Origin of the sequence: Streptomyces glaucus, assembly GCF_039533365.1 — a bacterium.
In the GTDB taxonomy this organism is placed as follows: Bacteria; Actinomycetota; Actinomycetes; order Streptomycetales; family Streptomycetaceae; genus Streptomyces; species Streptomyces glaucus.
The window spans coordinates 1-47261 of record NZ_BAAATK010000050.1 but is presented as its reverse complement, the minus strand read 5'-3'; the positions used below and the strand labels follow the sequence as shown (position 1 = coordinate 47261).

The window sequence follows — 47261 nt, the reverse complement described above, 5'->3', positions numbered from 1 at the left end:
CCGGGCGCTTCCCTTCGGTGTCTCCGACTCTATCAGATCCTTTTCCGATCCGATTCCCAGTCGACGGGATTTGTCTACGGGCCGGGCTTTCGCCCGGTGGCCTTTCGACATTCACTACGTTAGCCGATTCCCCGCTCGACTCATAATCGAGTCCCGCAGGTTTCGAATTCAGACATGCGGACACGCTGAATTCGTCCCCGCTGAGGGGAGAGCGTAGGTAGTGGATTGGCCGCTCCGGCTGCTGACGATCACAGTACCCGGTTCAGCGGCTCGGACTACATTACGCATCTCCCCAGCCCGCGTCAACCCCGGCGTCGCCTCGGTACGTGGGCCCGGTACGGGCTGACCGTCGGGTCGTCGGCGATCCAGTAGCGCCAGGGGTGGACGCCCCCCTCGCCCGCCACGCCGGTGCGCGGTCCGTTGCGTACCTGGTCGGAGGGGACGGGCGCGCCCGTCAGTACGCGCAGCGGCGTCTCGCCGGCGGCGCACGCGTCCGTGCCGTCCAGGGCCCGGTCCACGCCCAGGGCCGTGCACAGGCGGGCCGGCCCCTTGGCGAGTTCCTTGTCGTTGCGGGCCGAGAGACGGCGCTCCCGGGCCAGCTCCGCGCCCTCGACGATCTCGCCGGCGCGGAGCAGGACGGCGCTCGCCCTGCCCTCCGGACCGCAGACCAGGTTCATGCAGAACCACATGCCGTAGGTGAAGTAGACGTACACGTGGCCGGGGGGACCGAACATCACGCCGTTGCGGGCGGTGCGGCCCCGGTAGGCGTGGGAGCCGGGATCGTTGGGGCCGTCGTAGGCCTCGACCTCGGTGAGGCGGAGTGCGATCGGACCGTCCGGGGTGGTGCGTACGAGGATGCGGCCCAGGAGGTCGGGGGCGACCTCCAGGACGGGTCGGTCGAAGAACTCCCGGGGCAGAGGGGTACGGTCGGAGGTCGCGATCATGCCGTCCGAGGGTAACGCAGACGGGCGGGGCAGCAGGGGTGGTCGGGGGTCGTTCGCCCTGCCGGGGCGAGGAACCGGCCACGGCCGGATCGCGTTTGTAGGGGTCAGGGGTCCGCTCGAGGATTCCTTCGCAAGTCAGAGGCTGGACGACGGAACGGGCGCCGCCCCTGGGGCCGCCTGGAAAGGGAGAGACATGGCGTTCAAGAAGCTGCTCGCGAGCCTGGGGGCCGGCGGGGCTTCGGTCGAGACGGTGCTGAACGAGGTCAACGTCGTTCCGGGCGGTGTCGTCCAGGGCGAGGTGCGGATCCAGGGCGGGTCCGTGAACCAGCAGATCGAGGGACTGTCGGTCGGGCTGCAGGCCAAGGTCGAGGTCGAGAGCGGGGACCAGGAGTACAAGCAGGACATCGAGTTCACGAAGGTGCGGCTCGGCGGGGCCTTCGAGCTGCAGGCGAACGCCGTGCACACGGTGCCGTTCGGGCTGGAGATCCCGTGGGAGACGCCGATCACGATGATCGACGGGCAGGCGCTGCGCGGGATGAACATCGGCGTGACGACGGAGCTGGAGATCGCGCGGGCCGTGGACTCCGGTGACCTGGACCCGATCAACGTGCACCCGCTGCCGGCCCAGAAGGCGATCCTCGACGCCTTCGTCCAGCTGGGCTTCCGTTTCAAGAACGCGGACCTGGAGCGCGGCCTGATCCGGGGCACGCGGCAGAAGCTGCCGTTCTACCAGGAGATCGAGTTCCTCCCGCCGCAGCAGTACCGCGGTCTGAACCAGGTCGAGCTGAGCTTCGTGGCCGACGAGCAGGCGATGGACGTCGTGCTGGAGATGGACAAGAAGCCGGGGCTGTTCAGCGAGGGCAGCGACACCTTCCGGTCGTTCCAGGTGGGGCTGCTCGACTATCAGGGGACCGACTGGGCGGCCTACCTCAACCAGTGGCTGGCCGAGGTCGGCAGCAAGCGCAACTGGTTCTAGGCTCGACCCGCAGGCAACGAACCGATCAGGAGGTACCCAGGTGACCGAGCTCAGGCGGCGGCCGCTCCCCCACGACTTCCATCCGCCCGTGCCGTCCTTCACGGTCACGAGCGAGGACGTCCAGGAAGGGGCGACGCTCAAGGACGCTCAGGTCTACGCGGCCGGCAACACCTCGCCGCACCTGCGGTGGGAGGGCTTCCCGCCCGAGACCAAGAGCTTCGCCGTGACCTGCTACGACCCGGACGCCCCGACGGGCAGCGGGTTCTGGCACTGGGTGGTGTTCGACATCCCGGCCTCGGTGACCGAGCTGCCGGCGGGTGCGGGCAGCGGCGGGTTCGAGGGTCTGCCGGAGGGCGCGATCCAGGCGCGCAACGACTACGGCACCAAGGACTTCGGCGGTGCCGCGCCGCCGGCCGGGGACGGACCGCACCGGTACGTGTTCACGGTGTACGCCGTGGACCAGGAGAAGCTCGGCCCGGACGCGGACGCCACGCCCGCGTTCGTAGGGTTCAACCTGCGGTTCCACACGATCGCGCGGGCCCAGCTGATCGGTGAGTACGAGGTGCCCGCCGAAGCCTGACGTTCACGGGACGTTTGCCCGTCTCCGGTCTTGGAAGTGATCGGAGGCGGGCATTTTTGTCGTGGGGGGCCGCGGGGTCACTCCCCGTGGGAGCAGCGGATATTGCGTTGTCCGTCCCGGCGTGCCCGGCCAGAGTTGATCCCAGCCCGCCAAGGGGTGGGCCAGGGCACACGGGAGGTGGGCTGGTATGCGGGACACGCTGGTGCTGAACGCGAGCTTCGAGCCGCTGTCGACGGTGACGCTGAACCGAGCCGTCGTTCTGGTCCTGCAGGACAAGGCCGTCGTCGAGCAGGCCCATCCCGAACTGCGGATGCGTGGAGCCGCGGTCGACATACCGGCGCCCCGCGTGATCCGGCTGTGCAGGTACGTACGGGTGCCCTTCCGCAGACAAGCGCCGTGGTCGAGGCGGGGCGTGCTGGTCCGGGACCGGCACCGCTGCGCGTACTGCGGCAGGCGGGCGACGACCGTGGACCATGTGGTGCCGCGGTCGCAAGGCGGCCGGGACACCTGGCTGAACACGGTCGCCGCGTGCGCCGAGGACAACCACCGCAAGGCGAACCGGACTCCGGAGGAGGCCGGTATGACGCTGCTGCGGCAGCCGTTCGAGCCGACGCCGGCGGACGCGATGCTGCTGGCGCTCGGGCAGGAGGACTTCGACGCGCTGCCCGGGTGGCTGGCGCGGGACGCCGCGTAGACGTACGGCACGGCGCCGGGGCCCGTCTCCTCATGGAGGCGGGCCCCGGCGCCGTGTGACGGCCGGTCAGTCGATGGGCGGCTTCTCGCGGCGCTCCGCACCGCCGGGGCCGCCCTTGCCCGGTGCCCCGCTGCCGCCCGAACCGCCGCCCATGGCACCGAAGTTGCCGACGGCGCCGGACAGGCCCTTGAGGGCGTCGCCGATCTCGCTGGGGACGATCCAGAGCTTGTTGGCGTCGCCCTCGGCGATCTTCGGGAGCATCTGGAGGTACTGGTAGGAGAGCAGCTTCTGGTCCGGGTCGCCGGCGTGGATCGCCTCGAAGACCGTACGGACGGCCTGGGCCTCGCCCTCGGCGCGCAGGGCGGCGGCCTTGGCCTCGCCCTCGGCGCGCAGGATCTGGGACTGCTTCTCACCCTCGGCGCGCAGAATCTCGGACTGCCGGACGCCTTCGGCCTGGAGGATCGCGGCGCGCTTGTCGCGGTCGGCGCGCATCTGCTTCTCCATCGAGTCCTGGATGGAGGTCGGCGGCTCGATCGCCTTGAGTTCGACGCGGTTGACGCGGATGCCCCACTTGCCGGTGGCCTCGTCGAGGACGCCGCGCAGGGCCGCGTTGATCTCCTCGCGGGAGGTCAGGGTGCGCTCCAGGTCCATGCCGCCGATGATGTTGCGCAGCGTGGTGACGGTGAGCTGCTCGATGGCCTGGATATAGCTGGCGACCTCGTACGTCGCGGCCCGGGCGTCGGTCACCTGGTAGTAGATGACGGTGTCGATGTTGACGACCAGGTTGTCCTGGGTGATCACCGGCTGCGGCGGGAACGGGACGACCTGTTCGCGCAGGTCGATGCGGTTGCGGATGGTGTCGATGAACGGGACGACGATGTTGAGGCCCGCGTTCAGCGTCCGCGTGTAGCGGCCGAAGCGCTCGACGATGGCGGCGCTGGCCTGTGGGATGACTTGGATGGTCTTGATCAGGGCGATGAAGACCAACACCACCAGGATGATCAAGACGATGATGACCGGTTCCACCGTCGTTCCCCGTACCCTTCTCCGCCTTGACGCTCTCGGCAGATCTTATGGTTGTCGAAGATCTTGCTGGTCGAGTCTGACAGACCGTCGCCTGCCTCGCGAGGTGTTCGCCCCAGTTGCGCCCTACGAGGTCAGATGACGATCGCCGTGGCCCCCTCGATGTCCACGACATCCACTTCCTGGCCTGCTTCGTAGGCGCGGTCGGTGTCGAGGGAGCGCGCCGACCAGACCTCGCCGGCGAGCTTGATCCGGCCACCGGAGCCGTCGACGCGCTCCAGCACGACGGCCTGTTTGCCCTTCAACGCGTCCACACCGGTGGCGAGTTGGGGCCGCTGCGTGCGGTGCCGGGCCGCGATGGGCCGCACGACGGCGATGAGGGCGACCGAGACGACGACGAAGACGAGCACCTGGACGACGATGCCGGCGCCGAATCCCGCGACGCCCGCGGCGGCGACGGCGCCCACCGCGAACATGGCGAACTCGGGCATCGCGGTCACAACGAGCGGGATTCCGAGTCCTGCTGCGGCGACGAGCCACCACACCCATGCGTCGATGTCGTTCACACGGTCATGGTAGGTCCGCGGGTGCCGCCGGGGACAGGGCGCGAAGCGGGCGCGGTCAGGACAGCGGCAGGCCCTGCGCGGTCCAGCGGTCGCCGACCTGCTCGACGACGAGCGGCAGTCCGAAGCAGAGGGAGAGGTTGCGGGAGGTCAGTTCGAGCTCCAGGGGGCCGGCGGTGAGGACCTTGCCCTGGCGGATCATCAGGACGTGGGTGAAGCCCGGGGGGATCTCCTCGACGTGGTGGGTGACCATGATCATCGAGGGGGCGATGGGGTCGCGGGCGAGGCGGCCGAGGCGGCGCACGAGGTCCTCGCGCCCGCCGAGGTCGAGGCCGGCGGCCGGCTCGTCGAGGAGCAGCAGCTCGGGGTCGGTCATCAGGGCGCGGGCGATCAGGGTGCGCTTGCGCTCGCCCTCGGAGAGGGTGCCGAACCTGCGGTCCAGGTACTCGGACATGCCGAGGCGGTCGAGGAAGGCGCGGGCGCGCTGCTCGTCGATGTCCTCGTACTCCTCCCGCCAGCCGGCCGTCATGCCGTACGCGGCGGTCAGCACGGTCTGCAGGACGGTCTGGCGCCTGGGCAGCTTGTCGGCCATGGCGATGCCGGCCATGCCGATGCGGGGGCGCAGCTCGAAGACGTCGGTGCCGGGCTCGCCGAGGGTCTCGCCGAGGATGGTGGCGGTGCCCTTGGTGGGGAAGAGGTAGCTGGACGCGACGTTCAGGAGGGTCGTCTTGCCGGCGCCGTTCGGGCCGAGGATGACCCAGCGCTCGCCCTCCTTGACCGACCAGGAGACCTGGTCCACCAGAGCCCGGCCCTCGCGGACCACGGATACGTCCTGAAGCTCCAGAACATCGCTCATGAGCGCGTTGTCTCCCCTTGCAGTGTGGCCGGTCTCGGCTGTCGCGTACGCCTGTGGCTCGGTCCGCCGCGCCGGTGGGCGCAGCCCTCAACGAAATCTACGCCACCGGTCGCCCCGGGCATTCCATCGGTCCGGTCCTTAGGGTGGAGGCATGCTGTCGGAACCACGCTCAGGACGCCTTGCCGCCTGGGGAAACGCCCTGATTGCCGGACTTGTGTCGCCGGATGACGCCGTGCTCGCGATCGTCGGCGAGGACGCGGTGCACCGGGTGGAGGGGCTGCCCGGCGAGTCGGCCCCCGTCGGTCTGACGCTGGCGCTGGGCCGGCTGCGGACGCTCGGCGCCTCCGGGCTGCGGGTCGCGCTGCCCGTGCCCGGGCATCCGCTGGGGCTGAGCGGGCCGCCGGAGTTCAACGCGCGGGCGCTGGAGGCCCGGGAGGCGGTGGTCTGCCACGGCGCCGCGCTGGGTTTCGTGCCGGAGGTGTACGAGGCCGGGCCCGAGGGCGACGCGCACGTGGAGGTCGTCTGGCACTGCCTGCCGGTGCGGGAGGCGCCGCCCGCCGACGTGCCGTCGCTCGGGGAGGCCGAGCGGGAGCTGGCGGAGGCGCTGCGGGAGGCGACCGAGGTGCTGACGCGGCTGGACGTGGCCGGGTCGGGGCCGGCGGCGCAGGCGGCGATCGACGCGTACCGGGCGCGGGTCGGCGGGGCGGCGCGCAGCGGTGGCCGGGGGACGGGCGGGCGGGAGTGGGAGGTGCTGGCGCCGGGGTATCCGCCGCGGGCGGTGCGGGTGCTGGAGCTGGCGCGGCGGGTGGGGGTGCTGATCTCGCTGGCGTACCGGAGCGGGGAGGGGGGCGCGGTGAGCGCCTCGGAGATGGCGGCGCGGACGGCCGCGTTGCGGCCGGTGGAGCGGACGGCCCGGCGGGCGCAGGTCGCCGCGTACAACTCCGTCGTGGAGGAGCGGGAGCGCGGGAGGGGCTGAGGCGGGTGTCCGTGACCGGCGGCGCCCTCGGCGCGTCCGGAGGTCGCGCCGCCGGTCCCCCGGGCCGCGGGCGCCGGTGACGTGCGTGACCGGTCTCCCGGGCGGCCCGGGAGACCGGAGGTCGGCACCGGCCCGGCGGGCCGGGGTCAGCGGTTGACGGCCAGGTTGCCGAAGGCCGGGTTCAGCACGCCGACGACATTGACGCTGTTGCCGGACACGTTGACCGGGACGTGCACCGGGGCCTGGACGACGTTGCCCGAGGCGACGCCCGGCGAGCCGACGGCGGTGCCGTGGGCCACCGCATCGCCGTCGGTGGCGGAGGCCACGCCGCTGCCGGCCGCGAGCAGACCGCCGGCCACCATCGTCACAGCCGCTGCCTTCTTCAGGTTCTTCACTTCTCAGTCCTCCTTGCGATTCCGCGGCAGTCGCCGCGGCACGCACTGGAGAACGGCGGAGACCACCGAGGGATACGCCGAGTGGGGGACATTCCCACGACAGTATGAATCTCAGTCCGGAGGGGAACCTTCCGGGGCTCCGCGGTGCCGGGAGGGGCGCGGGTTCAGTCCGTCAGGCCGTGGCGTACGGCCCACAGGGCCGCCTGGGTGCGGTCCGCCAGGTCGAGTTTCATCAGGATGTTCGAGACGTGGGTCTTCACCGTCTTCTCGGACAGGACCAGCGCGCGGGCGATCTCCCGGTTGGAGCGGCCGTCCGCTATCAGACCGAGCACCTCGCGTTCCCGGTCCGTGAGGGAGGTTCCCCGGCCGTGTCCGGCGCCCGTCTCCTCCTGGGCGAGCAGGGCGCCCGCGACCTCCGGCTGGAGCAGGATGTGACCGGCGTGGACGGAGCGGATGGCGCCGGCCAGCGCGTCCGGGTCCACGTCCTTGTACACGTACCCGGCGGCGCCGGCCCGCAGGGCCGGGACCACCGTGCGCTGCTCGGTGAAGCTGGTGACGACGAGCACGCGCGCGGGGTGGTCCAGCTCGCGGAGCCGGCGCAGCGCCTCGACGCCGTCCGTGCCCGGCATCTTGACGTCCATGAGGATGACGTCGGGGCCGAGCTCCTCGGCCCGCCGGACGCCTTCGGCGCCGTCCGCGGCCTCGCCCACGACCTCGATGTCGTCCTGCACCTCGAGGAACGTGCGCAGACCCCGGCGGACCACCTGGTGGTCGTCCACGAGCAGCACCTTGATCGCGTCAGCCACCGGGAACCTCCATCTCGATCGTGGTGCCCTTGCCGGGCGCCGATTCCACGCTCAGCCGGCCGCCGACGCCGCTCGCCCGGTCCCGCATGGAGACCAGGCCCAGGTGGCGTCCCGCGCGGCGCACCGCCTGCGGGTCGAAGCCGCTGCCGTCGTCCGTGACCCGCAGGACCGCTCCGGCGCCGCGCCGCTCCAGGGTCACGTCGACGTGCTCCGCCCCGGAGTGCCGCAGGGCGTTGTGCAGCGCCTCCTGGGCGACGCGGAGCACGGCCTCCTCCTGGGCGGACGGCAGGGCCCTGACGCCGCGGCCGGTGAAGGTCACGCGCGCGCTGTGGGCGCGGTCGAGGACCTGGGCCTGGGTGCGCAGGGTGGCGACGAGGCCGTCCTCGTCGAGGGCGGCCGGCCGCAACTCGACGACGGCCGCGCGCAGTTCGTCGGCGGCCTCGGCGGCGAGGGCGGCCACCTGCTGGAGCTCGCCCTTGGCGCGGGAGGGATCGCGGTCGACGAGGCGGGCGGCGGCCTGGGCGGTCAGGCGGAGGGAGAAGAGCTTCTGGCTGACCGCGTCGTGCAGTTCGTGGGCGAGGCGGGAGCGCTCCTCGGCGATGGTCAGTTCGCGGCTGCGCTCGTACAGGCGGGCGTTGGTGAGGGCGATGGCGGCGTGCTGGGCGAGGATGGAGAGCAGTTCCTCGTCGTCGGCCGTGAAGCCGCAACCGCCTTCGGGCTTCGGGCAGTTCTTGTTCGCCAGGAACAGCGCTCCGATGACCTCGTCGCCGTCGCGGATCGGCAGGCCCAGGAAGTCGGCCAGGTCGGGGTGGGCGGACGGCCAGCCCTCGAAGCGGGGGTCCCGGCGGACGTCGGCGAGGCGCTCGACCTTGGCCTCGTGCAGCATCGCGGCGAGGATGCCGTGCTGGCGCGGGAGGGGGCCGATGGCCTTCCACTGCTCGTCGCTGACGCCGTCGACCACGAACTGGGCGAAGCCGCCGTGGTCGTCGGGGACGCCGAGGGCGGCGTACTGCGCGTCGAGCAGTTCGCGGGCGGAGGCGACGATCGTCTTGAGGACGTCGCGCACCTCCAGGTGCCTGCTCATGGCCAGCAGCGCGGAGCTCACCGCGGCGAGGCCGGACCGGGGGCCGTGACTCATACCTTCACGGTACCGGCGGGTCGCGGCGGCGCGGATCGGACCGGCGACGGCCCTCTCCTCCGCCGATGGGCCCAGGACCCGCCCGCGCGGCCCGGGTCCGGGGCGGTCCCGGCTCCCGCGCCGAGGACACCCGTACCGGAGGGCGCCGGGGCCGGGGGCGCCGCCCGGTCCGGGCGGCCGGGTCCGCGGCGCGGGTCCCGGGGGACGCGCCTTCCCCTCCGGGAGGACGGGCCTCACCCGGTGCATTGCCGGCGCAACCGAATGCGAGGCCGGGGCGGAGTCCATGTGAGCCCTCCCATAGGGCGCACGTCACGTACGAAGGGGAATAGGAGGGAGCGAGTTCGGCCTGATCGGGGAGAACAGGGCGATCCGCACCGTTTTGCCCTCCCCCGCTCCACTACCGGGCTTCGTACGTCACGTCTTTGTTCCGGCTTTTCGCGGCCGCTAAGAATGGCTCCCGTCGCTCGGCGCCGCGGATCCTCGCCCGCGGCGTTCGCGCGGGAAGCACCCGCGTCCGCCGCCGGACGAGCCGGCCGAAGAGCGACCTCCGCGCTATTCGAAGAGGTCCGTTCCGCATGTCCGAGAGCTCCGGCCCCGGTGGCCGTGGTCGCGCCCTGCCGCGCACCCACAGGATCGCGGCAGCCGGTGTCGCGGCGCTCGGCGCCGCCGCCGTCGCCTTCTCCGCCGTACCGGGCGGCGCGCGGACGACCGCGGTCGAGGCCGTCCCGGCGGACCGGGTGACCTACAGCGCCGAGCGGATCACGGACGTCAGGGCCGGCGTCACCGACCAGCTCGCCGGCGCGAGCCTGAAGATCGAGCGGATCGAGGCCAAGCGGAAGGCCGACGCCGCAGCCGCCGTGCGGAAGGCCGCCGAGGCGGCCAGGAAGAAGGCGGCCGCGGCGGCCGCGGCCCGGAAGGCCGCGCAGGAGCGCCGGGCAGAGGAGGCCGCGAGCCGCGCCACGCGGCGCACCGGGGTCGAGCGGGTCGCCGCGAGGAGCTACCCGGACAACCTCGACGGCTGGATCCGCGAGTCGCTCGACATCATGCGGAAGCACGGCATCCCGGGGTCCTACAGCGGCATCCACCGCAACATCATGCGGGAGTCCTCGGGCAACCCGAACGCCGTCAACGACTGGGACATCAACGCCGTCAACGGTGTCCCCTCCAAGGGTCTGCTGCAGGTCATCCCGCCGACCTTCCAGGCCTACCACGTGCCCGGCACGTCCTGGAACATCTACGACCCGGTCGCCAACATCACCGCCGCCTGCAACTACGCGGCCGACCGGTACGGCTCCATGGACAACGTCGACAGCGCGTACTGAGGCCGGCGCGGGCCTGCTCCCGCGCGCGGACGCGCCGAGGGGCGGCACCCTCCTGACGGGGTGCCGCCCCTCGGTGTCGTACGGCGGTGCTACTTGCGCATGACCTCGGGCTCGTGGCGGCGCAGGAAGCGGGCCACGAAGAAGCCGCAGACCACGCCGAGGGCGATCAGCGCGGCCATGTCCATGGCCCAGGTGCCGGCGGTGTGGTCCCACAGCGGGTCGGTTCCGGCCCCCTCCTCCGGCGGGCTGATCCGGTTGAAGTCGAGCGTGGCGCCCGCGGCGGCGACCGCCCAGCGCGACGGCATCAGGTACGAGACCTGGTTGACGCCGACCGTGCCGTTCAGGGCGAACAGACAGCCCGTGAACACGACCTGGATGATCGCGAACATCACCAGCAGCGGCATGGTCTTCTCGGCCGTCTTCACCAGCGACGAGATGATCAGGCCGAACATCATCGAGGTGAAGCCCAGCGCCATGATCGGCAGGGACAGCTCGACGAGCGTGGCGCCGCCGAGGACCAGGCCCTCCTGCGGGATCTCCCGGCTCGCGAGGCCGATGACGCCGACCAGCAGGCCCTGCCCGACGGTGATCAGGCCGAGCACGAACACCTTGGACATCAGGTACGCGGACCGCGACAGGCCGGTCGCGCGCTCCCGCTCGTAGATCACCCGCTCCTTGATCAGCTCGCGGACGGAGTTCGCGGCGCCGGCGAAGCAGGCGCCGACCGCGAGGATCAGCAGGACGGTAGTGGCCGTGCCGTTGGGGATGATCCGGCCCGTCCGCGGGTGCGGCGGGTTGGGCAGCAGGCCGCGGTCCGGGTCGATGAGCAGGCTCACCGCGCCGAGCACGGCCGGCAGGATCACCATCAGGGCGAGGAAGCCCCGGTCGGAGGCGATCACCGACAGGTAGCGCCGCACCAGCGTGCCCCACTGGGAGAACCAGCCCTGCGGCTTCGGCGGCTTCATCGCCTGCATCGGCGCGACCTGCACGGACTGCGGCGCGACCGCGTCGATGTCCGCGGCGTACATCTGGTAGTGCTGCGAGCCCTTCCAGCGGCCCGCCCAGTCGTAGTCGCGGTAGTTCTCGAAGGCGGAGAAGACGTCGGCCCAGGTGTCGTAGCCGAAGAAGTTCAGCGCCTCCTCCGGCGGGCCGAAGTAGGCGACCGCACCGCCCGGCGCCATCACCAGCAGCTTGTCGCACAGTGCCAGCTCGGCCACCGAGTGGGTGACGACGAGGACGGTGCGGCCGTCGTCGGCCAGGCCCCGCAGCAGCTGCATGACGTCGCGGTCCATGCCCGGGTCGAGGCCGGACGTCGGCTCGTCCAGGAAGATCAGCGACGGCTTGGTGAGCAGTTCCAGGGCCACGGAGACGCGCTTGCGCTGGCCGCCGGAGAGGGAGGTGACCTTCTTCTCCTTGTGGACGTCCAGCTTCAGCTCGCGCAGCACCTCGTCGATGCGGGCCTCGCGCTCGGCGGCCGTGGTGTCGGCGGGGAAGCGCAGCTTGGCCGCGTACTTGAGGGCCTTCTTGACGGTCAGCTCCTTGTGCAGGATGTCGTCCTGCGGGACCAGACCGATGCGCTGCCGCAGCTCGGCGAACTGCTTGTAGAGGTTCCGGTTGTCGTACAGGACCTCGCCCTGGTCGGCGGGGCGGTAGCCGGTGAGCGCCTTGAGCAGGGTCGACTTGCCGGAGCCGGACGGGCCGATGACCGCGATCAGCGACTTCTCCGGGACGCCGAAGGAGACGTCCTTCAGGATCTGCTTGCCGCCGTCGACCGTGACGGTCAGGTGGCGGGCGGAGAAGGACACTTCGCCGGTGTCGACGAACTCCTCGAGCCGGTCGCCGACGATCCGGAACGTCGAGTGGCCGACGCCGACGATGTCGGCCGGGCCGAGCAGCCGCGCGCCGCCCTTGGGGATCGGCTGGCCGTTGACGTACGTGCCGTTGTGCGAGCCCAGGTCGCGGATCTCCATGCGGCCGTCGGGCGTCGCGTGGAACTCGGCGTGGTGCCGGGAGACCTGCAGGTCGGAGACGACCAGGTCGTTCTCCAGGGCACGGCCGATGCGCATCACGCGGCCGAGGGAGAACTGGTGGAACGTGGTCGGGCTGCGGTCGCCGTACACCGGCGGCGCCCCCGCGGCACCGCCGGGGCCCTGCTGCTGCGGAACGTGCGGGGCGGCCTGCTGCGGCTGCTGCGGGACCTGCTGCGGCACCGCCCCGGCGGGGGCCGGCTGGGCCCAGCCGGGGCCCGCGCCCTGGGCGGCGTACGGCTGCTGCTGGGGCCGGGCGGCCGGCGCCGCGGCGCCGGAGAGGTTCAGGCGCGGCCCGTCGGTCGCGTTGCCCAGGTGCACGGCCGTGCCGGGACCGAGCTCCACCTGCTGGATCCGCTGCCCCCGCACGAACGTGCCGTTGGTGCTGCCGTGGTCCTCCATGACCCACCCGCGGCCGTCGAAGCTGACCGTGGCGTGCCGCCAGGAGACCCTGGCGTCGTCGAACACGATGTCCGCCTGCGGATCGCGTCCGAGCGTGTAAGACCTGGACGGATCGAGCGTCCACGTCCGTCCGTTGGTTTCCAGTACGAGTTCCGGCACTCCATGCCCCACTGAGTTGTCCCCCGAGTCGCCCCCGACATGGGGAGTCTAGGGATGTCGAACATCGGGGGAACTATTTCAGGCCCGGCCCTCTGACCGAAAGTCGGACCTTGTGAAAACCGCGTACGGGCGTATGGGCCGGTGCCGTCGACGAGGCGGGAACCGGGCCGGAAAGCGGTGATCCGCGCGAGGGGGACATGCGCGGCGGCCGGGCCGCGCCGCGGATCGGGGGGTCCGCCATGAGCGCGCCACGAGCGCCGGCGCCGCCGAGCACGGCGCGCGGGTGCCCCGGGCGGACGTCCTGCCGTCCGCGATCGCCTCCGTGAGCTGGGCGTTGATCGGGACGGCGGGCACCGCGGCGCTCGGTCCGCGGTTGCCGGAGGCCGACGGGCGGGCTCGCCGGGGCCGATGACCGTGGCGGTCGTGGTTCTGGGGGCGGGGGGTTCGGCCGTTCCGTCCGGCGATGCGTCCGTCCTCGGTCTCACGGGCGCGGAGGCGGACGTCACCGTCGAAATCACGCCACTCGGGGGGAGCCTGGCCGGTGCGCTGCTGCTGTCGTACTCCTTCCTGCGGTCCTCTTCCCGCGGTCATTGCGGGCGGCGGGCGGCGTGGCCGCGCCGGCCGAACTCCTCGCCGCCCGCCCCGGCGGCCCCCGGCTCCCGCGAGCGGCCCGGGGACCGGTCCGCGTCCCGGTGGGGCGAGGGCCCGCCGCCCCCGCCGCCGGCTCCTCCCCGAAGGCCGCGGGGCGGGCGGTGAGCCCGCCGGCGACCGGGGGGACACGGACGGAACGCAAGGTTCCCGACGCCGGTGCGCCACCCGCTGTTCCCTGTCCGCTGGGCGGACCTCGGCAGCGCTGGGCACCGGGTGCCGGATACCGTGGAAACACCATGAGCGCATCGCAGACCTCCGACGTCCCCACCCTCCTTGTCAAGATCTTCGGCAAGGACAGGCCGGGCATCACGGCCGGCCTCTTCGACACCCTCGCCGCCTACTCGGTCGACGTGGTCGACATCGAGCAGGTCGTCACCCGTGGCCGGATCGTGCTGTGCGCGCTCGTGACCGAGCCGCCGCGAGGGCTGGAGGGCGATCTGCGGGCGACCGTCCACAGCTGGGCGGAGTCGATGAAGATGCAGGCGGAGATCATCTCCGGCATCGGCGACAACCGGCCGCGCGGGCTGGGCCGCTCCCTGGTGACCGTGCTCGGTCACCCGCTCACCGCGGAGGCGACCGCCGCGATCGCCGCCCGGATCACCAAGGCCGGCGGCAACATCGACCGCATCTTCCGGCTGGCGAAGTACCCGGTCACCGCGGTCGAGTTCGCGGTGTCCGGCGTGGCGACCGAGCCGCTGCGCACCTCCCTGGTGACCGACGCGGCGGCGCTGGGCGTGGACGTGGCGGTCGTCGCGGCCGGACTGCACCGGCGGGCGCAGCGCCTGGTCGTCATGGACGTGGACTCGACGCTCATCCAGGACGAGGTGATCGAGCTCTTCGCCGCGCACGCCGGCTGCGAGGACGAGGTCGCCGAGGTGACCGCGGCGGCGATGCGCGGGGAGCTGGACTTCGAGCAGTCGCTGCACGCGCGCGTGGCGCTGCTGGCGGGGCTGGACGCCTCGGTGGTGGAGAAGGTGCGCAGCGAGGTGCGGCTGACGCCGGGCGCCCGCACGCTGATCCGTACGCTGAAGCGGCTCGGGTACCAGGTCGGTGTCGTGTCCGGCGGTTTCACCCAGGTCACCGATGATCTGAAGGACCGGCTGGGGCTGGACTTCGCCCAGGCCAACACGCTGGAGATCGTCGACGGCAGGCTGACGGGCCGGGTGGTCGGCGAGATAGTGGACCGGGCGGGCAAGGCGCGGTTGCTGCGCCGGTTCGCCGCGGAGGCGGGCGTCCCGCTGTCGCAGACCGTGGCGATCGGCGACGGGGCCAACGACCTGGACATGCTGAACGCGGCCGGCCTCGGGGTCGCCTTCAACGCCAAGCCGGTGGTGCGCGAGGCGGCGCACACGGCGGTGAACGTGCCGTTCCTGGACACGGTCCTGTACCTGCTGGGCATCACCCGGGAAGAGGTCGAGGCGGCGGACACGCTCGACCAGCGGTGAGCGGCCGGCAGCGGCGGCCCGCCCTGATCCGCGCGGACGGCGGCTTTCCGGTACGGCGCGGGCGGCCTCCCGCCGCGACGTCCGGGGTCTCTTCGACGGCTTCCCGGACAGGAGCGGAGTGGCGTTCGGTGTGTGCGGCGTGCGAGGGGCGGGGGCTGCGCCGCGTGTCCCTTCCGCGCCGGGCGGCGCGGCGCCGCGCGGGCTCCGTCGCGGGGGCTTGAGGCCCGGTGCCGCGGCGGCGCCGGGCCCCGGCGCGTGGCCGGACGGTCGGGTCAGTCGGCCGGTGCCCAGTAGTCGAGCAGCGTGGCCACCCCGGGCTCCACGGTCTTCCAGGAGCCGGTGAAGGACAGCACGGCGAAGGCGGCGGCCGGGAAGCCGCGGCGGGCCATCCGCTCGCGGGCGTCGCCCTCGGCCGAGCCGGCCAGGACGTCGGCGAGTCCCTGCACGCCCGGGTTGTGGCCGATGAGGAGGACGTTGCGCACGTCGTCCGGGGTTTCGTCGAGCACGGCGATCAGCTCGCCGGGCGAGGCCTCGTAGATCCGCTCCTCGTAGACGGTCCTCGGCCGCTGCGGGAACTCGTGGACGGCCAGCTTCCAGGTCTCCCGCGTCCGGGTGGCGGTGGAGCAGAGGGCCAGGTCGAAGGGGATGCCGGTGTCGGCCAGCCGGCGCCCGGCCTCCGTGGCGTCCTTGCGGCCCCGCTCGGCGAGCGGTCGCTCGTGGTCGGTCACCTGTGGCCAGTCGGCTTTCGCATGCCGGAGGAGGACGATCCTGCGGGGTTCTTCGACGCTCATGAGCCCAGCTTCGCATGAAACAGGCCACGCGGCGCAGGGAGTTGACTCGCGGCTCCACCGGGGGGAGGCGCGGCCGGGGTGCCCGGTCCGGCCTCGCGGCCCGCCGGCACGCTCCCGCCTGCTCGTGATCAATACACCTAGCGCGCGGTGAGCTGCCGGACCCGCTCCAGGAGCTGGCTGAGCGCGGGGTCGCCGGTGGCCGCGTGCGCGTCCGACGGGTCGAGTATCAGGGTGAGCAGCGCGATGAAGGCGAGGACGGGCAGGGCGAGGGCCCACCAGGGGAGCCGGATGTCCGCGCCGGCCCGCGTCGCCGGGTGGGGCCGGGGGTGCATGGGGGCCGACATGGGTGCCTCCGCTGTCGTCGAGTGGTCCGTGAGGCCGCCCCTGACGGCCTCACCTCGAAACTACGGAAGGCCCGGTGTCCCGCCCATCCGGTGTCCCACCCACTCGACCCTGACCCTCGCCCCCTAGGGGACAGGGGGGTTGGCCCCACCATCGGCCGCGCGGCGGCCGCGCGCCGGCCGGCGGCGTCACGGCGAGGCGATGGACGCGATGATCCCGATGACCACGAAGATCGCGAAGAAGGCGCCGAAGACGAGCAGCATCTTCTTCTGACCGTGCTGGGGATTGGGGTCGAGCACTGGCATGCGGCAAGTCTCCCATCCCTCACCCGGCCCGGTGCCACCGGGTCGGCGGCCCGGCGGGTCGGCGGATCGGCGACCCGGCGGATCGGCGACCCGGCGGATCGGCCGGTCAGCGGGCCCACCGGTCAGCGGGCAGCCTCGTCCTCCACCGTGCGGGCGCGCCCCGCCAGCACGCCCACCGCCATCTGCGGGACCATCAGGGCGCACATCAGCGCGATCGGCAGGCCCCAGCCGCCGCTGTGCTGGTAGAGCACGCCCACCAGGAGCGGGCCGGGGATGGAGATCAGGTAGCCGGTGCTCTGCGCGAAGGCCGACAGCTGGGCGACGCCCGCGCCCGTCCTGGCCCGCATCCCGACCATGGTGAGGGCCAGCGGGAAGGCGCAGTTGGAGATCCCGAGCAGCACGGCCCAGGCCCAGGCACCGCCGACCGGGGCGAAGTGGAGGCCGGCGTATCCGGCCAGGCCGCAGAGGCCGAGCGCGAGCACGATCGGTCCCTGGTGGGGCAGCCGGGTGGCCAGGCGCGGGATGACGAAGGCCAGCGGCACGCCCATCACCATCGTCAGGGACAGCAGCAGCCCGGCCGTGCCCGCGGGCACGCCGGCGTCCCGGAAGATCTGCGCCATCCAGCCCATCGTGATGTAGGCGGCGGTGGCCTGGAGCCCGAAGAACACGGCGAGCGCCCAGGCGGTACGGCTCCGGGTGATCCGCAGCGCGGGCGTGTGCCCGCGCGCGGGCGCCTGCCCGGCGGCTCCGGTGCCCCGGTCCCGTACGAACGGGATCCACGGCAGTACGGCCGCCGCCGCGAGCGCCGCCCACACGGCGAGCCCCGGCTGCCAGTCGCCGCCCAGCGCGTCGGTCACCGGCACCGTCACCGCGGCCGCGAGCGAGGTGCCGAAGGCGAGGGCCATGGAGTACAGGCCGGTCATGGAGCCCACCCGGTCGGGGAACCAGCGCTTGACGATGACCGGCATCAGCACGTTGCCGACCGCGATGCCCGCGAGCGCGAGGGCGCTGGCGGCCAGGAAACCGGCCGTGCCGCCGGCGTACGGGCGCGTCAGCAGGCCCGTCGCGATGGCGGCCAGGCCGGCGCACACCACCGCGCCGGGCCCGAAGCGGCGGGCGAGCCGGGGGGCGACGGCGCCGAAGACGGCGAAGCAGAGCGAGGGCAGGGAGGTGAGCAGGCCGGCCACGCTGCCGCTCATGCCGAGCCCGTCGCGGACCTCTTCGAGGAGCGCGCCGAAGCTGGTGATGGCGGGGCGGAGGTTGAGCGCGGACAGCACGATGCCGAGGACGAGCAGACGGGTCGTCCACGCGCGGGGGGCGCCCGCCCCGGCTTTCCGGGCGTCGCCTCCGGCCGGATCGCGTACGGTCGCGGACTTCGGCGTCCGGGTTTCCTCGCCAGTCATGCGGCCCATCATAGAATCATGGGATGATTGGTTGTCCATTTCCGGGTCCACGGCTGCGGGGTCCGGTGTGCGAAGGTGTGCCATGCCCCTGAGCCATCCCCGCCGTTCGGTGCTGTCCGAGCAGGTCATCGCCGCGCTGCGGCAGCAGATCACCTCGGGCGAGTGGCCGGTCGGCTCCCGCATCCCCACGGAACCGGAGCTGGTCGAACAGCTCGGGGTCGCCCGCAACACGGTCCGCGAGGCCGTCCGCGCGCTGGCGCACAACGGCCTGCTGGACATCCGCCAGGGCTCCGGCACGTACGTCGTGGCGACCAGCGAGCTGGCGGGCGTGATGCACCGCCGCTTCGCCGGCGCCGATCCCCGGCACATCGCCGAGCTGCGCTCCACCCTGGAGTCGGCCGCCGCCAGACTGGCCGCCGAGCGGCGCACGGAGAAGGACCTCAAGCAGCTGGACGCGCTCCTGGCGCGGCGGGAGGAGGCCTGGGAGTCGGGTGACACGGAGGCGTTCGTGACGGCGGACGCGACCTTCCACCTGGCCGTCGTGGCCGCCTCCCACAACGACGTGATGAGCGCGATGTACGCCGATCTGGGCGAGGTGCTGCGGGACTGGCTGCGCGAGGACGTCGGCGCGGAACTGACGCCGGAGACGTACATGGACCACGCGCGCCTGGTCGACGCGATCCGCGCGGGCGACGCCGGGACGGCCGGAGCGGAGGCGGCGGGCTATCCGCTGCTGTGCCGTCCGGGCCGGTTCGGCCCGCCTCCTGATCAGCCCGCCCGGTGACCGGCCCGCCTCCTGGTCAGTCCGCCCTCCGGTGACTGATCCACACCGAGCCGACCTCTTTCCAGCAGCGTCCGGTCAGCCGCACGGTCTGTGCGGGCCCGGCCTCCACCGGGGAGGTGTCGGTGTCGAGGTCCCACCAGCGGGCGCACTCGATGTGCAGGCGCACCCGGTCGGGATCCGGGTAGGGATTGTGGCAGTACGCGGTCACCTCGGAACCGGTGACCCGGATCCGGCACGCGGCGCCGAACGGCCGTCCCGGCGACTCTCCGGTGTCCACCCGCGCGTGCGGCATCGCCTCGCAGGCGAGGGACAGCACGAGAGCGACGGCGACGGTCGCTGAGGCCAGGCTGCGGGACAGGCGCACAAGGGGACCTCCTCGGCCGTGCTGGGGAGGGGATCGCGTGGTGGACGCGTACTCCACAGTGCGCGGTCACCGGGTGCCGCGCCCGGCCGGTGGCCCGATCGGGTGACGCGCGGGATCCGGCGGACCCGCCGGACACGCCGAGGGCCCGCGCCCTCCCGGGGTGCGGGCCCTCGGCCGCCGGTCAGCCCGGCGGCGTCACGCGCCGATGGCGTGCAGACCGCCGTCCACGTGGATGATCTCGCCCGTGGTCTTCGGGAACCAGTCGCTCAGCAGGGCGACGACGCCGCGGCCGGCCGGCTCGGGGTCCTTCAGGTCCCACTCCAGCGGGGAGCGGGTGTCCCAGACGGAGGCCAGCTCGCTGAAGCCCGGGATGGACTTGGCGGCCATCGAGCCGATCGGGCCCGCCGAGATCAGGTTGCAGCGGATGTTCTGCTTGCCCAGGTCGCGCGCCATGTAGCGGTTGACGGCCTCCAGGGCGGCCTTGGCCGGGCCCATCCAGTCGTACTGCGGCCAGGCGTACTGGGCGTCGAAGGTGAGGCCGACGACCGAGCCGCCGTTCTGCATCAGCGGCAGGCAGGCCATGGTCAGCGACTTCAGGGAGAACGCCGAGACGTGCATGGCGGTGGCGACGGACTCGAACGGCGTGTTCAGGAAGTTGCCGCCGAGCGCGTCCTGCGGGGCGAAGCCGATGGAGTGGACGACGCCGTCGAGGCCGCCGAGCTCCTCGCCGACGATGTCGGCCAGGCGCCCGAGGTGCTCGTCGTTCGTCACGTCGAGCTCGACGACCTTGGTGGGCTTGGGCAGCTTCTTGGCGATGCGCTCGGTCAGCGTGGGCCGCGGGAACGCGGTCAGGATGATCTCGGCGCCCTGCTCCTGGGCCAGCTTGGCGGTGTGGAAGGCGATGGAGGACTCCATCAGCACACCGGTGATCAGGACGCGCTTGCCCTCGAGGATTCCGCTCATGGTGATCAGTGACCCATTCCCAGTCCGCCGTCAACGGGGATGACGGCTCCAGTGATGTACGAGGCGTCGTCGGAGGCGAGGAACCGCACCGCCGCGGCGATCTCCTCGGGCTGCGCGTACCGGCCGAGCGGCACCTGCGCCACGATGCCCGCGCGCTGCTCGTCGCTGAGCACCTTGGTCATGTCGGTGTCGACGAAGCCGGGCGCGACGACGTTGAAGGTGATGTTGCGCGAGCCCAGTTCCCGGGCGAGGGAACGCGCGAAGCCGACCAGGGCGGCCTTGGAGGCGGCGTAGTTGGCCTGGCCCGCGGAGCCGAGCAGCCCGACGACCGACGAGATCAGCACGACGCGGCCCTTCTTGGCGCGCAGCATGCCGCGGTTGGCGCGCTTGACCACGCGGAAGGTGCCGGTGAGGTTGGTGTCGAGGACGGACGTGAAGTCCTCCTCGGACATGCGCATCAGGAGCTGGTCCTTGGTGATGCCGGCGTTGGCGACGAGGACCTCGACGGGGCCGTGCGCCTCCTCGATCTCCTTGTAGGCCTGCTCCACCTGCTCGGTGTCGGTGATGTCGCACTTGACGGCCAGGCAGCCCAGCTCCGCCAGGGCGGCCGGCGGCTCGCCCGAGCGGTACGTGATCGCGACCTTGTCGCCGGCGTCGGCGAACGCACGGGCGATGGCGAGGCCGATGCCCCGGTTGCCTCCGGTGACGAGAACCGAGCGGCTCAACGGATCACCCTTTCGATAACGGTCCGGTACTCCGCCCGAGCACCTCGACGACAGGCGACGATGACAGGCGGCTTCATCGAAAACCTATCGGTCCGGGACCGACCGCGGACAATCGGGCACCCACAGTGGCTCGGGGGGCTGACTGTCGGGTCCCTACAGTCGTCCCGCCGCGTCAGTCCGACGTCCCGGGCGCGCGGGCGGTAGGCCGGCGCCGGCAGGGCGGAGGAGTCCATGCAGGTCAGCGGTGGTCGTCCGCCCTTCCGGCGAGGAGGAGCCCGACCGGATCGGGGGCGCCGGCGGGGATGTCGTACCCCGGCAGGCGCTCGAGGCCGGAGGTGGCCGCCGCCTCGAGGCCGATCCCACCCTGGGCGACGAGGCCGGAGCACCGGGCGACCGCTCGCGGGCCGGGCAGCGGTACGGCGGTGGCCCCGGCCTGCCGCGCGGGGCCGGGAACGGGTGCCGTCACCCGGCGGGACGCGGCGTGCGCGGCAGCCGGAACGGTCGCACGGCGCACTCCGCCCACACGGTCTTGCCCGGCCCCGGCCGCGCGCGGACCCCCCACCGCGCGACGACGGCCTCCACCAGGAGCAGCCCCCTGCCGCCGTCGGCGTCGGCGTCGGCCCGGGCCGCCGGTCCGGGGTGCCCGGGATGCGTGTCGGACACCTCGACGCGCACGACGCCGGCGGCACGGTCGCAGCTCAGCCGCAGCTCGAAGTCGCACCCGGGGACGCGGCCGTGGAGAACCGCGTTGGCGGCGAGTTCGGCGACGACGAGGGCGACGGTGTCGGAGTCGGGGCTGCCGTACGGCACGCCCCACAGGTCGAGCCGGTGCGCGGCGAGCCTGCGGGCGAGACGCGCGCCGCGGCGCGTGGCGGAGAAACGCTGGGCGAACACACTTACGGTTACGGCCTCTTGAGCCTCTGGTGCTGGCATGCGCCCAACGTTCCGGCGCCCTCCCCGCCCCGGACAGGGACGACACCCGTACAGACGTGGCTGTATCAGTGCACACTCCGGACTGGGTGGGTGACCCGCCGTGACCGCGGGTGGGCCGGGCGGGGTTGAGCGGGACGCGGACATGCGGACACGCGGACACGGAAGGTGCGGCGGCGATGAGGGCGGACACCGGCGGTGGCGGCGGGACGAACGGCACGGAGTCGGAACTCTCCGACGGTTTCAAGACCTTCGGCGCGGTCCTCAAGGCCTTGCGCGAGGAATCCGGGCTGACGCAGGAGGAGTTCGCGGTACGGGTGCGGTACTCGGCCGCGTACGTCGCCAAGATCGAGCAGGGCAAGCGGTTCCCGCCCGCGGACCTGCCCGCGCGGACGGAGGAGGTGCTGGGACCCGTCGCGGTCAAGGTGCTCACCGCGGCTGCGAGGAGTCTGACGAGGAGGGCGGGGCTGGCCTCGTGGTTCCAGCGGTGGGCGGGGATCGAGGAGGAGGCGATCTCCCTGTACGCGTACGAGTGCCGGGCGGTTCCGGGGTTGTTGCAGCCGGAGGCGTACATCCGGGCGATCTTCGACCGGCGGCTGCCGCCCGCGTCCGAGGAGCAGATCGAACGCGAGGTCACGGCTCGGCTGGAGCGCCAGCAGCTCATCGCCGCCAGGCCGAACACGGCGTTCAGCTTCGTCATCGAGCAGAGCGTCCTGGCCCGGCGCATGGGCGGACCCGAGGTCACCAGGCAGGTCATCGACCACCTTCTGGAGGTGGGCACCCGACGCAACGTCGAGGTCCAGGTCATGCCCACCGTCCAGGAGGACCACTGCGGGATCGACGGCCAGATGTACCTGGCGGAGACCCCCGCTCACCAGTGGATCGGTTACACCGAGGGGCAGCGGTCCAGCAGTCTGATCTCCGCGCCCAAGGACACGAGCGTCCTGCTCCAGCGCTACGGCACGCTGCGTTCCCAGGCCCTGGACTGCCGGGCTACCGTAAGGCTGCTGGAACAGATGCGAGGAGTCCTATGAGCAGCACCGACGAGCTGAGCTGGTTCAAGAGCAGCTACAGCGGCAGTGAGGCCGACAACTGCGTCGAGGTCGCCCTGCGCCCCGAGGCGGTCCGCATCCGCGACTCCAAGGACAAGCGCATCCGTCCTGTCGTCGTCGCGCCGGCCGCGTGGGCGGCGTTCACGGCGCTCGCGGCGGGCTCGTCCGCGGAAGACTGAGTCCGCCGCCGTACGTGACACGTTCGCGGGCGGGCACGGGAATCGGTCCCGTGCCCGCCCGCGGTGCGTGACGGCCGTGGGTGGCGGGCCGCGGTCCGCGCCCCGTACGCCTCCTCCTTTCGGGTGGCCCGGCCGGACGCCGGTGCCCACCGCCGGGCCCGGCGTCCGGTCGGGCGCGTGGCGTTCCGCCGGCCCGCACCCCGTACGGACGTGTGCGCCCCGGGCTCCACGTGCTTCACTGCCGTCCTGCGCAACCGGTTCGGACGGACGGACGCGAACAGTCGCCACGAAGGGAACCCCACCCGTGCCCCATGACATCGACCAGTCGTTCCTGGCCCTGCCCCTACGCGCCCTCGCCGACGCCGCCCTCGCCCGCGCGCGGGCGCTCGGCGCCGAGCACGCGGACTTCCGCTTCGAGCGGGTGCGCAGCGCCTCCTGGCGGCTCAGGGACGCCCGGCCCGCCGGGTCGTCGGACACCACCGACCTCGGGTACGCGGTGCGCGTGGTGCACGGCGGCGCGTGGGGTTTCGCCTCCGGCGTCGACCTGACCCTGGACGCCGCCGCCAAGGTCGCCTCGCAGGCGGTGGCCATGGCGAAGCTCTCCGCGCAGGTGATCAGGGCGGCCGGGTCGGACGAGCGCGTGGAGCTGGCCGACGAGCCGGTGCACGCCGACCGGACGTGGGTCTCGTCGTACGAGATCGACCCGTTCGCGGTGCCCGACGAGGAGAAGACCGGGCTGCTGGCCGAGTGGAGCGCGCGGCTGCTGGCCGCCGACGGGGTGGACCACGTCGACGCCTCGTTGCTCACCGTGCACGAGAACAAGTTCTACGCGGACACCGCCGGGACCGTGACCACGCAGCAGCGGGTGCGGCTGCACCCGGTGCTCACCGCGGTGTCGGTGGACGAGTCCAGCGGCGAGTTCGACTCGATGCGCACCCTCGCGCCGCCGGCCGGGCGCGGCTGGGAGTACCTCACGGGCACCGGCTGGGACTGGGAGGGCGAACTGGAGCAGATCCCGGAGCTGCTCGCCGAGAAGATGCGCGCCCCGAGCGTCGAGCCGGGGGTGTACGACCTGGTCGTCGACCCGTCGAACCTGTGGCTGACCATCCACGAGTCCATCGGCCACGCCACCGAGCTGGACCGGGCGCTGGGCTACGAGGCCGCCTACGCCGGCACCTCCTTCGCCACCTTCGACCGGCTCGGCAAGCTGAAGTACGGCTCGGAGCTGATGAACGTCACCGGCGACCGCACCGCCGAGCACGGCCTGGCCACCGTCGGCTACGACGACGAGGGCGTCGAGGCGCAGTCCTGGGACCTGGTGAAGGACGGCGTCCTGGTCGGCTACCAGCTCGACCGGCGCATCGCGCGGCTGACCGGGTTCGAGCGGTCCAACGGGTGCGCGTACGCCGACTCCCCCGCCCACGTGCCGGTGCAGCGGATGGCCAACGTGTCGCTGCGGCCGGACCCGGCCGGGCTGTCCACCGAGGACCTGATCGGCAGCGTGGACCGGGGCATCTACGTCGTCGGGGACCGGTCCTGGTCGATCGACATGCAGCGGTACAACTTCCAGTTCACCGGGCAGCGGTTCTTCCGGATCGAGAACGGGCGGCTCGCCGGGCAGCTGCGGGACGTCGCCTACCAGGCGACGACGACCGAGTTCTGGGGGTCGATGACCGCGGTGGGCGGCCCGCAGACGTACGTCCTGGGCGGTGCCTTCAACTGCGGCAAGGCCCAGCCGGGCCAGGTGGCCGCCGTGTCGCACGGCTGCCCCTCCGCCCTCTTCAAGGGAGTCAACATTCTGAACACCACCCAGGAGGCCGGTCGATGAGCCCGCGTACGAACAAGCCGCACGAACTCGTCGAGCGCGCCCTGCAGCTGTCCCGGGCCGACGGCTGCGTCGTGATCGCCGACGAGCACTCGACCGCCAACCTGCGCTGGGCGGGCAACACGCTCACCACGAACGGCGTCACGCGCGGGCGCACGCTCACCGTCGTCGCCACCGTCGACGGCCGGGAGGGCACCGCCTCCGGCGTCGTCTCCCGCTCGGCGGTGACCCCCGACGAACTGGAGGCCGTGGTGCGGGCCGCCGAGGCCGCCGCGCGGGGCGCCGGGCCCGCCGAGGACGCGCAGCCGCTGGTGGCGGGCGTGCCGGAGTCCCCCGGCTTCACCGACGCGCCCGCCGAGACGTCGTCGGCGGTGTTCGCCGACTTCGCGCCGGCGCTCGGGGAGGCGTTCGCCCGGGCCCGGGCGGGCGGGCGGGAGCTGTACGGCTTCGCCCACCACGAGGTCGTCTCGACGTACCTGGGGACGTCGACGGGGCTGCGGCTGCGGCACGACCAGCCGACCGGGACGCTGGAGCTGAACGCCAAGTCGCCGGACGGGCTGCGGTCGGCGTGGGCGGGCCGCTCCACCCGGGACTTCGCGGACGTCGACCCGGCGGCGCTCGACGCCGAGCTCGCCGTACGCCTGGGCTGGGCCGAGCGGCGCGTCGAGCTGCCCGCGGGGCGGTACGAGACGCTGCTGCCGCCGACCGCGGTCGCGGACCTGCTGATCTACCAGCTGTGGTCGTCCTCGGGCCGGGACGCGGCCGAGGGGCGGACCGTGTTCTCCCGGCCGGGCGGCGGCACCCGCGTCGGCGACCGGCTCAGCGGGCTGCCGCTGACACTGCGCAGCGACCCGGCCGAGCCGGGGCTCCAGACCGCGCCCTTCGTCATCGCGCACTCCTCCGGGGGCGACCAGTCGGTGTTCGACAACGGGCTCCCGGTCCGGGGCACCGACTGGATCCGCGAGGGGAAGCTCGCGCACCTGACGACCACCCGGCACAGCGCGGCCCTGACCGGGCTGCCCGTGGCCCCGGCGATCGGCAACCTGGTGCTGGACGGCGGCACGGACCGCTCCCTGGACGAGATGGTCGCGGACACCGGGCGCGGGCTGCTGCTGACCTGCCTGTGGTACATCCGCGAGGTCGACCCGGCGACGCTGCTGCTGACCGGCCTGACCAGGGACGGCGTCTACCTGGTCGAGAACGGCGAGGTCGTCGGCGCGGTGAACAACTTCCGGTTCAACGAGTCGCCGGTCGGCCTGCTGGGCCGGGCCACGGAGGCGGGGCGCACGGAGAAGACGCTGCCGCGGGAGTGGAGCGACTGGTTCACCCGGGCGGCGATGCCGCCGCTCAGGGTCCCGGACTTCAACATGAGCTCGGTGAGCCGGGGCGTATAACCTCGTAGTCGGCTGTCGCCCCGGCAGCCGAGGATCTTCGAGGAGAACGAGAACCGTGACGGACATCGTCGACGACCTGAAGTGGCGCGGGCTGTTCGCCCAGTCCACCGACGAGGACGCTTTGCGCAAGGCGCTCGCGGACGGTCCCGTCACGTTCTATTGCGGCTTCGACCCGACCGCGCCGTCCCTGCACGTGGGCCACCTGGTGCAGGTGCTCACGGTGCGCCGGCTCCAGCAGGCCGGACACCGGCCGCTGGCGCTGGTCGGCGGCGCCACGGGCCTGATCGGCGATCCGCGCCCGACCGCGGAGCGCACGCTGAACTCGCCGGAGACCGTCGCGGGCTGGGTCGAGAAGCTGCGCCGCCAGATCGAGCCGTTCCTGTCCTTCGAGGGCGAGAACGCGGCCGTGCTGGTCAACAACCTCGACTGGACGCAGGGCCTGTCCGCGATCGAGTTCCTGCGGGACATCGGCAAGCACTTCCGCGTCAACAAGATGCTGACGAAGGAGTCCGTGGCCCGGCGTCTGGAGTCCTCCGAGGGCATCAGCTACACGGAGTTCAGCTACCAGCTCCTGCAGGCCATGGACTTCCTCCAGCTGTACCGGAAGTACGGCTGCACGCTCCAGCAGGGCGGCAGCGACCAGTGGGGCAACCTCACGGCGGGCCTGGACCTGATCCACCGGCTGGAGCCGGACGCCACCGTGCACGCCTTCGCGACGCCGCTGATGACGAAGGCGGACGGCACCAAGTTCGGCAAGACCGAGGGCGGCGCCGTCTGGCTCGACCCGGAGATGACCACGCCGTACGCGTTCTACCAGTTCTGGCTGAACGTCGACGACCGGGACGTCAACCGCTACCTGCGCATCCTGTCCTTCCGGTCCCGCGAGGAGCTCCAGGAGCTGGAGCGGCAGACCGAGGAGCGCCCGCAGGCCCGCGCCGCGCAGCGCGCGCTCGCCGAGGAGCTGACGACGCTGGTGCACGGCGCCGGGCAGACGGCCGCCGTGATCGCCGCGTCCAAGGCGCTCTTCGGCCAGGGCGAGCTGGCGGAGCTGGACGAGGGGACGCTGGCCGCGGCGCTGGCGGAGGTGCCGCACATCAAGGTCGCCGAGCCGGGCCCGGTCGTGGACCTGTTCGCCGGGACCGGCCTGGTGGCCAGCAAGTCGGCCGCGCGCCGCACGGTCAAGGAGGGCGGCGCCTACGTGAACAACGTCAAGGTCGCCGGCGAGGACGCGGTCCCCGCCCGGGAGGACCTGATCCACGGGCGCTGGCTGGTGCTGCGCCGGGGGAAGAAGAACCTGGCGGCGGTCGAGGTCACCGGCGCGTGACGCGCCGCGCGGGTCCGCGCTCCCCGTCGGGGAGCGCGGACCCGCGCGCCGGACGGCGGTGCGGGTTCACGCCCGGCGCCTCTTGCCGCGGATCTGCAGGTACGCCATGTCGACGAAGAAGACGATGACGACCGCGGCCACCAGCTGGAAGATGTGCCGGCTCCAGTCGATGCCCCTGGTCTCGTCGACGCCGACGCCCCGGGCGATGGCGTTGCCGACGATCGCGCCGAGGATGCCGCAGAGGGTGGTCAGCCACAGCGGACTGTGCTGCTTGCCCGGGATGACCGCCTTGGCGATCAGACCGAGCACGAATCCCACGATGATCGCCCACAACCAGCCCATGACTGCCTCCTCGTCCGGCTCCACGTGAGCAGTACGGCCAGTGTCCGCCGGTACGCGGTCCGGCGCATGCCCCGTACGGCCATCCGGGGCACCCGGTGTGCGGAACCCGGCGTACGCCGTTCGTGCGGGCCGGGGCGGACCCGGTCTCGTGGACGGCGCAGGCGCGGCGTACCGTGGGAGCTGTCCGGGTCCGGTTCCCGACCGGCCCGGGCCGGTGCGGGGGCGAGAACGGTCCGATGCGGGCGGATGGTGGAATGTGATGCGGAAGCAGCATGGCGGCGGCAACGGCCAGGTGTTCCGGATCACCGGAGCCCGGACGGGCCTCCAGGAGGACGTGCGCGGCCGGCAGCGCCGGTACGTGATCTCGATGTCGGTCCGTACGCTGTCGGTGATCCTCGCGGCGACGCTCTGGAACGTGGAACGGCACGTCGCGATCGTGGCCCTGGTGCTCGGCGCGGTCCTGCCCTACATCGCGGTGGTGATCGCCAACGGCGGGCGGGAGAACGCGCCGTCGCTGCCGTCGACGTTCGTGACGCCGCCGGCGCGGCCGATGCTCGCGCCGCCCCGGGCGGAGGACGGCTCCGCGGAACCCGCCGCGGAGGACAGGGCGTCCGGCCCGGCGCCGGGCGCACGGAGCGAGCCGCGCGAGCGGGCGTGACCGCGGCGGGCCGGGACGGCGGCGGGCCGTTCCGGTCAAGCCCGGGAAAACCTCAGATCAATCATGTTGTTCCGGTGCCGGGCGGCAGGCCGCCCGTGACATACTTCGTAGGCGCTCCGCATCCCCCGTCGGAGCGACGGACCGACGCCGGGCAGCTCCCCCCGTGGCTGCTCGGCGTCGCTCTTGTGTGCGCCGACCGGGTTAGGGTCGGCATGTGATGGTCCCTGATCCCGATACGCCGATCTGTTCCGCCAAGGGCTGCCGTGCCGCCGCCGTCTGGGTGCTCGCCTGGAACAACCCGAAGATCCATCCGCCGGAGCGACGCAAGACGTGGCTGGCGTGCGAGGAGCACCGGGAGCACCTGTCGCAGTTCCTCGGGGTGCGCGGGTTCCTGAAGGACGTCGTCGGCTTCGAGGAGTGGGCGGCGGCCGGGAACTCCTAGCCCCGGCCGCGGGCTCCCGGAGCGCTCGGCTCCGGTGCCCCGGCAGGCCACGTCCGCCCGTCGGGGGGCGCACCCCGGTGCGTGCTCCCGGCGTGTCCCTCGTACCGCACGCGGCCGGGCCTCCGGCCGGGTGCGGCGGGAGCGGGCGCCGGACGTCGCGACGGGGTGGGCCCGGCCGGTCTAGCCCCCGATCGCGGACATCGGCCGGTCGGGCTGGACGAACGAGGGGTCGTCCAGCCCGGCGCCCGCCTTCTTGCCCCACATGGCCAGCCGCCAGATGCGGGCGATCTCCTCGTCGGGGGCGCCGGAGCGCAGGGCGGCGCGCAGGTCGGTCTCCTCGCGGGCGAACAGGCAGGTGCGTATCTGGCCGTCGGCGGTGAGGCGGGTGCGGTCGCAGGCGGCGCAGAACGGGCGGGTGACGGAGGCGATGACCCCGACGCGGTGCGGGCCGCCGTCGACGATCCAGCGCTCGGCGGGGGCCGAGCCGCGCTCCTCGGAGCCCTCGGGGGTCAGGTCGAAGCGGGTGCGCAGGGAGGCCAGGATGTCGCCCGCGGTGATCATGCCGTCGCGCTTCCAGCCGTGCTGGGCGTCCAGGGGCATCTGCTCGATGAAGCGCAGTTCGTAGTCGTGTTCGATCGCCCAGGCGAGCAGGTCCGGGGCCTCGTCGCCGTTCAGTCCCGGCATCAGGACCGAGTTCACCTTCACCGGGGTCAGGCCCGCCTCGCGGGCCGCTTCGAGACCTTCGAGGACGTCCTTGTGGCGGTCGCGGCGGGTGAGGGCCTTGAAGACGTCGGGACGGAGGGTGTCCAGGGAGACGTTGACCCGGTCCAGGCCCGCCGCCTTCAGGGCCCGTGCCGTGCGCTTCAGGCCGATGCCGTTGGTGGTGAGGGACGTCCGGGGGCGTGGGTCGAGGGCCGCGACACGCTCGACGATGCCGGTCAGGCCGGGGCGCAGCAGGGGCTCGCCGCCGGTGAAGCGGACCTCCTCGATACCGAGGGAGGTGACGGCGATGCCGATCAGGCGGACGATCTCGTCGTCGGTGAGCAGGTCGGGCTTGGCCAGCCACTGCAGGCCCTCCTCGGGCATGCAGTAGGTGCATCGCAGATTGCACCGGTCGGTCAGCGAAACCCTCAGGTCGGTGGCCACTCGGCCGTAGGTGTCGATGAGCACGTGGGCCCCTCCCTCGACGCGGATCGTGCGCGGAGCACGTCCCCTCGGTGTCTGCGAGCCTACGCGACCCCGCCGACAACGCCACAGGCCCGGCCCACGACGTGGGACGCGGCCCCGCCGTGGAAAGCCACGGCGGGGCCGCGCGCCGGCGTCCGCTCAGTGGGCGCCGGTGCCGGTCAGGGACCGGACCTCCAGCTCCGCGTACTTGGCGGCGTCCGGTTCCTCCTTGGACAGGACCGTGCCGAGCCAGCCCATCAGGAAGCCGAACGGGATGGAGATCAGGCCGGGGTTCTTCAGCGGGAACCAGGCGAAGTCGACGTCCGGGAACATCGCCTTGGGGTCGCCGGAGACCACGGGCGAGAACAGCACCAGCCCGACCGCCACGATCAGGCCGCCGTAGATCGACCACAGCGCGCCCTGGGTGGTGAACCGCTTCCAGAACAGGCTGTAGAGGATGGTCGGCAGGTTGGCGGACGCGGCGACCGCGAAGGCCAGGGCGACCAGGCCGGCCACGTTCAGGTCGCGGGCGAGCGCGCCGAGCGCGATGGAGACGATGCCGATGAAGACGGTCGCCCAGCGGGCCGCGCGCACCTCCTCCGCGCCGGTGGCCTCGCCCTTGCGGATGACGTTGGCGTAGATGTCGTGCGCGAAGGAGGAGGACGAGGCGAGGGTGAGGCCGGCGACGACGGCGAGGATCGTCGCGAAGGCCACCGCCGAGATGGTGGCGAGCAGGATCGCGCCCCAGGCCGAGTCGACGCCGCCGATGTGCAGGGCGAGCAGGGGGGCCGCCGTGTTGCCGGACGGGTTGGACTCGATGATCTCGTCCTGGGAGATCAGCGCGGCGGCGCCGAAGCCGAGGGCGATGGTCATCAGGTAGAAGGCGCCGATGATGCCGATGGCCCAGTTCACGGACTTCCGGGCGGCCTTGGCGTTGGGCACCGTGTAGAAGCGGATCAGGATGTGCGGCAGGCCGGCGGTGCCGAGCACCAGGGCGATGCCGAGGGAGATGAAGTCCAGCTTGGAGGTGCCGGTGGCGCCGTACTGCAGGCCGGGCTCCAGGAAGGCGGCGCCCTTGCCGCTGTTCTCGGCGGCCCGGCCGAGCAGGTCGGAGATGTTGAAGTCGAACTTCAGCAGCACCAGGAAGGTGATCAGCAGGGTGCCGCCGATGAGCAGCACGGCCTTGACCATCTGGACCCAGGTGGTGCCCTTCATGCCGCCGATGGACACGTACACGATCATCAGGATGCCGACGAGGGCGACGATGAGGATCTTGCCGGCGTCGGAGGTGATGCCGAGCAGCAGCGAGACCAGGACGCCCGCGCCCGCCATCTGGGCCAGCAGGTAGAAGATCGACACGACGATCGTGGAGGTGCCGGCGGCGGTGCGGACCGGGCGCTGGCGCATCCGGTAGGCGAGGACGTCGCCCATGGTGTAGCGGCCGGAGTTCCTGAGCGGCTCGGCCACCAGCAGCAGCGCCACCAGCCAGGCGACGAGGAAGCCGATGGAGTACAGGAAGCCGTCGTAGCCGAAGAGGGCGATCGCGCCCGCGATGCCGAGGAAGGACGCGGCCGACATGTAGTCGCCGGAGACCGCGAGCCCGTTCTGGAAGGCGCTGAACTGGCGGCCGCCCGCGTAGAAGTCGGCCGCGTCCTTGGTCTGCCGGCCCGCCCAGACGGTGATGACCAGGGTGGCCAGGACGAACACCGCGAACAGGGAGATGATCAGCGGCCGGTGCTCGCTCGCCTCGCCCGCGGCGAGCAGGGTCTGCTGTGCGGGGCTCATGCGCCGCCCTCCATCCGGGTCTTGATGGCCTCGGCCTTGGGGTCGAGCTTCGCGGCGGCGTGCCGCGAGTACCACCAGGCGATGACGAACGTGGTGACGAACTGGGCGATGCCGAAGACGAAGGCGACGTTGATGTTGCCGAACAGCTTGGTGCCCATGAAGCCGCCCGCGTAGTTCGACAGCAGCACGTACAGCAGGTACCAGGCGACGAAGGCGATGGTCAGCGGGAACGCGAAGGAGCGGAAGGAGCGGCGCAGTTCACCGAACTCCGCGCTCTGCTGCACCTCGTTGAACTCCTCGGCGGAGGGAAGGGTGCGTTGCTCTTTCGAGGGGGGCGGTGCGTCGGTGGCCACGGAGTCTCCTCGTACGACGGACATGAGCGGTCTGGACCTCACGGTGATGTGGATCACGTGGACCGGGTGGCGATGGTAGGCGTCCCCGGCGCGATCCGACAGGGGGCTCGATCGTGCTCGTGCTCCCTGCCCAACGTCACGGCGGCGCGCGAGTACCGGTTCAACCCTCCGGGGCTCTTTCCGAACTCACTTCCGGGAAATCATTGCTGGCCAGCGGCTTCGGGAGATAGCTTCACCCTGCACCACCGTCATGTACCTGCCCGAGCACCACCTGTGTCTCGGGCCGGTTTCGTTTCAGGATGATGTGGAGACCCCATGGCTCATCTGCGTCCCAGACGCCGGCTCGCCCTCGCCGTGCCCGTCGTGCTGTCGCTGACCGCCTCGCTCGGCTTCCTGCCGGCGGCCGCGTCGGCGGCCCCGCAGCCCGCCTCCGCCGCGCAGGCCGCGGACGCGCCGGAGCTGGCGTACGTCGTGAACACCAGGGCGGACGCCCGCACCATCGCGTCGGTGAAGAAGGCGATCGCCGCGGCCGGCGGCACCGTCGTGGCCACCTACGGCAAGATCGGCGTGATCGTCGTCCACTCGGCGAACCCGGACTTCGGCCCGCAGATACGCGCGGCGCGCGGCGTGCAGTCGGCGGGCGCCACCCGGACGGCGCCGCTGGTCGCCGCGGGCACCACGGACGAGGGCGCGGCCGACTACCTGACGGCCGCGGAGGCCGCGAAGGTCGAGGCCGCCTCGGCGGCCGCCCCCGGCAGCGAGCCCCTGGAGGCCGACCAGTGGGACCTGCGCGCGATCGGCGCCGACCGGGCCGCCCGGATCAACCCGGGCAGCAGCAAGGTGACCGTCGCCGTGATCGACACCGGTGTCGACGACACCCACCCCGACCTCGCGCCGAACTTCTCCGCGTCCCAGTCGGCGAACTGCGTCGGCGGCGTCGCGGACACCAGCGAGGGCGCCTGGCGGCCGTACACCGCCGACGACTACCACGGCACCCACGTGGCCGGTGAGATCGCCGCGGCCCGCAACGGCATCGGCGTGGCCGGTGTCGCGCCGGGCGTGAAGGTGGCCGGCATCAAGGTCAGCGACCCGCACAACGGCCTGTTCTACCCGGAGAACGTCGTGTGCGCCTTCGTGTTCGCCGCCGACCACGGCGTGGAGATCACGAACAACAGCTACTACGTGGACCCGTGGCTGTACAACTGCAAGGACGACCCCGACCAGAAGGCGATCGTCGACGCGGTCAACCGGGCCCAGCTGTACGCCCAGAAGAAGGGCATCCTGCACCTGGCCTCGGCGGGCAACTCCAACCACGACCTGGACGCCGACGCCATCGTCGACGACTCCAGCCCCGACGACACCACGCCGGTGACGCGCACGATCGACCCGCACGAGTGCCTCGACGTGCCGGCCCAGCTGCCGGGCGTGGTCACGGTCAGCGCGACGGGCGTGCAGAACCTCAAGTCGTACTACTCCTCGTACGGCGAGGGCGTCGTCGACGTCGCGGCGCCGGGCGGCGACCGCCGCTACCAGATCCCGGACACTCCGTCGAAGGACGGCCGGATCCTGTCCACCATGCCGAACAACCAGTACGCCTTCCTGCAGGGCACCTCGATGGCCTCGCCGCACGCCGCGGGCGTCGCCGCGCTGCTGAAGTCGAAGTACCCGCACGCGACGCCGGCCCAGCTGCAGGCGCTGCTGAAGGCGCAGGCGGACGAGACGGCCTGCCCCGCCTCCTACGACCAGGACGGCGACGGCACGCAGGACGCGGTGTGCGAGGGCGGCAAGCGCGGCAACGGCTTCTACGGCGCCGGCATCGTCGACGCGCTGCGCGCGGTCAAGTAGCCCGCGGCCGGGACCGCAGCTCCCCGAAGCCTTCCGAACGAACTGGAGACACTCACCCATGACAGCGCCTCACCCGCGCCTGCGGCGCGCGATCGCGATCCCGCTGGGCATGGCCATGGCGTCCGCCCTGGCGTTCCTGCCCCAGGCCACGGCCGCCGCGGCGGACCGGCCCGCGGCGGACGCCCTGACGGCCGCGGCCGACGCGACCTCGCTCAGCTACGTCGTCAACGTCCGCCCCGGGCACGCCCCCTCGGCGCACGTGAAGAAGGCGATAGCCGAGGCCGGCGGCACGATCGTGACGTCGTACGACCGGATCGGCGTGATCGTCGTCCACTCGGCGAACCCCGGCTTCGCCGAGGCCGTGCGCACGGTGCGCGGCGTGCACTCGGCGGGCGCCACCCGCACCGCGCCGCTGCCCTCGGCCGCGACGACCGACATGGGCACGCCGAAGGTGCTCAGCGCGCGGGAGGCCGCCGACGCCGCCCAGGCCGCCGAGGCCGCCGACGGGCAGGACCCGCTGCAGCCGCTGCAGTGGGACCTGCCCGCCATCAAGGCGGACCGGGCGCACGAGAAGTCGCTCGGCAGCAGCGAGGTGACGGTCGCCGTCATCGACACCGGCGTCGACGACACCCATCCCGACCTCGCGCCGAACTTCGACCGGGCCGCGTCGGTCAACTGCGTGTCGGGCAAGCCCGACACCACCGACGGCGCCTGGCGGCCGGGCGCGGGGGAGAGCCCGCACGGCACGCACGTGGCGGGCGAGATCGCCGCCGCGAAGAACGGCGTCGGCATGACGGGCGTCGCACCCGGGGTGAAGGTCGCCGGCATCAAGGTGTCCAACCCGGACGGCTTCTTCTACACGGAGGCCGTGGTCTGCGGCTTCGTGTGGGCGGCCGAGCACGGCGTCGACGTGACCAACAACAGCTACTACACCGACCCGTGGTACTTCAACTGCACCGACGACCCGGACCAGAAGGCGCTGGTGGAGGCCGTCACCCGGGCCGCGAAGTACGCGGAGCGCAAGGGCGCGGTCAACGTCGCGGCGGCCGGCAACGAGAACCACGACCTCGCCGCCGACGAGATCGCCGACCCGTCCTCGCCGAACGACTCCACGCCCGGGGAGCGGGTCGTCGACCCGTCGCAGTGCTACGACATCCCGACCCAGCTGCCGGGTGTCGTCACGGTCGCGGCGACCGGCGCCAAGGGCCTGAAGTCGTCCTTCTCCAACTACGGCCGGGGGGTCGTCGACATCGCGGCCCCCGGCGGTGACTCGACGGCGTACCAGACGCCGGCGCCGCCCGCGACCAGCGGCCTGATCCTGGGCACGCTGCCCGGCGGCCGGTGGGGCTACATGGCCGGCACGTCGATGGCGTCGCCGCACGTCGCGGGCGTCGCCGCCCTGATCAGGTCGACGCACCCGCACGCCTCCCCCGCGCTGGTGAAGAGCCTGCTGTACGCGCAGGCCGACGCCACGCCGTGCACGGACCCCTACGACATCGACGGCGACGGCAAGGTCGACGCGGTGTGCGAGGGCCCGAAGAACCGCAACGGCTTCTACGGCCGGGGCACGGCCGACGCGCTGGACGCGGTGACCAGGTAGCGGCACGGGCGCGACGCGCGCCTGCGGCGGGCCGGACGGGGCGATCGCCCCGTCCGGCCCGCTTCGTCCGCCGGCGGGACGCCCGGCACCCGCCGGGACGGGAGCCCCCGCGCCCGGCCGCCCGAACGCCCGTCGTTCCCCCGGACTTGCCCGGTTCTGCGGCCGGTGGCGAAGATCCCGGAGTGACCCTGACACGACCCTCCTCCGGGGTGGCCGGCGCGCGCGGCGCCCCGGAACGTTCCGGCGCCGGCCGCGCCGTGGCCGTCCTCGTGCTGGTGGCGCTGGCCGCGCTGATCCCGCTGCTCGGCCCGCCCGCCGCGCTGCACGGCACCGGGGAGGCCGCCCCGCCCGGCGCCGGGGGCATAGCCCTGCTGCGCACGGTGCTGTTCGCGGCGCTGTGCGTCCCGGCCGGTGAACTGTTCGTCGACCGGCTGGCCCGCACCGTGCCCGGCGCTCCCCCGGCCCGGCCCCGCAGCTGGTCCCCGTACGCGGCCGCCGCCGGTCTCCTCGCCGCCCTGGGACTCGCCTCGGTGGTGGCCACGGGCAATCTCGTGCCGCACTCCCTCGCCGACATCGACGTCGGCGGCCTGTACGAGACCCGCGAGGGCGTGCTCGCCCTGCTGGAGGTCAACGCCTTCCTCGTGGCCGGGCTGTGCGCCCTCTCGGGCCGGCCCGCCGCCCAGGTCTGGCCCCTCGCGGCGGTCGTCGTCGCGGAGGCCCTGCGCGCCCATCCGCCCACCGAGCACACTCCCCTGGCCGGTTCCGGGCTGACGCTCGTGCACCTGACGTGCGCGGCGCTGTGGACGGGCGGCCTGCTGCACGCGCTGCGCACCCTGCGGCGGTGGCCCCGCGCCGGCGCCGGCGCGGCCCTGCTGGGCCTGTACGCGCGCGTGGCGGCCGTCCTGCTGGCCGCCGTCACGGCGACGGGCGTGTGCAGTTCGCTGCGCCGGATGCCGCCGGACACGGTGGTGGACCAGCTGACGGCGACGGCGTACGGGCGCACCCTGCTGGCGAAGGTGCTCCTGGTGGCGGCCGTCGCCGCCCTCGCCCTGTGGGCGCGGGTCCGGCTGCGCCGGGCGGCCGACCCGCTGACGGCCTGCTCCCCCGCGCGGGCGGAGGTCGTGGCCCTGGGGGCGGCGGTCGCGGTGTCGGGCCTGCTGACGGCCCTGCCGCTGCCGATCAGGTGGTGATCCCGGCGCCGGCGCCGGCACCGGGGCCGAAGGGCCCGCGGCCCGTTCCGCCGGACGCCGGACACGCCTCGCCGCGGCCGCCGGGCACCCCGCCGCAGGTCCCGTCGGGGCGGGACCCGGCCGCGCCCGGGGCAGCCGCCGTGCGGGTCCCGGGGCCCGTGCCGGCGCTCGGCGGCGCACCGGGGCCGCGCGTGCCGCCCTCCCCGCGGGGAACCCGGCGGGCGAGGGCCGTGGGAGCCCGGAGGGGCGGCCCGCACCGGGCACCTGGGCCACGGCTCTGTCAGTCACGGCCCGTATCCTCAGGGACCATGCTCGAAGACCACACGACCGCAGCGTCCTCCCCCGCACCGTGGCCGGCCGCGTATCCGCAGGGGTACGCGGTCGTCGACGTGGAGACCACCGGCCTGGCCCGGGACGACCGCATCGTCTCCGCGGCCGTCTACCGGCTGGACGCGCGCGGCGAGGTCGAGGACCACTGGTACACGCTGGTCAACCCGGAGCGCGATCCCGGCCCGGTGTGGATCCACGGCCTGACGAGCGAGGTGCTGCGAGAAGCTCCCCTCTTCGCGGACATCGCCGAGGAGTTCGCGGCCCGGCTCCGGGGCCGCGTCCTCGTCGCGCACAACGCCGTCTTCGACTGGCAGATGATCGCCCGGGAGTACGCCCGCGCCCGGCGCGAGGCGCCGGTGCGGCAGCGGCTGTGCACCATCGTGCTCGCCAAGGAGCTGGGCCTGCCGCTGCCCAACCACAGACTGGAGTCGCTCGCCGCGCACTTCGGCGTGGTCCAGCGGCGGGCGCATCACGCGCTGGACGACGCGCGGGTGCTGGCGGAGGCGTTCCGGCCGAGCCTGCGGGCCGCGGCGGCGGGCGGTCTGCGGCTGCCGCTGCACGAGTGCCGGCCGCTGACCGAGTGGACGGACCGGCCCGCGCCCCGGACCGGGCAGGGGGCGGCGTACGGCGGTCACCGGGCGGGCGGCTGGCGCCCCTCCCGCAGGAGGCCCGCGTGCCCCTACCCCAACCCGGGGCGGTACGAGGAGGGCGGGCGGCTCAAGCAGGGGATGCGGGTCGCCTTCTCCGGGGACACCTCCGTCGAGCGGGAGCTGCTGGAGGACCGCGCGACCGAGGCCGGGCTGCACGTCGCCACCAGCCTGTCCCGGCTCACCAGCCTGCTGGTGACGAACGACCCGGACTCGGGCACGTCGAAGGTGGCCAAGGCCCGGCAGTACGGCACGCCGATCGTGGACGAGGCGGCGTTCGGGCAGTTGCTGCGGGACGTCGAGCCGGCGGACGGCCGGCCCGGGGAGGCCCCGGACCCGCACGGCACCCGTACGGACGGGTGATTGCCGGGCGACTCGCCCGGCGCCCGCTCGCCCGCGCCGCGCCGACCGCCCACCCTGTGGCGCATGGCGACATGTGAAGTGTGCGGCAACGACTACGGAATGACCTTCGAGGTCCACGCGCAGGGCGCGGTGCACGTGTTCGACTGCTTCTCCTGTGCGATCCACCGCATGGCACCCATCTGCGAGCACTGCCGGGTGCAGATCATCGGGCAGGGGGTCGAGGTCGAGGGCCACTGGTACTGCGGTGCCCACTGCGCCCGCGCCGAGGGGAAGGTGGGCATCGTCGACCGGGTCTGAGCACCCCCCGCGGGCGGCTTCCGGGCGCGCCCGGGGGACGGGCCCGGGCGCACCCGCCGGAGAGCACCCCGCGACCGGGTTGTACCGTCGTGGGGTGTACCGCTTCCTGCTGTCCCGCCAATGGGTGATACTCACCCTCGTGGCGCTCGCGCTCATCCCCACGATGATCGAGCTGGGCTTCTGGCAGCTGCACCGCCATGAGCACCGCGTCGCGCTGAACCGGGTGATCGCCGACTCACTGGCGGCGAAGCCCGTGCCGGCCGAGTCCCTGACCTCGCCCGGGGCGAAGGTCGAGCGCGAGAACCTGTACCGCCGGGTGACGGCGAAGGGCCGCTTCGACACCGCGGACGAGGTCGTGGTGCGCCGCCGCACCAACGCGGACGACGAGGTCGGCTACCACGTCCTGACCCCCTTCGTGCTCGACGACGGCAAGGTCCTCGTCGTCAACCGGGGCTGGATCCCCGCCGACGGGCCGAGCCAGACCTCGTTCCCGGAGATCCCGGCGCCCCCCGCGGGGGAGATCACCGTCACCGGGCGGCTGATGCCGGACGAGACGACCGAGGGCAGCGGGATCAAGAACGTCCGGGGCCTGCCGGACCGCCAGGTCATGCTGATCGACAGCGAGCAGCAGGCCGAGCGCCTCGGCAAGCAGGTCCTCGGCGGCTACATCGAGCTCACCTCGCCCGCACCGAAGGGCGACACGCCGGAGCTGATCCCGGCCCCCGGCCACGACGACATCGGCCCGCACCTGGCGTACGCCATCCAGTGGTGGCTGTTCTGCGCGGGCGTTCCCGTCGGCTGGTTCGTCCTGGTCCGCCGCGAGGCCCGCGAACGCGCGGAGGCGGCGCGGCGGGAGGCGACGGCGCGGGCGGAACCGGCAGCGGTGTGACCCGCGCGCGGCCCGTCCCGGGCCGCGCGTCCCCGCGGGCCGGCGCTCCCCTCCTGTGCGCCGCCGGCCTGTTCCGCTCCTCTTCCCCGTCCCGCCCTGATTGCCGCCGCGGCCCGCCGGGAACCCGGTTCCCGTGCACCCCCGTATCGAGGACTACGCACTCATCGGCGACGAGCAGACCGCGGCCCTGGTCGGCATGGACGGGTCCGTGGACTGGCTGTGTCTGCCCCGCTTCGACTCGGCCGCCTGCTTCGCCCGACTGCTCGGCGACGAGGAGAACGGCCACTGGCGGATCGCCCCCGAGGGCGCCGGGCGCTGCACCCGGCGCGCCTACCGCCCCGACACCCTGGTCCTGGACACCGAGTGGGAGACCGACCAGGGCGCGATACGCGTCACCGACCTGATGCCCCAGCGCGACCGCGCCCCCGACCTGGTACGCATCGTCGAGGGCCTGCGCGGTGAGGTGACCGTGCACAGCGTGCTCCGGCTGCGCTTCGACTACGGCTCGATCGTGCCGTGGGTGCGCAGGGCCGACGGGCACCGGGTGGCCGTGGCCGGGCCGGACTCGGCGTGGCTGCGCAGCGAACCCGAGGTGCGCAGCTGGGGCGAGGAGAACGCCACCCACGCGGAGTTCACCGTCGCCCCGGGCGACAAGGTCGCGTTCGTGCTCACCTGGCACCCCTCGCACGAGCCGCGGCCGCCGCTCGTCGACCCGTTCGAGGCGCTGCGGCACAGCGTGGCGGACTGGCGGGCCTGGGCGTCCCGCTGCCGCTACGAGGGGCCGTACCGGGACGCCGTGGTGCGTTCCCTGATCACCCTCAAGGCGCTCACGTACGCCCCCACCGGCGGCATCGTCGCCGCCGCCACGACCTCGCTGCCCGAGGAACCGGGCGGGGTGCGCAACTGGGACTACCGCTTCTGCTGGCTGCGCGACTCCACCCTCACCCTGGGCGCGCTGCTGGCGGCCGGCTACCAGGAGGAGGCCGAGGCCTGGCGCGACTGGCTGCTGCGCGCGGTCGCGGGCGACCCGGCGGACCTGCAGATCATGTACGGCCTGGCGGGCGAGCGCCGGCTGCCCGAGTTCGAGCTGCCCTGGCTGTCCGGCTTCGCCGGCTCCCGGCCCGTGCGGATCGGCAACGGCGCCGTGAAGCAGCTGCAGCTGGACGTGTACGGCGAGGTCATGGACACGTTGTCGCTGGCGCGGGACGCGGGTCTGCCGGCCAAGCCGGACGTGTGGGCGGTGGAGTGCGCCCTGATGGACTTCCTGACGACGGCCTGGCGGCAGCCGGACGAGGGGCTGTGGGAGGTGCGCGGCGGGCGCCGCCACTTCGTGCACTCGAAGGTGATGGTGTGGGTGGCCGCCGACCGGGCCGTGCGCACCCTGGAGCGGTACCCGCGGCTGGACGGCGACCTGGAGGGCTGGCGGAGGCTGCGCGAGGAGGTGCACCGGGAGGTGTGCGAGCTGGGCTACGACCCGGAACGCAACACCTTCACGCAGTCCTACGGCTCGCGCGAGCTGGACGCCGCGCTGCTGCTGATCCCGCGCGTGGGCTTCCTGCCGCCGGACGACCCGCGGGTGCTGGGCACCATCGACGCGGTCCGCAAGGAGCTCGGCCACGAGGGCCTGCTGCACCGCTACAGCACCGAGGACACCGCCGTCGACGGGCTGCCGGGCGGCGAGGGCACGTTCCTGGTGTGCTCGTTCTGGCTCGCGGACGCGCTGCACATGACGGGCCGTACCGAGGAGGCCCGGGAGCTGTTCGAGCGGCTGGTCGGGCTCGCCAACGACGTGGGCCTGCTGTCCGAGGAGTACGACCCCGTCTCCGGCCGCCAGCTCGGCAACGTGCCGCAGGCGTTCAGCCACATCGGCCTGGTGAACACCGCCCTCGCCCTGTTCGGGACCGAGGGGGCAGGATAAGGGCCATGGATCTTGGACTGAAGGACCGGGTGTACGTCGTCACCGGAGCCACCCGGGGGCTCGGCAACGCCTCCGCGCGCGAGCTCGTCGCCGACGGCGCGAAGGTGGTCGTGACGGGACGGGACGACCGGAGCGTCGCCGACGCGGCCGCCGCGCTGGGCCCGAACGCGGTCGGCCTGGCCGCGGACAACGCCGACGCCGCGACGCCCGCGCGCCTCATCACGGCCGCGCGCGAGCACTTCGGCCGCTTCGACGGCGTCCTCGTCAGCGTGGGCGGGCCGCCGCCGGGCTTCGTCGCCGACACCTCGGACGAGCAGTGGCAGGCGGCGTTCGAATCGGTGTTCCTGGGGGCGGTGCGGCTCGCCCGCGCGGCGGCGGCCGAGCTGGACGCGGGCGGAGTGATCGGCTTCGTCCTGTCGGGGTCGGTGCACGAGCCGATTCCGGGGCTGACCATCTCCAACGGGCTGCGGCCGGGGCTCGCCGGGTTCGCCAAGTCCCTCGCGGACGAGCTGGGACCGCGCGGGATCCGGGTCGTGGGGCTGCTGCCGGGGCGTATCGACACGGACCGGGTCCGTCAGCTGGACAGCCTGTCCGCCGACCCGGAGGCGACGCGGGTGGCCGCCGAGTCCCGCATTCCGCTGCGGCGGTACGGCACGCCGGAGGAGTTCGGGCGTGCGGCGGCGTTCCTGCTGTCGCCGGCCGCCTCGTACCTGACGGGCGTCATGCTGCCGGTGGACGGCGGGGTGCGGCACGGGTTCTGACGGCGGCCGCCCGCCGGTCCTCTCCTTCGGCCCGGTCGCGCGCCGCCGTCGCGCGACCGGGCGCCGGCGGCCGGGCGGCGTGCGCGCCCGGCACGGCTCATTCGCCGAGCCCGGCCAGGTCCCGCAGTCGGCGTGCCTGAGCGGCCCGCTCGGCGGCGCGCTGGGCCTCGTAGTCCCGCTCCAGCGCCCCGCGCAGCAGGGCCTTGGTCTCGATCACGGCGTCCCGCGGCGCGCCCAGCAGCGCCGCGGCCAGGTCCCGCACCGCGTCGTCGAGCTGGGCCGGCGGCACGGCGAGGTTCGCCAGCCCCGTGCTCACGGCCTCGTCGGCCGTCACGAACCGCCCGGTCAGACAGATCTCCAGGGCGCGGGCGTACCCGACCAGCCTCACCAGGGGGTGCGTGCCGGTCAGGTCCGGCACCAGGCCCAGGCTGGTCTCGCGCATGGCGAACTGCACGTCGTCCGCGACGACGCGCAGGTCACAGGCGAGGGCGAGCTGGAAACCCGCCCCGATGGCATGTCCTTGCACGGCGGCGACCGACACGATGTCGCTGCGCCGCCACCAGGTGAACGCCTCCTGGTACTCGGCGATGGTCGCGTCCAGTTCGGCGTCGCCGCCGCGCGCCAGGTCGAGGAACGACGGCTCGCCGTCGAATCCCTCGGGCGTGAACGCCTGCCGGTCGAGCCCGGCCGAGAACGACTTGCCCTCGGCCCGCAGCACGACGACCCGGACGGAGCCCGGCAGCAGCCGCCCGGCCTCGGTGAGCGCCCGCCACAGGGCGGGGCTCTGCGCGTTGCGCTTGGCCGGATTGGTCAGGGTCACCGTGGCGATCGCGTCGTCGACGGTGAGCCGTACGCCGTCCTTGTCGAGTGCGGGACCCAGGTCCTGGGCGGGCGATGCCATGGACGCCTCCGATGCGTGCGGTCACGGTCCGTGCCGTGCGACGGCTCGCACGCCGTTCGACGACACAGCTAAGTGACTGCACAGTAACCACCCGGCCGCTCCGGGGTCACCCCCGGCCCTTCGCGGCGCCGGAGGACGGCCGGCCGGGTGGCCACCGTCGAAGTCGAGGGGCCGCCCGGGATGTCAGGCCGACGTGGCCTTCTTGCCCCGGGTCGCCCCGCCACGCCCTCGGAGCGTGACGCCCGACTCGCTGAGCATGCGGTGCACGAAGCCATACGAGCGGCCGGTCTCCTCGGCCAACGCCCGGATGCTCGCACCGGCGTCGTACTTCTTCTTCAGGTCTGCCGCGAGCTTGTCGCGCGCGGCGCCGGTCACCCGGCTGCCCTTCTTCAGAGTCTCGGCCACCCGTGCCTCCTCATGGGAAGTGCGCTCTGGTCTCCTCATGATCACCCCTCCGGGCCCCGATGGCCACCCATTCGGCAAGGTCCGTGAGACAAGGTTGTGACGACAGGAGCGCGTCCACACAAACGGAATTCAACCTTCCGCAGGTGCGCGTCCGAACGGTCGAACGGGCCGCTTCCCGAAAGAGCAGGTCAGAACGGCGCGACGGCCGGGCCCTCGGCACATGAGGGCCCGGCCGCGCGACCGGTGGAGGACACACCTCGGTACGAGGAGATCTCACGCAGATGAGGGATCACGGATCGGCCGAATGATCCATACGCTGTCGATCATTCATTCGATCAAGCGAGGGTGACGAGGTCCGCGTAGTCCGCGCCCCACAGGTCCTCGACCCCGTCCGGCAGCAGGATGATCCGCTCCGGCTGGAGCGCCTCGACGGCTCCCTCGTCGTGCGTGACCAGGACGACCGCGCCCTTGTAGGTGCGCAGCGCGCCGAGGATCTCCTCGCGGCTGGCCGGGTCGAGGTTGTTGGTGGGCTCGTCCAGGAGCAGCACGTTCGCGGAGGAGACCACCAGGGTCGCGAGCGCCAGCCGGGTCTTCTCGCCACCGGAGAGGACACCGGCCAGCTTGTCGACGTCGTCGCCGGAGAACAGGAACGAGCCGAGCACCTTGCGGACCTCGACCAGGTCCATGTCGGGCGCGGCGGAGCGCATGTTCTCCAGGACCGTGCGGTCGGCGTCGAGGGTCTCGTGCTCCTGGGCGTAGTAGCCGAGCTTGAGGCCGTGGCCGGGGACGACCATGCCGGTGTCCGGCTGCTCGACGCCCGCGAGGAGCCGCAGCAGGGTGGTCTTGCCGGCGCCGTTGAGGCCGAGGATGACGACCCTGGAGCCCTTGTCGATGGCCAGGCTGACGTCGGTGAAGATCTCCAGCGAGCCGTACGACTTCGACAGTCCCTCCGCCATGAGCGGGGTCTTGCCGCAGGGCGCGGGCTCGGGGAAGCGCAGCTTGGCGACCTTGTCCTGCTGGCGGATCTCCTCCAGCCCGGACAGCAGCTTCTCGGCCCGCCGGGCCATGTTCTGCGCGGCGACCGTCTTGGTGGCCTTGGCGCGCATCTTGTCGGCCTGGGCGTTGAGCGCGGCGGCCTTCTTCTCGGCGTTGGCGCGCTCCCGCTTGCGGCGCTTCTCGTCGGCCTCGCGCTGCTGCTGGTAGAGCTTCCAGCCCATGTTGTAGACGTCGATCGTGGCGCGGTTGGCGTCCAGGTAGAACACCTTGTTGACGACCGTCTCGACCAGGTCGACGTCGTGGCTGATGACGATGAAGCCGCCGCGGTAGGTCTTCAGGTAGTCGCGCAGCCAGACGATCGAGTCGGCGTCGAGGTGGTTGGTGGGCTCGTCGAGCAGCAGCGTGTCCGCGTCGGAGAACAGGATGCGGGCCAGTTCGATGCGGCGGCGCTGACCGCCGGAGAGCGTGTGCAGGGGCTGGCCGAGCACCCGGTCGGGCAGGTTGAGCGCGGCGGCGATGGTGGCGGCCTCGGCCTCGGCGGCGTACCCGCCCTTGGTGAGGAACTCCGTCTCCTGGCGCTCGTACTGCCGCATCGCCTTCTCGCGGGTGGCGCCCTTGCCGGTGGCGATGCGCTGCTCGTTCTCGCGCATCTTGCGGATCAGCACGTCCAGGCCGCGGGCGGAGAGGATGCGGTCGCGGGCGAGCACGTCCAGGTCGCCGGTGCGGGGGTCCTGGGGGAGGTAGCCGACCTCGCCGGAGCGGGTGACGGTGCCGGCGGCGGGAATGCCCTCGCCGGCGAGAACCTTGGTCAGGGTGGTCTTGCCGGCGCCGTTGCGGCCGACCAGGCCGATGCGGTCGCCCTTGGCGACCCGGAAGGTGGCGTTCTCGACGAGGATGCGGGCACCGGCGCGCAGCTCGATGCCGGAGGCGGAGATCACGGTCAGACTCCTGGGCGGATACGGGGGCGGGATGGGCGGCTGAGGACGTTCCCGCCGTCTAATGCGCGAGGAGAATGGCCATGGGGCCAGTCTAGCGGGACCGTGCAACCAGTTTTTCTGCGTCCAGGCGTCGGGCGGCCCCGGTGCCCGGGGACCGTCGCCGGGAAAGGCGGCGCGGGACCGGGCGGCGGGCCGCTCGGGGCGGACGGCCGCGGTCTCGGCGCGGACATCCGCCGATGTCCGGCAGCTCACCACGGCGCGAACGGAACGGAGGGCGGCCGGCGGGGGTGTGCGCCGTCGCGGGCGGCGCGCGGGCCCGTGGTCCGGGGCGCGGGGCGCGGGGTCCCGGCGCCCCGGCGGGGCGGTGCTGCGGCCCGCGGGGCCGCACGGCCCGGGACGGGGGCGGCGTCCGGGGCGCCGGTGTGCGCCGCCCCGGGGGACGGTCCTGACGCCGCCCGCTCAGCTGCCTCCGGTATGCACCTGGAAGGCGGCCCGGCGTACGGCCTTGGCCAGCGCGGGGTCGGGGTGCGCGGCGGCGAGCGCGACCAGGACCTGCACGGTGCGCGGGTGGCCGACGGCGCGCACCTCGTCGAGGAGCTGGGGGACGGTCGGCTGCACCGCGGACTCCAGGTGCCGCACCAGCATCGGCGCCTCCCCGTGGTCGGCGACGGCGGCGGCGGTGTCGACCCACAGCCACGTCGCCTCCTCCCGGGTGAGGACCTCGTGGGCGTCCTCCGGGTCGACCCCGTCGTGCTCGGCCAGCCACAGCAGGGCGTACGGCCGCAGCGCCGGCTCGTCGACCACGGCACGGACGTCGGGCTCGGCGGGGGCGCCGACCACGCGCAGCGCCTCGAAGGCGAGGCCGCGCAGCAGGGCGTCCTCGCCCCGGGCGGCGTCGAGCAGTTCGGTGACGGCGCTGCCGACGGGGCGGGCGGCGAGCCAGGCGCGGTATTCGGCGCGGGCCGCGTTCGGGCGGAGCTGGGCGCAGCCGCGGAGCATGTCCTCGGCCGACTGCTCGATGTTGCCGGCGGGGCTCTGGGCGGCGACGCAGATCTGCTCCAGCTTGACCCAGACCGCCCAGTTGCCGAGCGGGGTGAGCGTGGCCTGCCCGTCCCCGTAGGTGAGGGCGCCGACGGAGGCGAGGGCGCGCAGGGCCCAGTCCAGGAGCGGGGCGAGCGGGGTGTCGTCGGCGGTCCGCGGGTCCCGCGGCTCGGGCTGCGGGCCGTAGGGGATCTCGCAGCGCTCGGTGCGCAGTTCGGTGACGCGCTGCTCCAGCAGGTCCAGGAGCTGCGGCACGGGCACGGGGCCGGCGGACAGCTGGAGGAAGGAGAGCACCTGCGGCATCGCCGAGACGACCTCGGCGACGGCGGCGGGCTCGTGCCCCTCGGGTTCCGGGCAGGCGAGCGACCAGGCGTCGAACAGGGCGACCCAGCCGCGCAGCACGGCGCTGTCGTCGCGGTCCCAGGCCCGCAGCCGCCAGCCGGGGCGGGCGCTGTCGCCGTGCACCTCGACGAGGCCGGCGAGGCGGGCGGTGTCCCAGTCGGCCCGGACCTGAGCCACGGTCAGGCCGAGGTCGGCGGCCGCCTGTTCGGCGGTCGCCTCGGAGAGGGTGGCCGTGCCGTCGGAGGTCGCGCTCCGGCGGCCGGGGCCGAGGGCGGCGTCGGCCCAGCGGGCGACGCGGACCGCACCGGCCAGACCGGAGCGCGCCATTCTGGCCAGCTCCGCCGGGGCCGGCGTGCCCTCCGGGGGGCGCGGGGCGGCGCGGCGGGGACGCCGCTGGTTCACAGCTCTGGGGGCGGCGGCCAGGGGTCGCGGGCGGACGAGTCGAAGCCTGGAGTCGCGCGGGATACGGGACGTCACGGGTGCAGTCTTCCGGTTGACGGTCCGAAAACCCAAACGGAATGTCACGGGGGGCGACGGGAATGGCCAACGCACGGGCCGCGCGAGCCGCCTGGGGCCGGGGTCGGGCCAGGGGCACGGCACTAAGCGGAACAGGGGGTGACCGGGGCCGGGGGAAGGTTGCGGGCGCGGGGCGAGGGGGTGGACGAGGGGTGTCGGACCGGCCCGGGCGGGCGGCGGCGCGGCCGCCTCGTACC

The 47261-nt window shown here is 73.2% G+C and carries 47 protein-coding genes and 1 pseudogene; 23 read left to right on the top strand and 25 right to left on the bottom strand.

Annotated elements, in window-relative coordinates:
* Nucleotides 1–302: 302 nt before the first annotated feature.
* On the bottom strand, nucleotides 303–944 hold the full coding sequence (locus ABD363_RS27405) for a DNA-3-methyladenine glycosylase (protein ID WP_344608233.1): 642 nt from the start codon (nucleotides 942–944) through the stop codon (nucleotides 303–305).
* Between the two features lie 193 nt (nucleotides 945–1137).
* On the opposite strand from ABD363_RS27405, the gene ABD363_RS27400 reads away from it, so the two are divergent.
* The 3 genes from ABD363_RS27400 to ABD363_RS27390 all read left to right on the top strand — a co-directional run bounded on the left by ABD363_RS27400 (nucleotide 1138) and on the right by ABD363_RS27390 (nucleotide 3194).
* A complete protein-coding gene (locus ABD363_RS27400; RefSeq protein ID WP_344608231.1) occupies nucleotides 1138–1920 on the top strand; it encodes a sporulation protein in 783 nt (260 codons plus the stop codon).
* 40 nt (nucleotides 1921–1960) lie between these two features.
* Complete coding sequence (locus ABD363_RS27395) at nucleotides 1961–2500, top strand: YbhB/YbcL family Raf kinase inhibitor-like protein (protein ID WP_344608229.1); 540 nt, start codon at nucleotides 1961–1963, stop codon at nucleotides 2498–2500.
* 187 nt (nucleotides 2501–2687) lie between these two features.
* On the top strand, nucleotides 2688–3194 hold the full coding sequence (locus ABD363_RS27390) for an HNH endonuclease (RefSeq protein ID WP_344608227.1): 507 nt from the start codon (nucleotides 2688–2690) through the stop codon (nucleotides 3192–3194).
* Nucleotides 3195–3260: 66 nt separating this feature from the next.
* Here ABD363_RS27390 and ABD363_RS27385 read toward each other — a convergent pair whose 3' ends face one another.
* The 3 genes from ABD363_RS27385 to ABD363_RS27375 form a co-directional block, all read right to left on the bottom strand.
* Entirely contained in the window at nucleotides 3261–4220 is a 960-nt protein-coding gene (locus ABD363_RS27385) for an SPFH domain-containing protein (protein ID WP_344608225.1), read from the bottom strand.
* Between the two features lie 131 nt (nucleotides 4221–4351).
* A complete protein-coding gene (locus tag ABD363_RS27380) occupies nucleotides 4352–4783 on the bottom strand; it encodes an NfeD family protein (RefSeq protein ID WP_344608223.1) in 432 nt (143 codons plus the stop codon).
* 55 nt (nucleotides 4784–4838) lie between these two features.
* A complete protein-coding gene (locus ABD363_RS27375; protein ID WP_344608221.1) occupies nucleotides 4839–5636 on the bottom strand; it encodes an ABC transporter ATP-binding protein in 798 nt (265 codons plus the stop codon).
* A gap of 151 nt (nucleotides 5637–5787) precedes the next feature.
* On the opposite strand from ABD363_RS27375, the gene ABD363_RS27370 reads away from it, so the two are divergent.
* Nucleotides 5788–6612 (top strand): hypothetical protein, encoded by an 825-nt coding sequence (locus tag ABD363_RS27370; RefSeq protein WP_344608219.1) that lies wholly within the window; start codon nucleotides 5788–5790, stop codon nucleotides 6610–6612.
* A 146-nt stretch (nucleotides 6613–6758) separates the two neighbouring features.
* Here the strand turns inward: ABD363_RS27370 and ABD363_RS27365 are convergent, their stop codons facing one another.
* The 3 genes from ABD363_RS27365 to ABD363_RS27355 form a co-directional block, all read right to left on the bottom strand.
* A complete protein-coding gene (locus ABD363_RS27365; RefSeq protein WP_344608217.1) occupies nucleotides 6759–7007 on the bottom strand; it encodes a chaplin in 249 nt (82 codons plus the stop codon).
* A 164-nt stretch (nucleotides 7008–7171) separates the two neighbouring features.
* Nucleotides 7172–7813 (bottom strand): response regulator, encoded by a 642-nt coding sequence (locus tag ABD363_RS27360; RefSeq protein WP_344608215.1) that lies wholly within the window; start codon nucleotides 7811–7813, stop codon nucleotides 7172–7174.
* On the bottom strand, nucleotides 7806–8951 hold the full coding sequence (locus ABD363_RS27355; protein WP_344608213.1) for a GAF domain-containing sensor histidine kinase: 1146 nt from the start codon (nucleotides 8949–8951) through the stop codon (nucleotides 7806–7808). Before ABD363_RS27355 ends, ABD363_RS27360 begins: the two co-directional genes overlap by 8 nt.
* A gap of 575 nt (nucleotides 8952–9526) precedes the next feature.
* Here ABD363_RS27355 and ABD363_RS27350 point away from each other — a divergent pair.
* Nucleotides 9527–10273: a transglycosylase SLT domain-containing protein gene (locus tag ABD363_RS27350; protein ID WP_344608211.1), complete on the top strand. Its 747-nt coding sequence runs from the start codon at nucleotides 9527–9529 to the stop codon at nucleotides 10271–10273.
* 89 nt (nucleotides 10274–10362) lie between these two features.
* Here ABD363_RS27350 and ABD363_RS27345 read toward each other — a convergent pair whose 3' ends face one another.
* Nucleotides 10363–12861, bottom strand: coding sequence for an FHA domain-containing protein (locus tag ABD363_RS27345; protein ID WP_344608209.1), 2499 nt, complete (start codon nucleotides 12859–12861; stop codon nucleotides 10363–10365).
* Nucleotides 12862–13144: 283 nt separating this feature from the next.
* Between ABD363_RS27345 and ABD363_RS27340 the strand changes: the two are divergent.
* Nucleotides 13145–13496 (top strand): annotated as a pseudogene (locus tag ABD363_RS27340) (streptophobe family protein); the annotation flags it as partial.
* Nucleotides 13497–13748: 252 nt separating this feature from the next.
* The gene (serB, locus tag ABD363_RS27335) at nucleotides 13749–14957 is read left to right on the top strand and encodes a phosphoserine phosphatase SerB (protein ID WP_344608239.1); all 1209 of its coding nucleotides are present in this window, start codon (nucleotides 13749–13751) and stop codon (nucleotides 14955–14957) included.
* A gap of 272 nt (nucleotides 14958–15229) precedes the next feature.
* Here the strand turns inward: serB and ABD363_RS27330 are convergent, their stop codons facing one another.
* From ABD363_RS27330 to ABD363_RS27315, 4 genes are all read right to left on the bottom strand, one after another.
* A complete protein-coding gene (locus ABD363_RS27330) occupies nucleotides 15230–15748 on the bottom strand; it encodes a SixA phosphatase family protein (RefSeq protein WP_344608207.1) in 519 nt (172 codons plus the stop codon).
* Between the two features lie 137 nt (nucleotides 15749–15885).
* Nucleotides 15886–16092: a hypothetical protein gene (locus ABD363_RS27325; protein WP_344608205.1), complete on the bottom strand. Its 207-nt coding sequence runs from the start codon at nucleotides 16090–16092 to the stop codon at nucleotides 15886–15888.
* A 186-nt stretch (nucleotides 16093–16278) separates the two neighbouring features.
* Nucleotides 16279–16395, bottom strand: coding sequence for an SGM_5486 family transporter-associated protein (locus ABD363_RS27320; RefSeq protein WP_344608203.1), 117 nt, complete (start codon nucleotides 16393–16395; stop codon nucleotides 16279–16281).
* A 122-nt stretch (nucleotides 16396–16517) separates the two neighbouring features.
* Nucleotides 16518–17810, bottom strand: a complete 1293-nt coding sequence (locus tag ABD363_RS27315; RefSeq protein WP_344608201.1) for a CynX/NimT family MFS transporter — start codon at nucleotides 17808–17810, stop codon at nucleotides 16518–16520.
* A 70-nt stretch (nucleotides 17811–17880) separates the two neighbouring features.
* Here ABD363_RS27315 and ABD363_RS27310 point away from each other — a divergent pair, with 70 nt between their 5' ends.
* Nucleotides 17881–18582: a FadR/GntR family transcriptional regulator gene (locus tag ABD363_RS27310; protein ID WP_344608199.1), complete on the top strand. Its 702-nt coding sequence runs from the start codon at nucleotides 17881–17883 to the stop codon at nucleotides 18580–18582.
* A gap of 16 nt (nucleotides 18583–18598) precedes the next feature.
* On the opposite strand, the gene ABD363_RS27305 is transcribed toward ABD363_RS27310, so the two are convergent.
* From ABD363_RS27305 to ABD363_RS27285, 5 genes are all read right to left on the bottom strand, one after another.
* Nucleotides 18599–18946 carry a hypothetical protein gene (locus ABD363_RS27305; RefSeq protein ID WP_344608197.1) on the bottom strand — a complete coding sequence of 116 codons (348 nt, stop codon included), beginning with the start codon at nucleotides 18944–18946 and terminating at the stop codon, nucleotides 18599–18601.
* 195 nt (nucleotides 18947–19141) lie between these two features.
* Entirely contained in the window at nucleotides 19142–19909 is a 768-nt protein-coding gene (fabI, locus tag ABD363_RS27300) for an enoyl-ACP reductase FabI (RefSeq protein WP_344608195.1), read from the bottom strand.
* 5 nt (nucleotides 19910–19914) lie between these two features.
* Nucleotides 19915–20634 (bottom strand): 3-oxoacyl-[acyl-carrier-protein] reductase, encoded by a 720-nt coding sequence (fabG, locus tag ABD363_RS27295; RefSeq protein ID WP_344608193.1) that lies wholly within the window; start codon nucleotides 20632–20634, stop codon nucleotides 19915–19917.
* A 238-nt stretch (nucleotides 20635–20872) separates the two neighbouring features.
* Nucleotides 20873–21100 (bottom strand): hypothetical protein, encoded by a 228-nt coding sequence (locus ABD363_RS27290; RefSeq protein WP_344608191.1) that lies wholly within the window; start codon nucleotides 21098–21100, stop codon nucleotides 20873–20875.
* On the bottom strand, nucleotides 21097–21528 hold the full coding sequence (locus tag ABD363_RS27285) for an ATP-binding protein (protein WP_344608189.1): 432 nt from the start codon (nucleotides 21526–21528) through the stop codon (nucleotides 21097–21099). The genes ABD363_RS27290 and ABD363_RS27285 overlap by 4 nt, the downstream gene beginning before the upstream one ends.
* A gap of 215 nt (nucleotides 21529–21743) precedes the next feature.
* Between ABD363_RS27285 and ABD363_RS27280 the strand changes: the two genes are divergently transcribed.
* The 5 genes from ABD363_RS27280 (at nucleotide 21744) to tyrS (ending at nucleotide 27338) form a co-directional block, all read left to right on the top strand.
* The gene (locus ABD363_RS27280) at nucleotides 21744–22598 is read left to right on the top strand and encodes a helix-turn-helix domain-containing protein (RefSeq protein WP_344608187.1); all 855 of its coding nucleotides are present in this window, start codon (nucleotides 21744–21746) and stop codon (nucleotides 22596–22598) included.
* The gene (locus ABD363_RS27275) at nucleotides 22595–22795 is read left to right on the top strand and encodes a DUF397 domain-containing protein (RefSeq protein WP_344608185.1); all 201 of its coding nucleotides are present in this window, start codon (nucleotides 22595–22597) and stop codon (nucleotides 22793–22795) included. The genes ABD363_RS27280 and ABD363_RS27275 overlap by 4 nt, the downstream gene beginning before the upstream one ends.
* 304 nt (nucleotides 22796–23099) lie before the next feature.
* Complete coding sequence (locus tag ABD363_RS27270) at nucleotides 23100–24623, top strand: TldD/PmbA family protein (RefSeq protein ID WP_344608183.1); 1524 nt, start codon at nucleotides 23100–23102, stop codon at nucleotides 24621–24623.
* Nucleotides 24620–26014 carry a metallopeptidase TldD-related protein gene (locus ABD363_RS27265; RefSeq protein WP_344608181.1) on the top strand — a complete coding sequence of 465 codons (1395 nt, stop codon included), beginning with the start codon at nucleotides 24620–24622 and terminating at the stop codon, nucleotides 26012–26014. Before ABD363_RS27270 ends, ABD363_RS27265 begins: the two co-directional genes overlap by 4 nt.
* A 55-nt stretch (nucleotides 26015–26069) precedes the next feature.
* On the top strand, nucleotides 26070–27338 hold the full coding sequence (tyrS, locus tag ABD363_RS27260) for a tyrosine--tRNA ligase (protein WP_344608179.1): 1269 nt from the start codon (nucleotides 26070–26072) through the stop codon (nucleotides 27336–27338).
* 66 nt (nucleotides 27339–27404) lie between these two features.
* On the opposite strand, the gene ABD363_RS27255 is transcribed toward tyrS, so the two are convergent.
* Nucleotides 27405–27680, bottom strand: coding sequence for a GlsB/YeaQ/YmgE family stress response membrane protein (locus ABD363_RS27255; protein WP_344608177.1), 276 nt, complete (start codon nucleotides 27678–27680; stop codon nucleotides 27405–27407).
* A 259-nt stretch (nucleotides 27681–27939) separates the two neighbouring features.
* On the opposite strand from ABD363_RS27255, the gene ABD363_RS27250 reads away from it, so the two are divergent.
* Nucleotides 27940–28338 (top strand): DUF3099 domain-containing protein, encoded by a 399-nt coding sequence (locus ABD363_RS27250; RefSeq protein WP_344608175.1) that lies wholly within the window; start codon nucleotides 27940–27942, stop codon nucleotides 28336–28338.
* Between the two features lie 217 nt (nucleotides 28339–28555).
* Nucleotides 28556–28780 carry a hypothetical protein gene (locus ABD363_RS27245; RefSeq protein WP_344608237.1) on the top strand — a complete coding sequence of 75 codons (225 nt, stop codon included), beginning with the start codon at nucleotides 28556–28558 and terminating at the stop codon, nucleotides 28778–28780.
* Between the two features lie 180 nt (nucleotides 28781–28960).
* Here ABD363_RS27245 and moaA read toward each other — a convergent pair whose 3' ends face one another.
* The 3 genes from moaA to ABD363_RS27230 form a co-directional block, all read right to left on the bottom strand.
* Nucleotides 28961–29950: a GTP 3',8-cyclase MoaA gene (moaA, locus tag ABD363_RS27240; protein WP_344608173.1), complete on the bottom strand. Its 990-nt coding sequence runs from the start codon at nucleotides 29948–29950 to the stop codon at nucleotides 28961–28963.
* A gap of 156 nt (nucleotides 29951–30106) precedes the next feature.
* On the bottom strand, nucleotides 30107–31732 hold the full coding sequence (locus ABD363_RS27235; RefSeq protein ID WP_344608171.1) for a solute symporter family protein: 1626 nt from the start codon (nucleotides 31730–31732) through the stop codon (nucleotides 30107–30109).
* A complete protein-coding gene (locus ABD363_RS27230) occupies nucleotides 31729–32085 on the bottom strand; it encodes a DUF485 domain-containing protein (protein ID WP_344608169.1) in 357 nt (118 codons plus the stop codon). Before ABD363_RS27230 ends, ABD363_RS27235 begins: the two co-directional genes overlap by 4 nt.
* 315 nt (nucleotides 32086–32400) lie before the next feature.
* On the opposite strand from ABD363_RS27230, the gene ABD363_RS27225 reads away from it, so the two are divergent.
* From ABD363_RS27225 to ABD363_RS27190, 8 genes are all read left to right on the top strand, one after another.
* Entirely contained in the window at nucleotides 32401–33930 is a 1530-nt protein-coding gene (locus ABD363_RS27225; RefSeq protein WP_344608167.1) for a S8 family peptidase, read from the top strand.
* Nucleotides 33931–33988: 58 nt separating this feature from the next.
* On the top strand, nucleotides 33989–35530 hold the full coding sequence (locus ABD363_RS27220; RefSeq protein ID WP_344608165.1) for a S8 family peptidase: 1542 nt from the start codon (nucleotides 33989–33991) through the stop codon (nucleotides 35528–35530).
* Between the two features lie 182 nt (nucleotides 35531–35712).
* Nucleotides 35713–36720: a CopD family protein gene (locus ABD363_RS27215; protein WP_425578030.1), complete on the top strand. Its 1008-nt coding sequence runs from the start codon at nucleotides 35713–35715 to the stop codon at nucleotides 36718–36720.
* 308 nt (nucleotides 36721–37028) lie between these two features.
* A complete protein-coding gene (locus tag ABD363_RS27210) occupies nucleotides 37029–38060 on the top strand; it encodes a DEDDh family exonuclease (protein ID WP_344608163.1) in 1032 nt (343 codons plus the stop codon).
* Nucleotides 38061–38123: 63 nt separating this feature from the next.
* Nucleotides 38124–38357, top strand: a complete 234-nt coding sequence (locus ABD363_RS27205; protein ID WP_344608161.1) for a hypothetical protein — start codon at nucleotides 38124–38126, stop codon at nucleotides 38355–38357.
* A gap of 94 nt (nucleotides 38358–38451) precedes the next feature.
* Nucleotides 38452–39246 (top strand): SURF1 family cytochrome oxidase biogenesis protein, encoded by a 795-nt coding sequence (locus tag ABD363_RS27200; protein ID WP_344608159.1) that lies wholly within the window; start codon nucleotides 38452–38454, stop codon nucleotides 39244–39246.
* Between the two features lie 133 nt (nucleotides 39247–39379).
* A complete protein-coding gene (locus ABD363_RS27195) occupies nucleotides 39380–41164 on the top strand; it encodes a glycoside hydrolase family 15 protein (protein ID WP_344608157.1) in 1785 nt (594 codons plus the stop codon).
* A 5-nt stretch (nucleotides 41165–41169) separates the two neighbouring features.
* Nucleotides 41170–41925 carry an SDR family oxidoreductase gene (locus tag ABD363_RS27190; protein WP_344608155.1) on the top strand — a complete coding sequence of 252 codons (756 nt, stop codon included), beginning with the start codon at nucleotides 41170–41172 and terminating at the stop codon, nucleotides 41923–41925.
* A 97-nt stretch (nucleotides 41926–42022) separates the two neighbouring features.
* Here the strand turns inward: ABD363_RS27190 and ABD363_RS27185 are convergent, their stop codons facing one another.
* From ABD363_RS27185 to ABD363_RS27170, 4 genes are all read right to left on the bottom strand, one after another.
* Nucleotides 42023–42826 (bottom strand): enoyl-CoA hydratase/isomerase family protein, encoded by an 804-nt coding sequence (locus ABD363_RS27185; RefSeq protein ID WP_344608153.1) that lies wholly within the window; start codon nucleotides 42824–42826, stop codon nucleotides 42023–42025.
* A 183-nt stretch (nucleotides 42827–43009) separates the two neighbouring features.
* Nucleotides 43010–43231 (bottom strand): helix-turn-helix domain-containing protein, encoded by a 222-nt coding sequence (locus ABD363_RS27180; protein WP_003976983.1) that lies wholly within the window; start codon nucleotides 43229–43231, stop codon nucleotides 43010–43012.
* Between the two features lie 335 nt (nucleotides 43232–43566).
* Nucleotides 43567–45165 carry an ABC-F family ATP-binding cassette domain-containing protein gene (locus tag ABD363_RS27175; RefSeq protein ID WP_344608151.1) on the bottom strand — a complete coding sequence of 533 codons (1599 nt, stop codon included), beginning with the start codon at nucleotides 45163–45165 and terminating at the stop codon, nucleotides 43567–43569.
* Between the two features lie 459 nt (nucleotides 45166–45624).
* Nucleotides 45625–46875, bottom strand: coding sequence for a hypothetical protein (locus ABD363_RS27170; RefSeq protein WP_344608149.1), 1251 nt, complete (start codon nucleotides 46873–46875; stop codon nucleotides 45625–45627).
* Between the last annotated feature and the right edge of the window lie 386 nt (nucleotides 46876–47261).

Bases quoted from the DNA above. Each gene is read 5' to 3' on its own strand.
- ABD363_RS27405 (WP_344608233.1), bottom strand. From the start codon at position 944: ATGATCGCGACCTCCGACCGTACCCCTCTGCCCCGGGAGTTCTTCGAC.
- ABD363_RS27400 (WP_344608231.1), top strand. From the start codon at position 1,138: ATGGCGTTCAAGAAGCTGCTCGCGAGCCTGGGGGCCGGCGGGGCTTCG.
- ABD363_RS27390 (WP_344608227.1), top strand. From the start codon at position 2,688: ATGCGGGACACGCTGGTGCTGAACGCGAGCTTCGAGCCGCTGTCGACG.
- ABD363_RS27375 (WP_344608221.1), bottom strand. From the start codon at position 5,636: ATGAGCGATGTTCTGGAGCTTCAGGACGTATCCGTGGTCCGCGAGGGC.
- ABD363_RS27370 (WP_344608219.1), top strand. From the start codon at position 5,788: ATGCTGTCGGAACCACGCTCAGGACGCCTTGCCGCCTGGGGAAACGCC.
- ABD363_RS27355 (WP_344608213.1), bottom strand. From the start codon at position 8,951: ATGAGTCACGGCCCCCGGTCCGGCCTCGCCGCGGTGAGCTCCGCGCTG.
- ABD363_RS27350 (WP_344608211.1), top strand. From the start codon at position 9,527: ATGTCCGAGAGCTCCGGCCCCGGTGGCCGTGGTCGCGCCCTGCCGCGC.
- serB (WP_344608239.1), top strand. From the start codon at position 13,749: ATGAGCGCATCGCAGACCTCCGACGTCCCCACCCTCCTTGTCAAGATC.
- ABD363_RS27330 (WP_344608207.1), bottom strand. From the start codon at position 15,748: ATGAGCGTCGAAGAACCCCGCAGGATCGTCCTCCTCCGGCATGCGAAA.
- ABD363_RS27325 (WP_344608205.1), bottom strand. From the start codon at position 16,092: ATGTCGGCCCCCATGCACCCCCGGCCCCACCCGGCGACGCGGGCCGGC.
- ABD363_RS27320 (WP_344608203.1), bottom strand. From the start codon at position 16,395: ATGCCAGTGCTCGACCCCAATCCCCAGCACGGTCAGAAGAAGATGCTG.
- ABD363_RS27315 (WP_344608201.1), bottom strand. From the start codon at position 17,810: ATGATGGGCCGCATGACTGGCGAGGAAACCCGGACGCCGAAGTCCGCG.
- ABD363_RS27310 (WP_344608199.1), top strand. From the start codon at position 17,881: ATGCCCCTGAGCCATCCCCGCCGTTCGGTGCTGTCCGAGCAGGTCATC.
- fabI (WP_344608195.1), bottom strand. From the start codon at position 19,909: ATGAGCGGAATCCTCGAGGGCAAGCGCGTCCTGATCACCGGTGTGCTG.
- ABD363_RS27280 (WP_344608187.1), top strand. From the start codon at position 21,744: ATGAGGGCGGACACCGGCGGTGGCGGCGGGACGAACGGCACGGAGTCG.
- ABD363_RS27275 (WP_344608185.1), top strand. From the start codon at position 22,595: ATGAGCAGCACCGACGAGCTGAGCTGGTTCAAGAGCAGCTACAGCGGC.
- ABD363_RS27265 (WP_344608181.1), top strand. From the start codon at position 24,620: ATGAGCCCGCGTACGAACAAGCCGCACGAACTCGTCGAGCGCGCCCTG.
- ABD363_RS27255 (WP_344608177.1), bottom strand. From the start codon at position 27,680: ATGGGCTGGTTGTGGGCGATCATCGTGGGATTCGTGCTCGGTCTGATC.
- ABD363_RS27250 (WP_344608175.1), top strand. From the start codon at position 27,940: ATGCGGAAGCAGCATGGCGGCGGCAACGGCCAGGTGTTCCGGATCACC.
- ABD363_RS27245 (WP_344608237.1), top strand. From the start codon at position 28,556: ATGGTCCCTGATCCCGATACGCCGATCTGTTCCGCCAAGGGCTGCCGT.
- ABD363_RS27235 (WP_344608171.1), bottom strand. From the start codon at position 31,732: ATGAGCCCCGCACAGCAGACCCTGCTCGCCGCGGGCGAGGCGAGCGAG.
- ABD363_RS27225 (WP_344608167.1), top strand. From the start codon at position 32,401: ATGGCTCATCTGCGTCCCAGACGCCGGCTCGCCCTCGCCGTGCCCGTC.
- ABD363_RS27220 (WP_344608165.1), top strand. From the start codon at position 33,989: ATGACAGCGCCTCACCCGCGCCTGCGGCGCGCGATCGCGATCCCGCTG.
- ABD363_RS27210 (WP_344608163.1), top strand. From the start codon at position 37,029: ATGCTCGAAGACCACACGACCGCAGCGTCCTCCCCCGCACCGTGGCCG.
- ABD363_RS27205 (WP_344608161.1), top strand. From the start codon at position 38,124: ATGGCGACATGTGAAGTGTGCGGCAACGACTACGGAATGACCTTCGAG.
- ABD363_RS27190 (WP_344608155.1), top strand. From the start codon at position 41,170: ATGGATCTTGGACTGAAGGACCGGGTGTACGTCGTCACCGGAGCCACC.
- ABD363_RS27185 (WP_344608153.1), bottom strand. From the start codon at position 42,826: ATGGCATCGCCCGCCCAGGACCTGGGTCCCGCACTCGACAAGGACGGC.
- ABD363_RS27170 (WP_344608149.1), bottom strand. From the start codon at position 46,875: ATGGCGCGCTCCGGTCTGGCCGGTGCGGTCCGCGTCGCCCGCTGGGCC.